At 60.2% G+C, this 57,007-nt stretch carries 57 protein-coding genes and 2 tRNA genes (1 of these 59 cut by a window edge); 34 read left to right on the top strand and 25 right to left on the bottom strand.

From position 1 onward, the window contains the following. Positions 1-368, bottom strand: the beginning of a protein-coding gene (locus EGH25_RS09395; RefSeq protein ID WP_266087926.1) for a hypothetical protein. It extends 865 nt beyond the left edge of the window; only the first 368 of its 1,233 coding nucleotides appear in the window; its start codon is at positions 366-368; its stop codon lies beyond the left edge, outside the window. A 102-nt stretch (positions 369-470) separates the two neighbouring features. Between EGH25_RS09395 and EGH25_RS09390 the strand changes: the two genes are divergently transcribed. Genes EGH25_RS09390 through EGH25_RS09370 form a run of 5 tightly spaced genes read left to right on the top strand, consistent with a single transcriptional unit; the run spans position 471 to position 4,910 of the window. Further along, the gene (locus EGH25_RS09390) at positions 471-1,337 is read left to right on the top strand and encodes an ABC transporter ATP-binding protein (RefSeq protein ID WP_266087924.1); all 867 of its coding nucleotides are present in this window, start codon (positions 471-473) and stop codon (positions 1,335-1,337) included. Then, entirely contained in the window at positions 1,334-3,079 is a 1,746-nt protein-coding gene (locus tag EGH25_RS09385) for a PrsW family intramembrane metalloprotease (RefSeq protein WP_266087922.1), read from the top strand. Before EGH25_RS09390 ends, EGH25_RS09385 begins: the two co-directional genes overlap by 4 nt. Next, positions 3,072-4,097, top strand: a complete 1,026-nt coding sequence (locus EGH25_RS09380; protein ID WP_266087920.1) for an ABC transporter permease — start codon at positions 3,072-3,074, stop codon at positions 4,095-4,097. The genes EGH25_RS09385 and EGH25_RS09380 overlap by 8 nt, the downstream gene beginning before the upstream one ends. Before the next feature lie 21 nt (positions 4,098-4,118). Further along, positions 4,119-4,559, top strand: coding sequence for a DUF5804 family protein (locus EGH25_RS09375; protein WP_266087918.1), 441 nt, complete (start codon positions 4,119-4,121; stop codon positions 4,557-4,559). Between the two features lie 36 nt (positions 4,560-4,595). After that, the gene (locus tag EGH25_RS09370; RefSeq protein WP_266087916.1) at positions 4,596-4,910 is read left to right on the top strand and encodes a ribbon-helix-helix protein; all 315 of its coding nucleotides are present in this window, start codon (positions 4,596-4,598) and stop codon (positions 4,908-4,910) included. Here EGH25_RS09370 and EGH25_RS09365 read toward each other — a convergent pair. Then, on the bottom strand, positions 4,907-5,155 hold the full coding sequence (locus EGH25_RS09365; RefSeq protein WP_266087914.1) for a hypothetical protein: 249 nt from the start codon (positions 5,153-5,155) through the stop codon (positions 4,907-4,909). The genes EGH25_RS09370 and EGH25_RS09365 overlap by 4 nt on opposite strands. Before the next feature lie 175 nt (positions 5,156-5,330). Beyond that, positions 5,331-5,415, bottom strand: a tRNA-Leu gene (locus EGH25_RS09360). Positions 5,416-5,499: 84 nt separating this feature from the next. On the opposite strand from EGH25_RS09360, the gene EGH25_RS09355 reads away from it, so the two are divergent. After that, positions 5,500-5,694 (top strand): hypothetical protein, encoded by a 195-nt coding sequence (locus tag EGH25_RS09355; RefSeq protein WP_266087912.1) that lies wholly within the window; start codon positions 5,500-5,502, stop codon positions 5,692-5,694. Positions 5,695-5,704: 10 nt separating this feature from the next. Here the strand turns inward: EGH25_RS09355 and EGH25_RS09350 are convergent, their stop codons facing one another. Both EGH25_RS09350 and EGH25_RS09345 read right to left on the bottom strand, forming a co-directional pair. Then, complete coding sequence (locus EGH25_RS09350) at positions 5,705-6,499, bottom strand: hypothetical protein (RefSeq protein WP_266087910.1); 795 nt, start codon at positions 6,497-6,499, stop codon at positions 5,705-5,707. A 42-nt stretch (positions 6,500-6,541) separates the two neighbouring features. Further along, entirely contained in the window at positions 6,542-7,537 is a 996-nt protein-coding gene (locus EGH25_RS09345; RefSeq protein ID WP_266087908.1) for a ribonucleotide-diphosphate reductase subunit beta, read from the bottom strand. Positions 7,538-7,667: 130 nt separating this feature from the next. On the opposite strand from EGH25_RS09345, the gene EGH25_RS09340 reads away from it, so the two are divergent. Further along, positions 7,668-8,531 (top strand): UbiA family prenyltransferase, encoded by an 864-nt coding sequence (locus EGH25_RS09340; protein ID WP_266087906.1) that lies wholly within the window; start codon positions 7,668-7,670, stop codon positions 8,529-8,531. On the opposite strand, the gene EGH25_RS09335 is transcribed toward EGH25_RS09340, so the two are convergent. Next, entirely contained in the window at positions 8,522-8,815 is a 294-nt protein-coding gene (locus EGH25_RS09335; RefSeq protein WP_266087904.1) for a hypothetical protein, read from the bottom strand. The genes EGH25_RS09340 and EGH25_RS09335 overlap by 10 nt on opposite strands. 143 nt (positions 8,816-8,958) lie before the next feature. Here EGH25_RS09335 and EGH25_RS09330 point away from each other — a divergent pair, with 143 nt between their 5' ends. From EGH25_RS09330 to EGH25_RS09315, 4 genes are read left to right on the top strand one after another with little or no spacing between them, the layout of a single operon-like run. Further along, positions 8,959-9,561 carry an HAD family hydrolase gene (locus EGH25_RS09330; protein WP_266087902.1) on the top strand — a complete coding sequence of 201 codons (603 nt, stop codon included), beginning with the start codon at positions 8,959-8,961 and terminating at the stop codon, positions 9,559-9,561. Continuing rightward, on the top strand, positions 9,558-10,463 hold the full coding sequence (locus tag EGH25_RS09325) for a pyridoxal-phosphate dependent enzyme (protein WP_266087900.1): 906 nt from the start codon (positions 9,558-9,560) through the stop codon (positions 10,461-10,463). Before EGH25_RS09330 ends, EGH25_RS09325 begins: the two co-directional genes overlap by 4 nt. A 48-nt stretch (positions 10,464-10,511) precedes the next feature. Continuing rightward, positions 10,512-10,748 carry a PRC-barrel domain-containing protein gene (locus EGH25_RS09320; protein WP_266087898.1) on the top strand — a complete coding sequence of 79 codons (237 nt, stop codon included), beginning with the start codon at positions 10,512-10,514 and terminating at the stop codon, positions 10,746-10,748. After that, on the top strand, positions 10,748-11,209 hold the full coding sequence (locus tag EGH25_RS09315; protein ID WP_266087895.1) for an NOB1 family endonuclease: 462 nt from the start codon (positions 10,748-10,750) through the stop codon (positions 11,207-11,209). Before EGH25_RS09320 ends, EGH25_RS09315 begins: the two co-directional genes overlap by 1 nt. Positions 11,210-11,274: 65 nt before the next feature. Here the strand turns inward: EGH25_RS09315 and EGH25_RS09310 are convergent, their stop codons facing one another. Both EGH25_RS09310 and EGH25_RS09305 read right to left on the bottom strand, forming a co-directional pair. Next, positions 11,275-12,207, bottom strand: coding sequence for a 5,10-methylenetetrahydromethanopterin reductase (locus EGH25_RS09310; RefSeq protein WP_266087892.1), 933 nt, complete (start codon positions 12,205-12,207; stop codon positions 11,275-11,277). Continuing rightward, a complete protein-coding gene (locus EGH25_RS09305; protein WP_266087890.1) occupies positions 12,200-12,805 on the bottom strand; it encodes a DUF6149 family protein in 606 nt (201 codons plus the stop codon). Before EGH25_RS09305 ends, EGH25_RS09310 begins: the two co-directional genes overlap by 8 nt. A gap of 89 nt (positions 12,806-12,894) precedes the next feature. Here EGH25_RS09305 and EGH25_RS09300 point away from each other — a divergent pair, with 89 nt between their 5' ends. Both EGH25_RS09300 and EGH25_RS09295 read left to right on the top strand, forming a co-directional pair. After that, positions 12,895-13,164, top strand: a complete 270-nt coding sequence (locus EGH25_RS09300) for a UPF0058 family protein (RefSeq protein WP_266087888.1) — start codon at positions 12,895-12,897, stop codon at positions 13,162-13,164. Between the two features lie 48 nt (positions 13,165-13,212). After that, a complete protein-coding gene (locus EGH25_RS09295) occupies positions 13,213-14,355 on the top strand; it encodes a pyridoxal phosphate-dependent aminotransferase (RefSeq protein WP_266087886.1) in 1,143 nt (380 codons plus the stop codon). Here EGH25_RS09295 and EGH25_RS09290 read toward each other — a convergent pair. Both EGH25_RS09290 and EGH25_RS09285 read right to left on the bottom strand, forming a co-directional pair. Further along, a complete protein-coding gene (locus tag EGH25_RS09290; RefSeq protein WP_266087884.1) occupies positions 14,352-14,777 on the bottom strand; it encodes an FAD synthase family protein in 426 nt (141 codons plus the stop codon). The two genes, EGH25_RS09295 and EGH25_RS09290, sit on opposite strands and share 4 nt — an antisense overlap. A gap of 1 nt (position 14,778) precedes the next feature. Further along, positions 14,779-15,273, bottom strand: a complete 495-nt coding sequence (locus tag EGH25_RS09285) for a Mov34/MPN/PAD-1 family protein (protein ID WP_266087882.1) — start codon at positions 15,271-15,273, stop codon at positions 14,779-14,781. 83 nt (positions 15,274-15,356) lie between these two features. On the opposite strand from EGH25_RS09285, the gene EGH25_RS09280 reads away from it, so the two are divergent. The 4 genes from EGH25_RS09280 to EGH25_RS09265 all read left to right on the top strand — a co-directional run bounded on the left by EGH25_RS09280 (position 15,357) and on the right by EGH25_RS09265 (position 19,941). Next, entirely contained in the window at positions 15,357-17,225 is a 1,869-nt protein-coding gene (locus EGH25_RS09280; protein ID WP_266087880.1) for a DHH family phosphoesterase, read from the top strand. A 5-nt stretch (positions 17,226-17,230) separates the two neighbouring features. After that, the gene (locus EGH25_RS09275; protein WP_266087878.1) at positions 17,231-18,388 is read left to right on the top strand and encodes a CBS domain-containing protein; all 1,158 of its coding nucleotides are present in this window, start codon (positions 17,231-17,233) and stop codon (positions 18,386-18,388) included. 75 nt (positions 18,389-18,463) lie between these two features. After that, complete coding sequence (locus tag EGH25_RS09270; protein ID WP_266087876.1) at positions 18,464-19,399, top strand: replication factor A; 936 nt, start codon at positions 18,464-18,466, stop codon at positions 19,397-19,399. After that, positions 19,396-19,941 carry an RPA family protein gene (locus tag EGH25_RS09265; protein ID WP_266087874.1) on the top strand — a complete coding sequence of 182 codons (546 nt, stop codon included), beginning with the start codon at positions 19,396-19,398 and terminating at the stop codon, positions 19,939-19,941. Before EGH25_RS09270 ends, EGH25_RS09265 begins: the two co-directional genes overlap by 4 nt. Positions 19,942-19,962: 21 nt before the next feature. Here the strand turns inward: EGH25_RS09265 and EGH25_RS09260 are convergent, their stop codons facing one another. The 3 genes from EGH25_RS09260 to EGH25_RS09250 form a co-directional block, all read right to left on the bottom strand. Further along, a complete protein-coding gene (locus EGH25_RS09260; protein WP_266087872.1) occupies positions 19,963-20,529 on the bottom strand; it encodes a 50S ribosomal protein L15e in 567 nt (188 codons plus the stop codon). Positions 20,530-20,665: 136 nt separating this feature from the next. Further along, complete coding sequence (locus EGH25_RS09255) at positions 20,666-21,223, bottom strand: hypothetical protein (RefSeq protein ID WP_266087870.1); 558 nt, start codon at positions 21,221-21,223, stop codon at positions 20,666-20,668. A 60-nt stretch (positions 21,224-21,283) separates the two neighbouring features. Continuing rightward, entirely contained in the window at positions 21,284-21,811 is a 528-nt protein-coding gene (locus EGH25_RS09250; RefSeq protein WP_266087868.1) for a DUF5817 family protein, read from the bottom strand. A gap of 71 nt (positions 21,812-21,882) precedes the next feature. Here EGH25_RS09250 and EGH25_RS09245 point away from each other — a divergent pair, with 71 nt between their 5' ends. The 3 genes from EGH25_RS09245 to EGH25_RS09235 are packed head-to-tail and all read left to right on the top strand — an operon-like array spanning position 21,883 to position 23,998. Further along, positions 21,883-22,692: a shikimate dehydrogenase gene (locus tag EGH25_RS09245; protein WP_266087866.1), complete on the top strand. Its 810-nt coding sequence runs from the start codon at positions 21,883-21,885 to the stop codon at positions 22,690-22,692. Continuing rightward, a complete protein-coding gene (locus EGH25_RS09240) occupies positions 22,689-23,075 on the top strand; it encodes a hypothetical protein (RefSeq protein ID WP_266087864.1) in 387 nt (128 codons plus the stop codon). The genes EGH25_RS09245 and EGH25_RS09240 overlap by 4 nt, the downstream gene beginning before the upstream one ends. Further along, positions 23,072-23,998: an RsmB/NOP family class I SAM-dependent RNA methyltransferase gene (locus EGH25_RS09235; RefSeq protein WP_266087862.1), complete on the top strand. Its 927-nt coding sequence runs from the start codon at positions 23,072-23,074 to the stop codon at positions 23,996-23,998. Before EGH25_RS09240 ends, EGH25_RS09235 begins: the two co-directional genes overlap by 4 nt. On the opposite strand, the gene EGH25_RS09230 is transcribed toward EGH25_RS09235, so the two are convergent. The 4 genes from EGH25_RS09230 to EGH25_RS09215 are packed head-to-tail and all read right to left on the bottom strand — an operon-like array spanning position 23,988 to position 27,596. Next, the gene (locus EGH25_RS09230) at positions 23,988-24,719 is read right to left on the bottom strand and encodes an MBL fold metallo-hydrolase (RefSeq protein ID WP_266087860.1); all 732 of its coding nucleotides are present in this window, start codon (positions 24,717-24,719) and stop codon (positions 23,988-23,990) included. The two genes, EGH25_RS09235 and EGH25_RS09230, sit on opposite strands and share 11 nt — an antisense overlap. A gap of 43 nt (positions 24,720-24,762) precedes the next feature. Then, complete coding sequence (locus tag EGH25_RS09225; RefSeq protein ID WP_266087859.1) at positions 24,763-25,842, bottom strand: M20/M25/M40 family metallo-hydrolase; 1,080 nt, start codon at positions 25,840-25,842, stop codon at positions 24,763-24,765. Between the two features lie 30 nt (positions 25,843-25,872). Then, complete coding sequence (locus EGH25_RS09220) at positions 25,873-26,934, bottom strand: inorganic phosphate transporter (protein ID WP_266087856.1); 1,062 nt, start codon at positions 26,932-26,934, stop codon at positions 25,873-25,875. Beyond that, the gene (locus EGH25_RS09215; RefSeq protein ID WP_266087854.1) at positions 26,931-27,596 is read right to left on the bottom strand and encodes a hypothetical protein; all 666 of its coding nucleotides are present in this window, start codon (positions 27,594-27,596) and stop codon (positions 26,931-26,933) included. The genes EGH25_RS09220 and EGH25_RS09215 overlap by 4 nt, the downstream gene beginning before the upstream one ends. Before the next feature lie 258 nt (positions 27,597-27,854). Between EGH25_RS09215 and EGH25_RS09210 the strand changes: the two genes are divergently transcribed. Further along, positions 27,855-28,421, top strand: coding sequence for a hypothetical protein (locus tag EGH25_RS09210; RefSeq protein ID WP_266087852.1), 567 nt, complete (start codon positions 27,855-27,857; stop codon positions 28,419-28,421). Here the strand turns inward: EGH25_RS09210 and thrC are convergent. Beyond that, positions 28,418-29,605, bottom strand: coding sequence for a threonine synthase (gene thrC, locus EGH25_RS09205; protein WP_266087850.1), 1,188 nt, complete (start codon positions 29,603-29,605; stop codon positions 28,418-28,420). The two genes, EGH25_RS09210 and thrC, sit on opposite strands and share 4 nt — an antisense overlap. Beyond that, positions 29,602-32,343, bottom strand: coding sequence for an alanine--tRNA ligase (gene alaS, locus EGH25_RS09200; RefSeq protein ID WP_266087848.1), 2,742 nt, complete (start codon positions 32,341-32,343; stop codon positions 29,602-29,604). The genes thrC and alaS overlap by 4 nt, the downstream gene beginning before the upstream one ends. Positions 32,344-32,490: 147 nt before the next feature. Here alaS and EGH25_RS09195 point away from each other — a divergent pair, with 147 nt between their 5' ends. The 6 genes from EGH25_RS09195 to EGH25_RS09170 are packed head-to-tail and all read left to right on the top strand — an operon-like array spanning position 32,491 to position 40,051. Beyond that, positions 32,491-32,991 carry a DUF7287 family protein gene (locus tag EGH25_RS09195; protein WP_266087846.1) on the top strand — a complete coding sequence of 167 codons (501 nt, stop codon included), beginning with the start codon at positions 32,491-32,493 and terminating at the stop codon, positions 32,989-32,991. Further along, complete coding sequence (locus EGH25_RS09190; RefSeq protein ID WP_266087844.1) at positions 32,988-33,593, top strand: DUF7288 family protein; 606 nt, start codon at positions 32,988-32,990, stop codon at positions 33,591-33,593. Before EGH25_RS09195 ends, EGH25_RS09190 begins: the two co-directional genes overlap by 4 nt. 2 nt (positions 33,594-33,595) lie before the next feature. Further along, positions 33,596-37,246 carry a vWA domain-containing protein gene (locus EGH25_RS09185; protein WP_266087842.1) on the top strand — a complete coding sequence of 1,217 codons (3,651 nt, stop codon included), beginning with the start codon at positions 33,596-33,598 and terminating at the stop codon, positions 37,244-37,246. A 1-nt stretch (position 37,247) separates the two neighbouring features. Then, positions 37,248-37,739: a DUF7266 family protein gene (locus tag EGH25_RS09180; RefSeq protein ID WP_266087840.1), complete on the top strand. Its 492-nt coding sequence runs from the start codon at positions 37,248-37,250 to the stop codon at positions 37,737-37,739. Beyond that, on the top strand, positions 37,740-38,540 hold the full coding sequence (locus EGH25_RS09175; RefSeq protein WP_266087838.1) for a DUF7289 family protein: 801 nt from the start codon (positions 37,740-37,742) through the stop codon (positions 38,538-38,540). Further along, on the top strand, positions 38,537-40,051 hold the full coding sequence (locus EGH25_RS09170; protein WP_266087836.1) for a DUF7289 family protein: 1,515 nt from the start codon (positions 38,537-38,539) through the stop codon (positions 40,049-40,051). The genes EGH25_RS09175 and EGH25_RS09170 overlap by 4 nt, the downstream gene beginning before the upstream one ends. On the opposite strand, the gene EGH25_RS09165 is transcribed toward EGH25_RS09170, so the two are convergent. Beyond that, a complete protein-coding gene (locus EGH25_RS09165; protein ID WP_266087834.1) occupies positions 40,043-40,816 on the bottom strand; it encodes a CAP domain-containing protein in 774 nt (257 codons plus the stop codon). The genes EGH25_RS09170 and EGH25_RS09165 overlap by 9 nt on opposite strands. A 192-nt stretch (positions 40,817-41,008) precedes the next feature. Here EGH25_RS09165 and EGH25_RS09160 point away from each other — a divergent pair, with 192 nt between their 5' ends. From EGH25_RS09160 to EGH25_RS09145, 4 genes are read left to right on the top strand one after another with little or no spacing between them, the layout of a single operon-like run. Then, positions 41,009-43,066 (top strand): PrkA family serine protein kinase, encoded by a 2,058-nt coding sequence (locus tag EGH25_RS09160; RefSeq protein ID WP_266087832.1) that lies wholly within the window; start codon positions 41,009-41,011, stop codon positions 43,064-43,066. Beyond that, the gene (locus tag EGH25_RS09155) at positions 43,063-45,327 is read left to right on the top strand and encodes a PrkA family serine protein kinase (RefSeq protein WP_266087830.1); all 2,265 of its coding nucleotides are present in this window, start codon (positions 43,063-43,065) and stop codon (positions 45,325-45,327) included. Before EGH25_RS09160 ends, EGH25_RS09155 begins: the two co-directional genes overlap by 4 nt. Continuing rightward, entirely contained in the window at positions 45,318-46,625 is a 1,308-nt protein-coding gene (locus EGH25_RS09150; protein ID WP_266087828.1) for a DUF444 family protein, read from the top strand. Before EGH25_RS09155 ends, EGH25_RS09150 begins: the two co-directional genes overlap by 10 nt. Continuing rightward, on the top strand, positions 46,622-49,777 hold the full coding sequence (locus EGH25_RS09145) for a SpoVR family protein (RefSeq protein ID WP_266087826.1): 3,156 nt from the start codon (positions 46,622-46,624) through the stop codon (positions 49,775-49,777). Before EGH25_RS09150 ends, EGH25_RS09145 begins: the two co-directional genes overlap by 4 nt. A gap of 6 nt (positions 49,778-49,783) precedes the next feature. On the opposite strand, the gene EGH25_RS09140 is transcribed toward EGH25_RS09145, so the two are convergent. Together EGH25_RS09140 and EGH25_RS09135 are read right to left on the bottom strand one after the other, a co-directional pair. Next, positions 49,784-51,160, bottom strand: coding sequence for an ABC1 kinase family protein (locus EGH25_RS09140; RefSeq protein ID WP_266087824.1), 1,377 nt, complete (start codon positions 51,158-51,160; stop codon positions 49,784-49,786). A gap of 62 nt (positions 51,161-51,222) precedes the next feature. After that, a tRNA-Asn gene (locus EGH25_RS09135) sits at positions 51,223-51,295 on the bottom strand. Between the two features lie 87 nt (positions 51,296-51,382). On the opposite strand from EGH25_RS09135, the gene EGH25_RS09130 reads away from it, so the two are divergent. Further along, positions 51,383-52,912, top strand: a complete 1,530-nt coding sequence (locus EGH25_RS09130; protein ID WP_266087822.1) for a glutamate-cysteine ligase family protein — start codon at positions 51,383-51,385, stop codon at positions 52,910-52,912. Further along, positions 52,909-54,264 carry a CCA tRNA nucleotidyltransferase gene (cca, locus tag EGH25_RS09125; RefSeq protein ID WP_266087820.1) on the top strand — a complete coding sequence of 452 codons (1,356 nt, stop codon included), beginning with the start codon at positions 52,909-52,911 and terminating at the stop codon, positions 54,262-54,264. Before EGH25_RS09130 ends, cca begins: the two co-directional genes overlap by 4 nt. Here cca and EGH25_RS09120 read toward each other — a convergent pair. Together EGH25_RS09120 and EGH25_RS09115 are read right to left on the bottom strand one after the other, a co-directional pair. Beyond that, positions 54,251-54,712, bottom strand: coding sequence for a JAB/MPN domain protein-containing protein (locus EGH25_RS09120; RefSeq protein ID WP_266087818.1), 462 nt, complete (start codon positions 54,710-54,712; stop codon positions 54,251-54,253). The genes cca and EGH25_RS09120 overlap by 14 nt on opposite strands. Then, the gene (locus EGH25_RS09115) at positions 54,709-54,951 is read right to left on the bottom strand and encodes a YgaP family membrane protein (RefSeq protein WP_266087816.1); all 243 of its coding nucleotides are present in this window, start codon (positions 54,949-54,951) and stop codon (positions 54,709-54,711) included. The genes EGH25_RS09120 and EGH25_RS09115 overlap by 4 nt, the downstream gene beginning before the upstream one ends. 73 nt (positions 54,952-55,024) lie before the next feature. Between EGH25_RS09115 and EGH25_RS09110 the strand changes: the two genes are divergently transcribed. Continuing rightward, a complete protein-coding gene (locus EGH25_RS09110; protein ID WP_266087814.1) occupies positions 55,025-55,585 on the top strand; it encodes a thioredoxin family protein in 561 nt (186 codons plus the stop codon). On the opposite strand, the gene EGH25_RS09105 is transcribed toward EGH25_RS09110, so the two are convergent. Beyond that, the coding region (locus tag EGH25_RS09105) for an AMP-dependent synthetase/ligase (RefSeq protein WP_266087812.1) at positions 55,586-57,007 on the bottom strand (1,422 nt) is incomplete at its 5' end.

Here is a 57,007-nt window from a genome sequence, read left to right as displayed (position 1 = left end):
ATCCTTCTGTTAGCGTCGTCGGCGTTGACCGTGGTGACGCTGACGACGATAGCGCCGCGTTCCTCGTCGTACACCGCGGATCCGAGTTCTGCGACCTTGCACGCGTCCGAACCCACGATTACGCCCGTGACGTTCAGGCTTCCGTCTTCGAACGAGTACGAGGCGGATTCGCCTATATCGCCGCCGCGTACAGGCGAGGTTGAGAACGAGGTACCGGTAACGGTCGCACCGTCTGCGCCGTCGCCGTCGGTCGTGTTTCCGTCGGTTCGGTTACCGTCGGTCTCGTTACCCTCACCGTTTCCTATACATCCCGTAACGCCCGTCGCCCCGGCGACCGACAGGGCGGAAACGAACTGTCTGCGTCTCATAGACTCAGTTTCGTTCGGCTTTTTGATAGACCTTACGTAGGCTGAAACAGCCGTTTTACTCTATCCATCACCGTAAAGTGAGACGACGACGTAACACGGGCGATGATAGAGGTTCGAGACCTGCGGAAGGAGTACGCGGGACACGTCGCCGTCTCAGGCTCCACGTTCGAGGTCGAACCCGGCGAGGTTTTCGGCGTCGTAGGTCCCAACGGTGCGGGTAAGACGACGACGCTCAAGACGGTTGCGGGACTCGTCGAACCCACCGAGGGCGAGGTACGTGTCGCGGGCGGTGATCCTACCGAGGCGGAGACGCGCAGGTCGCTCGGCTACCTTCCTGAGGAGTCGCCGCTGTACGAGGAGATGACGGCGCTCTCGTACCTCCGTTTCTTCGCCGACCTTTACGACGTTCCGCGCGGTGTCGCCGACGAACGTATACACGACACCCTCGACAGGCTCGAACTCGACAGACGCGAGACACGGACGGGCGACATGTCGAAAGGCATGAAACGTAAGGTTGCGGTCGCGCGGTCGCTCGTAAACGACCCCGACGTTCTGGTCTACGACGAACCCGCGAGCGGTCTTGACCCTCTGACGACGAACTACGTCGTTGAGTTCGTGCGTGAACTTGCCGACGAGGGAAAGACGGTCGTCTTCAGCGCACACAACCTCTACCATGTCGAACGCGTCTGCGACCGCGTCGTGATTATGAACGAGGGGGACATCGTTGCACGCGGTACCCTTGAGGAGATACGTGACGAACACGGAGGGGTCGAGTACACCGTAGAGACGACCGTCGAGGTCGAAGGAGCGACCGAGGAGGGCGGGGGTTACCGTACCACCGTCGAGGATATGGACGGTGTCGAACGCGTCCGTGAGGAGGCGCGTGAGAACGGCGGAGAGGTCGTCGACATACGGACGCGCGAACCGAGCCTCGAAGACATCTTCCTCGATGTTGCGGAGGCTACGTGAGACCGCGGAAGGTTCTCCGTATCGCACGGTGGGAGGTGTCGCGGAGCGCCGGGGGTCTCGACCGTAGAAGCCTCGCGTACGCACTCGTTGCTCTTCTCCTCGTCGCCGGTGTCGCGCCGTTCGCGGTCGACGGCGGTCTGTATGACAGTCTGTACGTCGTAGGCGTCGACGAGGAAAGCGGTTACCACGACGCTGTCGAGAGGAGCGAGACGTTACGCGCCGTCGAGCCGTCTGAGGAAGCTTTCTCGTCGGGGCGTCTCGACGTACTCGTAACCGACGGTGTAAGAGCCGCCGACACGGGCAAAGGACGTGCCGCCGTCTCTGAGCTACGTGACGCGGTTCGCGCTTACAACGCCGATCTCCTCGACGGATACGACACGGCGTACCCCGTCTCTGTCGATCTCAGGTACGTCGACCGCGGTACGGCGGTGAGTGCGGACGACGCGTCGGAATCTGTCTCAGGCGGTTCGTCCGGTGGAGACGGGACGGAGGGGGGTACCGACGGCGGTACCGACGTAGAAGCTTCGGGCGAAGAAGACGGTTTTTCGTTCCCGTCCGGCGGTCTCGACGGAGTCCTCGGTCAGGGCGGACGCGCCGGAACACCCGGCGGTATAACACCCCCGTTTCCGTTTAGCTCTCTGGTTCTTGCGTTCGCCTTCCTCGTACCCCTGAACTTCGTCATACAGGCGTACTCGACGAGTATCATGAACGAACGTATCGACAGACGCGGCGTCCTGACGCTCGCCTCGCCGGTTTCGCGGTACGAGATAGTTGCCGGGAAGACAGTCCCCTACTTCGCCATAGCCCTCGGTACCGTCGCGGTCGTAGCCGTCGCCGTGAGCGGAGGTGTGGCGTCTGTCGTCGCCGTCGCACCCGTCGCGTTCGTCTTCCTCGCGCTAACCTTCGTAGGTTCTATGTTCGCGCGGTCGTACAAGGAACTCACCTTCGTTACCGTCTTCGTCAGCGTCTCAGTAACCTCGTACGTCTTCGTCCCCGCGGTGTTCACCGACGTCGATCCTATCGCCGCCATATCGCCCCTGAGCATCGTCGTACGTGATCTTCAGGGCGCGACCGCGCCTGTGTCGTGGTACCTATTCTCCGGCGCACCCCTCGTCTTCTCGTCGGCAGTTCTTTTCTCACTCGGTGCGGGCGTCTACCGCGAGGAGGATATGTTCACACAACGCCCTGTACGTCTCAAGGCTCTCGACGCCCTCGTATCGTGGCTCCACCGGCGTGCAAGCGTCGCCAAGGTCAGCGTCCTTCTGATCCCGTTCGTCTTCGTCGCACAGCTACTCGTGGTCGCCGTCGTCTTCGCATTACCCGTCGGTATCTCGGTTCCTCTTCTCCTCGTCGTCGCCGCCGTGGTCGAGGAGACAGCCAAGAGCATGGCGGTCTACGCGGGCTTCGTCTCCTCCGTCTTCGAACGCACGACGCCGAACGCCGTCGTTCTCGGTGCTCTCAGCGGCGTCGGCTTCTTCGTCGGCGAGAAGGCGGCACATCTCGCGCAGGTCGTGGGTCTCGACCGTCTGGAGGTAGGACGCGCGGCGCTTGGTATAGCTTCGGACGCGTCACCCCTCGTACTCGCCGTCCTACTCGTCGCCCCTCTCGTTCTCCATACCGTCACAACGTGTATCGCGTCCGTGGGGGCGAGTTACGGGAAACGCGAGTTCGGCGTCGGTCTGTCCGCCGCCGTCGCCGTCCACGTCGCGTACAACCTCGCGGTGGTGAGCCTCGTTGCGTAGACTACGTCTCGCACGGCGCGAACTCGCGTCTCTCCGTTCGGAGAAGACCGTGGTTCTCGCGCTTGCGATACAGCTTTTCATAGCGGCTTTCTCCTCGTTCCTCGTCGTCGGTCTCGTCTCACTCTACGACCCGGGTTCGGGTTCGGTCGAGTTCGCCGTGGCAGGCGACACCGACGAGATCGTCGATATAGTAGAGGACGAGGACGCGTGGACGGCGACGAGACACGCGACGCGCGCCGAGGCGGTCGATTTCTTCGAAAGGGGCGACGCCGACGCCGTCCTTTTTGTCGAACGTCCGGGTGGCGGAGGCGACGTCGAGGTCACGGTTATAGCGCCACGTAGCGACCTCCGTACGACGCTCGTCGTCTCGTCGGCGCGCGACCTTCTGGAGAGGTACGAGGACACGGAGCGCGAGAGACGCGCCGCCTCACTCGGTGTCGAGACGGTCGAAGTTCCTGAAGGAGAAGCGTCGCCGTACCACGGCTTCACGTACGCCGTACTCGTCCCCCTGCTCATGTTCCTCCCCGTCTTCATCAGCGGAAGCATAGCCGCCGATTCGGTTACGGAGGAGTTCGAACGCGGGACGCTCGACCTTCTGCGTGTCTCACCCCTCTCCGACGCCGCGGTCTTCGACGGTAAGACGGCGACGGCGGTCGTCATAGCCCCCGCGCAGGCGGCTCTCTGGCTCGCCCTCCTGAGCCTCAACGGCGTTGTGGTTGCGTCACCCGTCGGTCTCATCGCACTCGTCGCGGGTGTAACGGCGGTGGCTGTCGGCTTCGGTGCTTCGGTCGCCCTTTCGTTCCAAGAGAGGAAACAGGCGCAGTTCGTCTACTCTGTCGGCGTCATGGCTTTCTTCGTTATGACGTTCGCGCTCCCCGAACCGTCTGCGAACACCGTCGCAAAGCTCGCTGTAGGGAGCGCGACATGGGCGACGTACGGGCACGTAGCCGTATACGTCGTACTCGGAGCGGTCGGTTACGCCGTCGCGCGCAAGGTCGCGGGACGAAAGCTTAGTTAGTGTCGTCCGCGTATCCCCTCCGTGACACGTGTCCGTGTACTCGGAAAGGACGGCTACGACATCAGGGGCGAACTCATCGCCAGCGAGACGTCGCGTGAGGCTCTCGCAACCTACGACCTCCTCGACACGCGTATCGACAACGCCGTTGCTGTCGAGACTGCGACGCTCGGCGGTGCTCTCGCACTACTCAACGACCTCGACTGGTACCTGACGCGTTACGCACGCACCGCGGAGGTTCTTGAACCGTCGGTAAGCGAGAATGAATGGCTGTCACGGCGTCTCGCCGAACGCGTCTACGGCGACCGCGTCGATGTTTCGGAGACGGATGAGTTCTACCTCGTCCGCGGTGTGCGTGACGGCGAACCCCTCGATCCGCTTTACTCGCGCAACGAACCCGCGGAGTACGACCTCGGTGACACCGACTTCGTGACGGCGACACGTATCGATGAGACGGAGTTCTGACGAAAACGTCTTGGGTCGGGACGACAACATCCCAACATGGGACTTGACGAACTCGACGGTCAGTTAGAACGTAACAGACGCGCGCTCGGCGACGATGTACACGTCCCTCTCGACGGTCAGTCACGCGATGAACTCGCCCTGCTCGCCGCCGTACTCGGAACCGACGCCGACGAGGTCATGCGCCGTGCCGTCCACGAGTACCTGCGCGTTCTTCTCGGAAACCAGGTTCTCGACGCACATCTGCGCCAGAAGTACGACGTGGCATACAACGAGTACCTCGCGGGGAGGGAGACGGAGGATCTTCCGGGCGAGGGCTCCGTCCGGGGTGACGACGACAGGGGATTCCTCTAAGGGTAGTACCTCCACTCATCGGGTTCCTCGTCCGGATCGTGGTAGTAGACAACGGTTCCGCCTATCCCGACGGCGGCGACGGCTTCTACGAACGCCGTGGCTAACACGGCTTCCCTTACCGAAAGACCGAGTTGCCTTCCCAACGGAAGACCGGCGAACAGACCGACCGCGGCTACCGCCGCCAGCGACACGCAGACGCACCAAGCGTACCACGGCATGTAGTCGTATATGCCCCTCCTGTCCATACCGTCTGTAACGGGCGCGTCAACTAAAGCCTACAGACGGATCTACCGTCACCCGCGGAAGCCGGTTACAGCGTAGGACCGGATTTGAACTTTGGTCGTTCCGCTGACGCTCCACTCACGAGTTCAAATCCGCTCCTACTTGTCGTTTTCTCTCTCGTACCTCACTCGAAAAGACTGCGTGGGACCGGATTTGAACCGGCGGACCCCTACGGGACAGCGTCCTAAGCGCTGCGCCGTTGGCCTAGCTTGGCTACCCACGCGCGTTCGGAACGTCGCGGTGTCGGCGCTTAACGGTTATGGATAGTAGGCGGCGGTCTTTTAACCTCTCCGTACGTACGGCGATCATGGACAAACGCGAGATGCTCGACGAACTGCCGGTAAGACGTAGCGAGAACATCTGTACCGGGTGCTTCGTCGTGCCGCCCGAATGGTACAGGGACGGTGAGATAGAGAGATGCTCCGAATGCGACGCGCCGCGCGACGACAGCGAGTCCGCGCTCTCGATGACGGAGGAACAGCTCCAGAAGGCTGTCGAGTAAACGCGATCGACTAAAGACGGTCGACGTCAGCCTCACCGGTAACGCGTACGACCCTGCCGTCGGATTCGGCGACCCGCCCCCGGATACCGCCATCCGCCGTCGCGTTTACCGTCGCGGTTCGGTTCGTCGCCTCGGCTTCGGTTCGGAAGACGCGGACGACCGTAACCTCGGCTGTCGAACCCCCGGCTTCGGTACCCACGCGTTTACCTCGTGCGACCACCGGATCGTCGTAGACCGCCCTGCCGGTCACGAACGTACCGTTGCCGAGCGCGTCGACGAGGGAGGCGAAGCCGTCGTCGGTGTCGGTCGCCTTAACACCGGTGTCCGCGGAGGCGTCGACGGTTCGACGGACTGCGTCGGGACCGAGCGCGGAACGTATACACGTTTCACCGTCAAGGGCAACCGCACCGTCGTATCGCTCGAACAGCCTGTAACCTTCTCTCCCGTCCGACTCAGTGAAGCCTTCGGAGCCGAGCGCCGTCGAGGCTTCCGAGACGTTGAACTCACCCTCCGCTGTCACCGTCGCGTTCCTTTCACCGAAGGCGACGGCTCCGTTCACCTGATCGAGGGAGACGCCGGGGATACCGCCGACTGAACGGGGTACGGAGTAGTCACGGATACGGAGTTCGTCGTGGGCGCGTACGTCGTCGGCGTCCACGTAGTCGAAGCCCGCCGTGGCGCTCGGCGGTAGAGTTTCGACGGGTCTCGGCGAACCCGTGTCCGCTCCGGTCGAACCGAGACATCCGGCTACGGATGCGCCTACGCCCGCCGAGAACAGACCTGCGACGAACCGACGGCGGTTCATACGGTTGGGCACGCCGTCGTACCGCAAAAGGGTTGCGGCGTCCTATGCGGCTTCCTGCACCTTACGCATGATTCTGGCTTCGAGTTCGGCGTCGGTCTTCTCTATGTACTCCTCGTGGAACTCGTCGCTGAACTTCTCCTTACCTACTGTCTCGAAGCTCGAACGCATGTAGCTGAGCGACGCATCGACCATATCGGGGAGATCGACGCCGAGCGGGTTGGGGACGTAGATGTTCTGCACCGTCGGGCCCACGACAACATCCTCGAAACGGCGTATATGCGGCTCGTACTGCTCACGTACGATGCTCGGATCCTCCTCGGCGAGACGTTTCATAAGCCATCTTCCGTTGTTGATATGCCGCGCCTCGTCCTTCTGAGTCATACGCATGCCCTTCTGAAAGCCGGGCATCGCGTCCTTCTCGTCGAGAGCCTGTTCGAGTACGTTGTAACCCGTTTCGGCGAGCTGTGCCTCTACGATACCCATGTAATGCATCGTCGCGTCGCCGAGCCTGTGCCGGAGTTCGCGCTGTGTACGTTCTATCTCATCCTCGTCGCCCTGTCTCTTCGACTGCTCGGCGCGTCCGACGGCGTCGCGTAGCTCACCCGAAACTCGGTCGAGGTCGTCGATGAGGTACTCCTGTATCTCAGGGTTCCAGAAGCCTTCGTCGAAGTCGCCTCCCATGGTATCCTGCGTGCCGAAGACCTCGTTAAAGTACCTGCTGAAGAAGTCGACGTGTTTCGACTCCTCCCAGAGATGCGTCGTGAGGTACATCTCCTCCTGAAGCGTGTCGAAGCTCGCGTCCTCAAGCGCTCCGACAGCCATGGGATACGGCGCGAGCGTCTGTGTCACAGACTCCTCGCCCTCGTAGAAAAGCGAACAGATAGTCATGAACTGTCTGCGCTCCTCCTCGTCGAACTTCTCCTCCCAGTCGCGTCTGTCCTGCTCGAAATCTATCTCCTCCGGATCCCAGACACCGTGTTTCTTAGCCGCGCGGTACCACTCGAAAGGCGATTCAAGGCTGTCGTAGTCAAGCGCCATACGCCTTATTGGGTTCGAACGGTCTAAACCTTCTTCCCGTCCATAAGCGGTGGTTTATACGGTTGTTCGTAAAGAGCCGTCGGGTTCGGACACGGAAGAGTCAACAGTCCGGGGCGCGTACGGTCGGTAGATGACCGACACAGCGACGGCGGTTCGGCGGTCGTTCTCACCCATCGTCGCCGCGGTCGAGCTACTCGTACACAGCAACGTCTTCATATCGCTTTCGGCGACATCGGTCGCGGTCACGACCGTACTGCTCGCCGACCTCCGTCCCGATCCCGTGCCTCTTTTCATAGTCTTCGCCGCGACGCTTTTCGTCTACTCGTTCAACCGTATAACGGATATCTCGGAGGACGAGGAGAACGTCCCCCGGCGTGCGAACTTCACGCGGAGGTACGGGCGCGCGCTCTTCGCCGTCGGTGTCGTCCTGTACCTGACCGCACTCGTTCTCGCCTTCGTCTTCGACCTGCCCGGAGCGACCTTCGTCGCGCTCCCCGTCGTCGTCGGTATCGTCTACTCGGTCGGTCGCGCCAAACGCGTCCTGTTGGTCAAGAACCTCATCGTCGGCTTCGCGTGGGGGGCTATACCTCTCGGCGTCGGCGTCTACTACGGCGTCCTTTTCGACGCCGAGGTTCTGTTCCTGTCGGTCTTCTTCGGCGTTACGCTCACCGTCGCCGCGGCGCTTTTCGACATAAAGGACATCGAGGGCGACCGACAGGAGGGTATACGTACCGTCCCGAACGTCTACGGATCGCATGCGACACGTATTGGTTCGGCGATCGTCTACATCGCCCTCGTCCCCGTCGTCTTAGCCTCCGCCTCGGTCGTTTCGCGTGACCTCCTCGTCCTACTCGTCTACCTCTGCTACACCGTCGCGTACACGCCTTTCGCTACGAGGGATCGCGGTACGTTGTTCTACGGCTTGGTCATAGACGGCGAACACGTCTTCCTCGCGGGTACGGTCGTACTCGCCGAGTTAGCGGGTTACGTGTAACGCTGTGCCCTCGCGGACGCAACCCCGGCGAAGAAACGTCCGACGATGAACACGACGACACCCGCGACCACGAGCGATACGGCGGTTACGAACTCTACGCTTACGCTCCGTGGCGCGACGAGAACACCGTGCTGTAGAACCATAGAGACGACACGTATACCGCCGTCGAGTATCAGTATAGCGCCGAAGCCGGCGAGCGCGTAGCCAATGAGGACGAGAAAGGCGGAGACGATGCCGAGGATGCTACGTGAACCCTCTCCGAAAGGCACCGGCTTCTTCGACATGCACAGAACATGTAACTCGGTTAACTTCACTCTTTGCTACCTAACTTAGACCTCATCAGGGCTGTCGTCTCAGATAAGCTACCTCTCGTCTCCTGTTCGGTGTACGTCGAAAGAGGGAAGACCTTACGCCGGTACTTTACTGTATGAGGATAGTTCTTGACTACGGCGGTACGATCGTTGACCGTATCGACGACTACGAGTACTCGCGGACGCTCGGCGACGGTGTCGTGCGCCATCCCGCGTTCGTCGCTTACTCGGCGTTCGAGAGGGGGATTATACAGACGGAGGACGAGTACCTGCGCGCTCTCTCCGCACTTTCGGGCGACACCGTCGAAGACTGCCGTGCGTACCTTGAGGAGCGGAAGGAGGCAGTTTCGCTACCCGACGACCGCGAACGAGTCCTGCGTGAACTCGCCGACGACCACTCGCTCGCCCTGTTTACGGATCAGGTTCGCGTCTGGATCGACGGGTTTCTCGGACGCCTCGGTATCGCCGACCTTTTCGACGACACCGTGGTTTCGAGCGATATCGGACGTGTCAAGCCGCACCCCGAAGGCTACTCGCGTCTCTGTGACGGCTACGACGACGCCGTCATGGTCGGCGACGAGGTGAGTACCGACCTCGTGATGGCGGAGCGGTTCGGCATGGAGACGGTCTGGGTCAAGAACAGCCACGGCGACGGCACCGCCCATGGGGAACCCGACCACACGGTCGACGACCTGACGGAGGTGCCGGAGGTTCTATGAGCATCTGGGAAAGAGAGGACGACCTACCCGACGTGAACCCCGTGACATCGGAGGAGGGCGACACGCCGGTCGTACCCGCGCCGTGTATCGCCGACGACCTCGGCGTTGAGGAGCTACTTTTCAAGGACGAGTCACGTAACCCGACGGGGAGCATACACGACCGCGCTGTCTCCGTCGGTGTCTCCGTAGCGCGCGACGAGGGTGCGGAACGCGTCACGTGTCACGCCGCGGGCGACCTCGCCGTCTCCGTGGCTTGCTACACGGCGCGTGCGGGTATCGGCTCCAAAGCCTACGTTCCGTCACGTACGCGTTTCGATGTCAAGGCTTCGGTGAATGTCCACGGCGGCGACATGAAGGTCGTACGCGGCAACCTCAACGACGCGCGCCGTGAGGCGGACGAGGACGACGGCTACGCCGTATCTTCGCCCGACGACCGTCTGCGCGCGGGATACGCAACGGCGGCGCGCGAGGTTGCAGAGACGGATCCCGATGCGGTCGTCTGTCCCGTCGGAACCGGGGATCTCTACACAGCCTTCGCCGACGAACTCGACGGTGTTCCCGTACACGCCGTACAGCCCGAAGGGTGCGCGACGCTGTCCGAGGAGGTTGAAACACCCGACACCGTGGTCGGCGAACTCGAAGACCCGTCGCCCCCACGTGTCGATGAACTCAGGGCGACCGTCGAGGCAAACGGCGAGGCGGTCGCAGTATCCGATGGCGACGCACTCGACGCGTGTCTCGACGCATCACGTGAGGGTGTCTCCGTCTCACCCGCCGGTGGCGTCGCGCTCGCGGGCGTCGAAAGCCTCGACGTTTCGGGGCGCGTCGTCGTACTCAACCCGGCTCTGGGGCGTCTTTCCGCCGACGCGTTACGTAACCGTATGGTCTACCACGGCGAGTGAGGACGAACGAGCGACAGGGTTAAGCCGGATCCACCCGTTAGGCGACGTATGAGTAAGGTACTCGGAATGAACCTGACCGAGATGGACGTAATGGGAAACGACGGAACCGAACTCGGCGAACTCCGTAACATCACGTGTGACCTCGAAACGGGTAACCTCGGCGACCTCGTCGTAGACCCTACGGAGAAGGCGCGCGACAGGTACGAGGTACGTGACGACGGCGACGTTCATATACCGACGCGGCGTCTGTCCGCGGTCAAGGACTACATCGTAATCAAGCGATAGTGCTCGTACTCGACTCGTCGTTCTTTATCGAGGACAGGTCGCTCGAAGGCGACGAGGACGCTCTCTCCTTACCGGGTGTGCGCGACGAACTCGAAGACGCCTCGCGTTTCCGTTTCGACGCCACGGTAGGGCAGGGGATGAGACTCGAAACGCCGTCGGACGAAGCGGTGCGCGAGGTGCGCGGTGCGGCGCGTGAGACGGGCGACGCGTCCGTCCTTAGCGGTACCGACATACGTCTCGTCGCTCTCGCATGCGACGAAGACGCGACGCTCGTCACCGACGACTACGCGATGCAGAACGTCGCGTCACGTCTCGGTGTCGGGAGCAGAGGTATAGGAAAGAAACGTATCGATGAGGAACGCGACTGGCGTTATCAGTGCGCGGGATGCGGACGCGTCTACGACGAAAAGAAACGGTGCGGAGTATGCGGGTCGGAAACGACGCGTAAAAACCCGTCGTAGCTCTCAGACGAGACGGACGAGACGACGGGCGAAGTCGATGGACGTGTAAGAACCCGTCTTTGCTCTCAGACTAACTCGGACGTTACACGTAACGCCTCCTTAGGTTCGGGACCGAGGGGCGAACCTACAACCACGGTGTCGACGCCCGTCTCGTACAGTGCGTCGACGCGCTCGCCGCACTCCTCCGGGGTTCCGTAGACGGAGAAAGCGTCGAGCATCGGGTCGGTAACCTTACCGAACGCCTCCGAGAACTCGCCACGTTCGATATGACCGCCTATTTCGTCCGCGAGTTCGGCGTCGACACCGTGCCGTTCGAGAACCGGCGGCGGTGACGCGGACGCGATGAACGCCACGGGCTGGCGTGCCGACTTCTTCGCCTCCTCGCGGTTGTCGCTCACCGAGAACGAGGTATACGCGACGATCTCGGCGTCGGCTTCGTCTATCTGCTCGAACGACCAGACGAAGTCGTCAGGATGTGACGCGTTTATGAGTATACCGTCGCCGTGGTCGTTAGCCATACGGAGCATGTTGGGACCCTGTGCGCCGACGTAGACGGGTACTGTCTCCGTCTCGTAGTTTAGCTTTGCACCCTTGGTAAGACCCTCCTCGGTCACCTTCTCGCCGGCGAGCAGGGAGCGCGTAAGCTTAACGGCGTCGAGAACCTCGTACAGCGGAGAGTCACGTTCGATTTCGAGCGCCTTGAGCGTATTGGGGTCGCCGGGTCCGACACCGAGACGCGCGCGTCCGCCGGTGTACTCGTCGAGAGTCGCAACCGCGTTCGCCGTGTACGCGGGATGGGCGTAGTAAGGGTTGGTGATACCGGGTCCTATATCGACATCCTCGGTCGCCCCCGCTATCGCCGTCAGTGCGACGAACGGGTTACGGTTGTTGTAGTGGTCGGTAACCCAGACGCCGTCGAAGCCCTCGTCCTCCGCCGTCTCCGAGAGTGAGACGAGCCTGTCGACGGGCTCCTCGGCGACGAGTTCGACATCAGCCATCGTCGCCCTCCTGTACTGCGTCTACCCCGTCCGTCCCCACACCGGGGGCTTCGGAGACATCGACATCGTCGGGTTCGTCGCGTCCGCCGCGTGCCGTATCCCCCTTCTCATCCTCGACGTAGACGCCGTCGTCGTACCCTTCGACCGCGTGGGGATGGTCGGGTTCGTCGAGCTTCTCCGGCGTCGCGGGTGCGTCGGGCGCTTCGCCGAACGCCCCAAGAGGGTCTTCGACCGTAACCCCGTGGCGTTCGAAGAAGTCACCGTAACGGTCGTAATGCTCATCGACCTCGCCAGCCGGGAACTCCATCATCTCCGTCCATCCGTGGCTGTAGAAGTCGAAGTTCGCCTGCACATGCGTGATCTCGCGCGCCTCAGCCTCCGTATAGCCTTCGTTGAGCGCGGTCAGGTAGGCGTCCATCGTGGCGTCGAAGAAGCCTTCGAGACGTTCACGTCTTTCCTCGGCGTGCGCTTCGTCGGCTTTGTCGAGAAAGACGCCCGTATGCAGGCTGACGAGCCTGTCGTTGACAACCCCTCCGACGACGGGTGTCTCAAGCGCCTTCTTCGCCGCAAAATGCCTGACAGTCTGCCGGATCTTCATGGAGAACGTACGCGCTCGCGCCTCTTAACTTCACCGAGTCGGGGTACCGGCGAAGCTTTAACTTCCCACGGCACGTAGACGAAAGCACGATGCATAAGGAAGAGCTCATACAGCTACACGAGCTGATGTCGGAGGTTCAGGGCTACTTCGAGGACGCCGAGGGCGAAGAGGTCTTCGAGGAGTACGGGGATCTCGACGTAGGACCGTCGGACATACACCAGAGCAAGAGCGAGCACAAACACGCTATCTTCGTTCTGGGACAGGAGATGGCTGAAAGCATGGCTGACGACGAGTTTTCGGATCGCGGACGTATCAGCGAACGTATGCGTGAACTCGCCGACAAGAACGCCGACGACTGAGGCGGCGACAAGCGGGACTCTTATTATACGGGCGTGGTACTTTATCCCATGGGCAAGTTCTCAGAAGCCGTTGAGCGCGTGGAGCCGAGCGCCACGTTACGTATAAGCGATCTCGCGGGTGAACTCGAAGGAAAGGGGGCGGACGTCGTCGACCTTAGCGTCGGCGAACCCGACTTCACGACACCGGAGCATATACGTGAGGAGGCTAAGGCGTCGCTCGACCGTGGCGAGACGGGGTACACGCCGAGCGCGGGTATACCGGATCTGCGCGAGGCGATAGCCCACAAGCTTAGGGAGGAGAACGACCTGCGTGTCGAGCGTGACGAGGTTGTCGTGACGCCGGGCGGGAAGCAGGCGCTTTTCGAGGTTATATTCTCGCTCGTACGTGATGGTGACGAGGTCGTACTCCTCGATCCTGCGTGGGTCTCGTACGAGGCTATGGTGAAGATGGCGGGCGGCGAGCTAAACCGCGTTACGCTCGACCCTCAGACGGGTTTCACGCCCGGAGAGGTCGACCTCGCCGAGCATGTGAGCGACGACACGCGTCTCATGGTGGTCAACACGCCGTCGAACCCGACGGGCGGCGTCTTCTCGGAGGACGAACTCGAAGAGATACGTGACCTCGCCGTCGACCACGACTTCCGGGTGATAAGCGACGAAATCTACGAGAAGATCACGTACGGGGCGGAACACCTCTCCCTCGCGGCGATGGACGGTATGAGCGAACGTACGGTGACGGTCAACGGCTTCTCGAAGTCGTACGCCATGACGGGATGGCGTCTCGGCTACTTCGTCGGTTCCCAAGACGTACGCGAACAGGCGTCGAAGGTACATTCACACTCGGTTTCTTGCGCCACGTCGTTCGCACAGCGCGGTGCCGTCGCCGCCATAGACGGTCCTCAGGAGCCTGTCGAAAAGATGGTCGACGCCTTCGAGTCGCGCCGCGACACGCTCGTCGATGCGCTCGCCGACGCGGGTGTTGAGATACCCAAGCCGGAGGGGGCGTTCTACGCCTTCGTACCCGTCGACGCCGAAGACGACGCCGCGCTCTGTGAGGAGGTGCTACAGGAGGAGTACGTCGCCACGACGCCGGGTAGCGCATTCGGCGTGCCGGGTTACATGCGCGTATCGTACGCGACGAGCGAGGAACGTATCAAGGAAGGCGTCGAACGTTTCGCGCCGTACCTCTAAGACCGTCTTTCGACAACCCTCTCGACTATACGGCTCGTAGAAAGTATCTCTTCGTCGGTCTCGTCGCGCCCCGATACACGGACGACGTCGGCTTCGAAGCCACGGTCGCGCAGTTCGTCACGTAGATCGTCCTCGTCGTAGTGCTGGTCGTGACCGAGGGTTATGATGTCGGGACGTATACGGCGTAGAGGTTCGAATATGGAGTCCTCGCTACCGAGAACGGCTTTGTCAACGACGCCGAGCGCGCCTACCATCTCACGTCTCTGTTCCTCGGGGACGACGGGCGGGTTCTTGTGGTCTACCATCGACTCGCGCGCGACGATGACGACGAGTTCGTCGCCTTCCGCCGCCGACTCGCGGAGGTAATGTACGTGACCCGGATGGAGGAGATCGAAGGTTCCGGTTGCGAGTACCTTCGTCACACTAACGCCTCCCGAAGAAGCCGTCGCCGTCTGTCTCAAAAGGCTCCTCCTCAAAATCGACGTCGAGAACATCGAGATGGACGCCTTCGCCCTCGGAGCTGTAGCAACGCCACGTGTCGCGGTCGTACGGCCTTCCTACGATTATATGCCGCGCGCCCTTACTGCCGAACGTCCGCAGATCCTCCTCGCTCGGACGTATACTCCCCGACGGGTGCGAATGTACGGTGCCGACGCCGCCGACGTTCGCGGGTACCATCTCCTCCCTGACCGACGCCATCGCCTCGCCCGAAGTCGTGCCGGGTATAACAAGAACGTCGGTTATGACGCGTCCCGAACCGGGTTCCTCTCCGTCGAAACGGAGACGGGGGCTCGACACCTCCTCGGCGCGCAGAAGACCCATGAACTCGTTGGGATGGCTGTCGGCGCACGTTTCGAGGACGAACTCCAACGTCTCGTCGGCGATTCCGACAACCGAACTCGACCTGAACAGACCCATTCGACGGAGATGGGTGCGTCGCGTTAATTACTCTTGTCATCGAACCCAAACACGGATTAGAGGCGCGTCCATAGGGTACGCCGATGATGGAAAAAAGAGACGAACTCGACGGTCCGGTTCTCTACCACCTCGACGACTCGTGTGGACTCGAAGATGTCGAAGAAGGACACGCCTACTCGGGATACGTGAACGGAACAGCCGACTACGGCGTCTTCGTAAGCCTAAACGACTCCGTAAGCGGTCTGATACACGAGTCGAACCTCGCTTCGTCGCTTGAGGTCGGCGAGGACACGAAGGTGCGCGTGGAGGAGATACGTGACGACGGCAACCTGTCGCTCACGCCCGTCCATATGCACGACTACGAGGAGGTCTACATAGGCGAAGACGGGGGCGAGGACGGCGGAGAGGAAAGACGTACGCCGATAGGCGAGGTCGTCGAAGGCGACGATGTCGTACTCGAAGGTGAGGCTCTCTCCGTGCGCCAGACGAGCGGACCGACCGTCTTCACCGTCGCCGACGGCACGGGTACGGTCGACTGCGCCGCCTTCGTAGGTGCAGGCGAACGCGCGTACCCGGAAGCCGAGGACGGCGACGCCGTCCGTGTCACCGGAGAGGTCGAAACGCGTAACGGCGAGCTACAGGTCGAGACAGACGAACTCGAAGTTCTGGAAGGCGAAGACGAAGGGGAGGTACGTGACCGTCTTTCGGAGGCTCTCGACGACCGCGCCGAACCTCCCGAACTCGAACCTCTCGTAGACTCCGAGATACTCCACGACCTCTATCCGCGTCTCCGGCGTCTCGCATTCGGCGTACGCCGCGCCGTCCTCAAGGATCGTCCGGTCGTCGTCCGTCACCACGCCGATGCCGACGGAATGGCGAGCGGCGTCGCCGTCGAACGCGCCGTCTTCTCGTTGCTCGACGAGGTCGCCGACGACCCTGAGGCGCAGTACCACCGTTTCAACAGGATGCCGTCGCGCGCCCCCTTCTACGAGATGGAGGACGTGACGCGCGACCTGAACTACGCACTGAAGGATGTCGAGCGCCACGGACATCCCAAGCCTATCGTCCTTATGCTCGACAACGGTTCGACGGGCGAGGACGGCGACGCGTACAGGACGCTCGACGCCTACGACATACCCGTCTACGTCGTCGATCACCACTCGCCCGACGACGAGATAGAGCCGCTCGTCGAGGAACACGTCAACCCGTACCTCGAAGACGGCGACTACTCGATAACGTCGGGCATGCTCTGTGTCGAACTCGCGCGCCTTATCGAACCCTCCGTCGAGGACGAGCTTCTACACGTCCCCGCCGTCGCAGGAAAGGGCGACTACTCCGAAGCATCCGAGATGGACAAGTACGTTGAACTCGCGCGCGAACACGGGTACGGCGAGGAACACGTCGAGGATATAGCCGACGCACTCGACTACGAGTCGTACCAGCTAAAGTACGACGACGGTCGTCATCTCATAAACCATATACTCGACGTGGAGGAGAACGAGGCGCACGACGAACTCGTGCCCCATCTCAAGACGCTCGCCGAGGAGGCGTTCGAGAAACAGATGGACTCGGCGAGGAGGCACGTCGACGACGTATCGACGCCGAACGGTGCGACGCTCTGTACGCTCGACGTCGAGAAGTACACACATAAGTTCACCTTCCCGGGTCCCGGAAAGACGACGGGACGTATACACGACGAGAAGGTTGACGAACACGACGGCAACGTCGTCACCGTCGGGCACGGACCCGACTTCTGTGTCATACGCGCCGAAGGCGTCGGTATCAACATACCCGAGATAGTTGACGAGCTACAGGACGAGGTGGACGGCGCGGGCGTCGACGGCGGCGGTCATCTCGTCGTCGGTTCTATAAACTTCGTGCAGGGGAAGCGTGAGGAGGTGCTCGAAGCACTGTACACCAAGATAGCGCAGGCACCGCTCAAGGAAGAGTAGAAGTAATGTGGAACTACAGGGTGGTCACGGTCACGGGGATCCCTATACGGGTCAACATAACGCTCCTGCTGTTCATACCCGTGATAGTCTGGCTGATAGGTAGCAACATAGGAACCCCTCAGGGCGCGGAGATATGGGTTGATATACTCTCCGGTCTCTCGGACGCCGAACTCTCGGCGGAGCAACTGCGCGGAGGAAACACGCCGTGGCTACTCGGTGCTCTCGCGGCGGTGGGGCTGTTCTTCGGCGTCACCGTCCACGAACTCGGACACGCATGGACGGCGCGGAGGTACGACCTCGAAATCTCTTCCATAACGCTCTGGATATTCGGGGGTATGGCGCATATGGAGGAGAACCCGACGGACTGGCGTACTGAGTTCTGGATAGCTGTCGCGGGACCTATAACAAGCGTCGTCGTCGCGGGCGCTTTCTACGTGGCGTTACAGGCTGTCCCGTCGGTACCCGCTCTCGTCTTCGTCTTCGGGTGGCTCACGATCATGAACGTCGTACTCGCCGTCTTCAACATGGTTCCGGCGTTCCCGATGGACGGCGGACGCGTCCTCCGTGCACTTCTCGCACGTAACCGTCCTTACGCGAAGGCGACACAGAGCGCCGCGACCGTCGCCAAGTTCCTCGCCGTCGCCATGGGTATACTCGGTCTCCTCGGAAACCCGGTTCTCATACTCATAGCCCTCTTCGTATACGTCGCGGCTTCGAGCGAGTCTAGGATGACAGCCATAAGCGAGTCGTTGACCGACGTAACCGTCGCGGATCTCATGACGCGCGAGGTCAGCACCGTCTCACCCGAAGACACCGTACAGGAGCTTTTCGACCGTATGCTCGTCGAGCGCCATACGGGCTACCCTGTCGTCCGTAACGGAAACGTCGTAGGTATCGTTACGCTGTCGGACGCAAAGGAGGTGCGCCCTGAGGAGCGCGAGGCGTTCGTCGTCGAGGAAATAATGACCGAGGATATAGTCACCGTCGAACCCGGCGAGGACGCCTTCGAGGTCTTACAGACGATCAGCCGTGAGTCGTTCGGTAGGCTCGTCGTCGTCGAGGACGGCGACCTCGTCGGTATCGTCTCACGTACCGACATCATGACGGCGCTCGACGTGCTCGAAGGCGGCGGTATGTCGCGCCAGCCCGCCGAGTCGGTCTGACCACGGGAGTTAAGTGCCGGGGGTGCGTAACCTTCCTGCCTCCCGACTAAAAGGAGTAGGAGGCTGGAGAAAAAGATGACAGAAACAGAGATACGACAGACAGCCGAGCAGATAGCCGAACGTTTCTCAGAACAGGCGGACGTGTCGGTCGACGACGTGGAGGAGAGGCTCCAAAACCTTGTGGAGGAGTACAAGGTACCGATGGACGAGGCGCGCCGGAGCGTCACGAGCCATTTCGCAAAGGAGACGGGCGTCTCGCGTGACGAACTCGGGAGCGAAGGCTCCGAGAACGCGACCGTCGCCCAAATCGACACGCCGGAGGAGTGGCTCACGGTCGACGTAAAGGTCGCCGAACTCTGGGAGCCGTCGAGCGACTCGATCGCACAGACGGGTCTCGTCGGCGACGAAACGGGGACGATCAAGTTCACGTCGTGGGCTAAGAGCGACGTACCGACTCTCGAAGAAGGCGCGACGTACAGACTCCAAAACGTCGTTACCGACGAGTTTCAGGGACGTATGAGCGTAAAGCTCAACTCGTCGACGGAGGTTGAGGAGATAGACGCCGAGATCGAGGTGGGTGAGCAGGAGATAGAGGTCGAGGGTGCCCTCGTCGCCGTGCAGTCGGGTAGCGGTCTCATAAAACGGTGCCCTGAGGACGACTGCACGCGCGTCCTACAGAACGGACGTTGCTCCGAACACGGCGAGGTCGAGGGCGAGTTCGACATGCGCGTAAAGGGCGTTCTCGACGACGGTAACGAGACGTACGATGTACTACTCGACCGCGAGGCGACCGAACGCGTGACAGGCATAGAGATGGAGGAGGCGAAGCAGGAGGCGATGGACGCGCTCGACACGAGCGTTGTCACCGATCGCATCAAGTCGTTGCTCGTCGGAAGGTACTTCAGGGTCGAAGGTCCTCGCGTCGGCAGGTACGTACTCGGTGACGATGTAGAAGAGGTCGACGAGACACCCGACGCCGATGCGCTTCTGATGGAGGCGCGGTCGGCATGAGCACCGAGATGCGCCGCGAGGTCGCTAAACGCGTCTTCGCGGGCGAGTTCCGTGACGCGGGACATACGTTCAAGGAGAGCGAAGAGGAGCGCGCGCCGACCTACCTCCTCCTACCGACGGGCGAGAAGGCGAACCGTGTCTTCGCCGTCGGTACGCTCACGGAGAAGGACGACATAGGTAGCGACTCCGAGTACTGGCGCGCACGCGTCGTCGACCCGACGGGGACGTTCCTCGTCTACGCGGGACAGTACCAGCCTGAGGCGGTCGACGTGATACGTGACGTACAGCCGCCTGAGTACGTCGCCGTGGTCGGAAAGCCCGACACGTACGAACCCGACGACTCCGACGACGTGATTACGTCGGTACGTCCCGAGTCGATGACCGTCGTCGACGCAGACACGCGCGACAGATGGATAGCCGAGACGGCGGAACGGACGCTCGAACGTATCAAGGACGGCGAACTGAGCGGTAGAGCGGGCGAGGTGTACGGGGAACGTGACTACAGACGGGTGGTTACCGAGGCGCTGGAGAATCTGGAGTAGACGGAGAGTCGGAACGGCGACCTACTGCTTGCTCGGACGGGTTCTCTCGGTTCCCTTACCCTTCTCGCGCTGACCGCGTCCGCGCTTGCCCGCCGATGTCTTTCCGCGTTCGGCGCGTCCGCTTCCGGTGTCGGCTATCCAGCCAAGGTCGTCGTCGTTCTGTATCGCGGGATGGTCGGGGTCGAGAAGGATAATCTCGAACCACTTGTGGCTACCGTCGGCACCGACCCAGTACGAGTTCAGGCTTTCGAGGTTGGGGTGCTTCTCCGACGCGCGCTCCTCGGCGATACGCTGGAGGCTCTTGTCGCGCGTGATACGCGTCGTGCCGAGGCGTTTCGACCGCCGTCCCTTGTTGGGACGCGGCTTACGCGCACTACCCTTACGGACACGCGCACGGACGACAATAACGCCCTGCTTCGCCTTGTAGCCAAGAGACCGCGCCCTGTCGAGACGCGTCGGGCGCTCGATACGTTCGACAGCGCCCTGTTCGCGCCAGTCCTGTAACCGTCGCCACTGTACCTCCTCGATTTCGCCCTCGTCGAGGTTCTTCCATTCGTCGCGTATATGTGTGTAGAACGACTTTGCCATGTTATCACCACGGCGCTTCGGCGGTTCAGTCTCGCGACCACATACCGGCGTGTCGAGACACGCGCTACCGTGTGCGCTCGTAGGGACGGATTGCCTGTTTGCGTATTAAAGAGTTTTCTTATGTACCAGTCAGGGATTAGGTAGCCCTCTTCCGTGCGGTTTCGTGGATATAGCCACCGAGCGCACCGAGCGGTAGCGTGAGCCAGAAAGTCGTCGTGAACGCGCCGTATCCGAGGGATACTGCCCAGAATGGTGCCCACATGAGAAACAGGAAATACTCCGACAGCGGCGCGGAGGGTCCGGCAACCAACTGCTGAAGCGGTAATATGACCGCTATATCAAGCAGCGCGCTCGCGGGGTACATCAAAACCATCGCCGCGACCCCGGCTGGAACGCCACGCCACACGCGAAGTCTCGGTACCCGCCAGACGACGAAACCAGCGATGAATCCGCCTGGAACCGTCGCGACCATTCCGATGACCTGCTCAAGTAGCGGTCCATCGTACGGCTCGTACCACGAGGACATGACCGTTGAGATACCGACGAGTTGCGTAACCAGAATGAACACAGTCGTCGTAATCCCTGCGACGGTTGCCATCACATAACCCGCACCAACATCCCGACGGTTGGCGTACGGGAGTCTGCCCGGACCGTACCGCTCGCAGACGGCTACGACCGGCTTAGTGAACGGCATTATTATTACGGGGTTTGGGTATACAATAAGCCCTGTGGTGAAAAGAGACAGCGGTCAAACCTACAGAAGCTGAACGACGCCCTCGCGTGTCCTCATCGCCTCCCCCTCCATGCATAGCTTGTCCACGAGTTCGAACGCTTTGTCGCGGTCGACGCCGCGCTCCTCTGCGAACTCCGCGACGTCCTCGTCCGTCGGTTCGTCGAGGAACTCGACGGCGTCCTTTACAATACGTGTCTGGGGCTTAGAGTCGCCGTCGGTCGTCTCGCGGTTGACTTCGCCCGCCTCTTCGACCGCGTCGGTGTCGATACCCCGGTCTTCCATGAGTTCGTCCTCGCCGAAACGGTCGCCGACGTTCTCCGAGACGATCCCGCCCTCGACTATCTCGTCGGCGATACCGTCGAATCCCTGCTGTCGGGCGAGCGCCATCGATCTTGCTTCCTTCGCCTCTTCGAGGTTCTCGGATCGGAAGATGGCGCGCGCGTCGGCAACGTCTATCTGGTTCTGGCACCGGTTGCAGACAGTCTTTTCGTCGTCCTCGACGGCTATCTTGACGCTCTCGCAGTTCGAGCATCCGACGACCTTGTACACGTTCGGTGTACGTACCGCCCCGTATAATCTTTTTCGACGGTGTTTTTGTACCGCGCGGAGAAGACGAACCGATGAAACTGTACGGTATAATCGGTGATCCCGTCGAGCATTCGGTGTCGCCGCCGATGCACGCAACAGCGTACGAGGCGACGGGGATCGACGCGACGTACTCGCGTTACCGTGTCGGCGAGGACGACGTGCGCGCCGCTGTACGCGGTGCCGACGCCCTGAACATCGACGGTCTCAACGTCACCGTGCCGCATAAGGAGACGGTCTCGGCGCTCGACGGCGTGGCGCTCGACGAGACGGCGGAACGTATAGGCGCGGTCAACACGGTCGACTTCGGCGACGAGGTACGCGGATACAACACCGACGCATCGGGCGCTTTACGCGCCATCGAACGTGAGACGGATGTTGCAGGAAAGGATGTTGTCGTCGTCGGAGCGGGCGGTGCCGGACGTGCCGTCTCCTTCGCTCTCGCCGAGGAAGGGGCGGCCGTCCGTATAGCCAACCGGACGTTCGGACGCGCCGAAACGGTCGCCGACGAGCTGTGCGGCTTCGGTGAGGCGACACCGCATTCGCTCGACGAACTCGGTGACGTGGTACCCGACGCGGATATAGTCGTCAACGCGACGACGGTGGGCATGGAGGAGGACGTTTCGCCGGTTCCGGCGGACGCACTGCGGTCGCACCACGTCGTCTTCGACGTTGTCTACACGCCGTTGGAGACGCGTCTCCTCCACGACGCCGACGACGCCGGAGCGACCACCGTAGACGGCGCGTGGATGCTCGTCTATCAGGGTGCTGAGGCTTTCGAGATATGGACGGGACGGGACGCGCCCGTCGAAGATATGAACGACGCGCTTAGGGAGGAGATATGACGGACGAAACCCTCGAACTCTTCGCCGAACGTACCTACCGTCTCATCGTCCGTTTGGACTCGGTCGGTGTCGACGCCGTCGAGAACGCGGTCACCGAGGTCTTCGACGCCGATTTCGAGGACATCGACGTAGCCGAGTTCGCGCCGGGTGCCTCGCACGCCGAGTTCGAGGGAACGTACGAGGGAAACGAGGTTCAGGGAACTGTTTCGGAGAACCTTGACGGCAACGCCGTGCTGACGTTACAGGATATCGTCTACGTCGACGGCGCGGCGGAACGTCTCGAAGCCCTGAACGACCTCCTGCGTGACGAAACGCTCGCTGATACAGCCGACCGTCTACGTGAACACGACGCCGACGAGAACCCGCTCGAAAGGGTTCTATGACGCTCGAACGTTACCGCTCAATCGTAGACGGCTACGAGGCGTTCGTCGAGGCTTGCGAAAAGCCCGTTCCGCGTACGGGACGTGTCAACCCCGCCAAGTCGTCGTTCGGAGAGGTGCGCGACTCTCTTACCGCCGCAGGCTTCGGCGTCGACCGTTTCGACTGGTTCGCGGACGGCTTCCGTATCGACGAACCCGACGACGCAAAGGTCGGTAACACGGTGGCGCACTACCTCGGCTGGATCGCGGTACAGGAAGAGGTCAGCATGCTACCGCCCGTCGTCCTCCGCCGGTCGGAGGTGTCGCTCGGAGACGGTCTCGTTCTCGATATCTGCGCCGCACCGGGTAGCAAGACGACGCAGGTCGCCGCCCACTCAGCGGGCGTCGTAGCAAACGACGACAACGTGGGACGTATAGCCGCCCTGCGTAACAACACCGACCGTCTCGGTCTCACCAACGTCGCGGTTACGAGCTATGACGGACGCAGGTTCCCCGGCGGTGTCGACTTCGACGCCGCCCTTGTCGACGTTCCGTGTACGTCAGAGGGCACTGTACGTAAGAACCCCGAGTACAGCGAAGCCGGCGCGGTCTCCGACGACGAACGCGCGTCGGTCTCAGGTGTCCAGAAAGGGATACTGACGCGGGCGCTCAAGCTCGTACGCGACGGCGGACGCGTCGTCTACTCGACGTGTACGTTCGCGCCGGAGGAGAACGAGGCGGTCGTCGATCACGCCGTACGTAACGACGATGCGCGCGTCGTACCGTTCGACGTCGGTCTCGGTTCGTCGCCGGGTGTTACGGAATGGCAAGGAGAGACGTACGCCGACCCGGTGCGCGACACACGCCGTTTCTACCCGCACCAGAACGACACGGGCGGATTCTACGTCGCACTACTCGAACCGACGACAGACACCGTCAGTCCTTGACCTCCACGGTCTGCATGTCCTCGGCGATATGAACCTCGCCTCCGTAATGCTCACCAACCGTCTCAACCATCGCCTCCTCCTCGCCGCGCGTATGCGGATAGAGATGTGTCAGGTAGACACGGTTCACGAAGCAGTCTTCGAGAACGGGCGCGAGAGTCGAAGGGCGCGTATGGTTGCTGACCTCGATCTCGTCGGGGAACGAGCATTCGTGTATAAGAACGTCACAGCCGCTCGCGAACTCCGCGATACCCTCGACCGCCTCGGTGTCACCCGTGTAGACGAAAGAGTCGTCCATACGGTACGCCGTCGACGGCACGCTGTGCTCCGTCGGGAACGTCTCGAAGCTATGCCCGCCAACCTCGAACGAGTCACCGGGTTCGAACTCGGTGATACCGATAGTCATCTTGTCGCGGAGGTAGTCGTACGCGTCGACGAGATGGTTCAACGTCTCCGTGGTTCCGGGGGGTCCGTATACGTGTATAGCCTCGCGTCCGAGCAACCAGTCCGCCTTGACGAGCGCCATCAGGTCGTTGACGTGGTCGAGATGCGTATGCGTCAGAAAGATGTTCGTAACTCCGTCGACGGGAACCCGTGACCTGTTGAGGTTGTGCAGAACACCGCTACCGCAGTCGAACAGGAAGCCCTCGTCCTCGACGATAAGACCGCTGTGTACGCGTTCGGAAGGTATGGCGCTCCCTGTCCCGAGAAAGGTGAGCTTCATACGGGAACGTCGGAAAGCCACCGACTTAAACGCGCCGTCTCATCTACACCGAACGGCTGTCCGGGCGTCCGAAACCCGCGCCGTCTTCGAGCGACTCGACGAATCCTGTAAAGAGGTCGCGCGCGTTCTCAAGATCGTTGAGGTCGACGAGTTCGGAGGTTGTATGCATGTTGCGGTTGGGTACGCCGACGGAGACTGTGGGTGTCGCGCCGCGTGCGACGTAGAAGGCGTCACCGTCGGTCGCGCCGCGTGTCATTATCGCCTCGTCCTGTGTCTCGATACCGTTCGTGTCGGCGACCTCGCGCAGACGGTCGAGGACGACGGGATGGTTCTCCTTTCCGTGTTTCAGCGTCGGACCCTCACCGAGCGAGACGTCGCCGTGCTCGGTCTCCGCGACGTCGGGTACGTCGGTTGCGAAGGTCACGTCGACGACGAGTGCGACGTCAGGATCGAGCGAGTAGCCCGCCATACGTGCGCCGCGTAGACCGAGTTCCTCCTGTACCGTCGCGGTCGCGTGCAGGGTCACGTCGAGTTCATCTGCGTCGACGGAGCGCAGCGTTTCGGCGGCTATCCACGCTCCTATACGGTTGTCGAGTCCACGTCCCGCGACGGTGTCGCCGAGTAGGTGTTCGAAGCCGGCTTCGTACGTCGCCGTCGCGCCGACGTGTACGCCCGCGTCGCGCGCTTCCTCGGCGTCCTCCGCGCCTATATCGACGTAGATTTCGCCCATGTCGGGTATCTTTTCGCGCTCCTCGTCCTCCTGTAGATGTACGGGCTTCCGTGCGACGACTCCGGGTACGTCGCTGTCGCCGCCGTGTATACGGAGGCGCTGTCCCTGAGCCACGCCCGTGTCGATACCGCCCACCTTCTTGAGGTAGACGTAGCCGTCGTCGGTGATATGGTTAACCATGAGCGCGATCTCGTCGACGTGTCCCGTGACGACGACCGACGTTTCGGATCCGGGGTTGACCGTCGCCGTCGTGTTTCCGTAGGCGTCCGTCTCTACCTCGTCGGCGACTTCCTCGACGCGTTCGCGCCAGTTGGCGAGGTTCTCGTCCTCAAAACCCGACGGCGAAGCTGTCTCTACCAATGTGCGTAGGAACCCAAGCGGTTCTTCGTCCATACGGAACGATGACGCGCCTAACGGATAACTCTATATCAGTCCGACGTAGACCGCCGCGCCGAAGGCGGCGAACGCGAGACTCCCGGCGAGTACGGGCGCTATTATCCACGTCGCCACGATACGCCGTGACGTGCCGAGGTCGTACATGTTGAGGCGATCCTCACGTATCTTGGCGCGTTCCTCCTGCGGGAGTTCGCCGACGGCTACGTCCGAACGCACGGGTACGCGTCTCGTCGCACGTCCCCAGCCGAGTCCTATGACCGAGAGCGTGGCGACTATCGCAAGGCTCGCGGGTATACCTGCGAGGCTCAGGAGCGTGATAATGGTTCCTGCGACGAGTTCGACCACGAGCGCGGCTTCGAGCGACAGATCGGTTATCTTGTTACCCACGGTGTCCATCGTCCGTGGACCTATGACGAACGCACCGACGCCGATCGCGACGCCTCCCATGACGACGGCGGGAACCATCGCTATGCTCTCGCCGCCTCCCACGAGGGGCGCGACTGCGTTTGCGACGTTCGACGCCCCCGCGCTAAACGCCATGTAACAGCCGACGCCGATAACGAGGTACTCGCCGAACGCGCTCTTGTCGCCGTCGTCGCCGAAGTCGAGGACGGAGACGAGACGGTCGTAGAAGTACCTGCCGACGACGACGGATATCCAGAAGGCGATAATCGCCGAGAGTATCCACCACGTGAGTATGAAGCCGAAGATCCCCCAGTCGAGAACGTTGAGCGCGACACCCATACCTGCGATAGCAACGACGGCGATCTGGCTCGTGCTCGCGGAGATACGTAGGTAGTTGCTGAGAGCGAGTCCGATACCCGTAAACAGAAGAACCGCCGTCGCGGCGGCGAGAGTGAACTCACTCGGAGGCACGAGGTCACGTCCCATAGTCTCGACGACGTTAGGTCCTACGACCACGCCACCTATGAGAGCGAAGAACGCCATGAGCGCCGACGCCGCCCGCATCGACACGACACCGCTACCGACGGCGGGACCGAAACAGACGCCCGTCGACGAACCGCCGACGTTGATAGCGACGAAGACGGCTGTTAGGAGACCGAGGCTCAGAAGCGCCAGCTCGGTCATCCGTCGTCTTCCTCTTCAACCTTCTCCTCGACTATCTCCTCGACCTTCTCCTCCGCTTTCTCCTCGGCTTTCTGTTCTATCTTCTCCTCGGCTTTCTGTTCTATCTTCTCCTCAGCCTTCTTTTCAACAGTCTCCTCAACCTTCTTCTCCGCCTTCTGTTCAACCTTCTCCTCGACCTTCTCATCGACAACGTCGTCCTCTATGGTTTCTTCGAGCTTCTCCTCCGCCTTCTTCTCCGCCTTCTCCTCTATCTTCTCCTCAGCCTTCCTTTCGACCTCCTCCTCGACACGTCTTTCGACCTCTTCGCCTATCGTCTCCTCAACCTTCTCCTCCGCCTTCTCTTCCGCCGTCTCCTCCGCCTTCTTTTCGACCTCGCCGACCTTCTCCTCAACCTCTTCGCCTACCGTCTCCTCGACCTTCTCCTCCACCTTCTCTTTCGCCGTCTCCTCCGCCTTCTTTTCGACCTCGCCGACCTTCTCCTCAACCTGTTCAACCTTCTGTTCGACGCGTTTCTCGACCTCGCCGACGCCCTTGCTTACCTCCTCGACGGTCTCCTTTGCGCGCTCCTCAGCCTTCTTTTCGACCTCACCGACCTTCTCATCGACCTTCTTTTCGGTCTCCTCTGAGACGTACTCGCGCAGGATCTTGTCACGGAACTCCATCTTACCCCAGACGTTGAGTCCGTACCCGAAGACGAGACCGCCGAGGAAGGCGGCGACACGTGTGTCGGGACGGAATACGAGAACGACGAAACCGATGAAGAATACTATACCGTAGATAACATCTATGTATATCTGCCGGTCTCTTTCTACCGAGATACTTACACCCTGAGGACGTTACACCGGGCAGGATTTAACCGTACCGATACCGGAAAGCCAGCCAAAAGAGTAATATACCGGCGGTCGGGAACTTCCCAAAGGGTGAGATGTATCTCGGTACAGGTTGACACAGAAGGCGAGGGAGGTAACGACGGAGAAGACGGCGAGGACGGAGGTACGCCACCGAAGGTTCTCGTGACCGCCGTGGCGGGGGCGGTCATACTCGGCGGTATAGCCGCGTACGCGACGAGGAACATAAACATCTACGCGTCGGCGGGTGCTTTCGTCGTATTTGGCGTCGCTACTGGCTACCATCTGTCCAACAAAGACCTCCCTGCCGAGGTTGCTGGTTCGACCTCGTACATCTCGGCGGTTCTTACAGTTTTTACGCCCTTTGCCTTGTATATATCCAGCATCGTCTTTCAGGGTATGGAGGTCAGCGTCATAGGCGCGCAAGCGCAGGACGTGGAAGGCTCGAACGTCTCGGTAGGCGGCGGTTCGTGGTTCAGCGCAGGTTCGATCGATGCGGGGAGTATAACGTCGGGTACCATCGACTCGGTAATATCGCTCGCAACATGGGTGGTTCTGGCTGTCGTCGTCTCTCTTGTCCTCGTCGTCGTCGGGCGCGTCTTCAAGGCTGTCGCAGAGAAAGGAAGGACGAGCGGTTAGTTAAGCGCGTTCCGCACCGCTTCGCGTGTCGCGTCCGTCTTTACCGTATCGCCCGATGCCTCAAGTGCGGCGTCGGGATCCTTGAGGACGTGTCCGGTCGTGACACATGCGATCGTTTCGGTACTGTCTATCACACCCTCGTCGAGTAGCTTACGGACGCCTGCGACGCTCGTCGCGCTCGCGGGTTCGACACCGATACCCTCGTACTGTGCAAGCTTGACCTGAGCGTCCATGAGTTCCTCGTCGGTTACGCTCGTCGCCGTTCCGCCCGTCTCCCCTATCGCCTCGCGCGCCTTCGGAGCGTTGACCGGGTCGCCTATACGTATCGCAGTCGCCTTCGTCTCGGGCGACTCGAACGGTTCGAGAGGTCCGCTTTTCTGTAACGCGCCGACGAGAGGTGAGGCTCCTTCCGCCTGCACCCCCGTCATCATCGGTATCTCTTCTATGATACCGGCGTGGTAGAACTCACGGAAACCCTTGTAGATTGCGCTGATGTTGCCCGCGTTCCCGATTGGCAGGACGACACGGTCGGGTAGCTCCCAGTTTAGCTGTTCGAGTAGCTCGAACGCGATCGTCTTCTGTCCTTCGAGCCTGTACGGGTTTATCGAGTTTAGGACGTAGAAGAAGCCCTCGTCGGCGAGATCACGTACGATACGGAGGCATTCATCGAAGTTTCCGTCTAACTCGACGAGTTCCGCGCCGTGCATCAGAGCCTGAGCCACCTTGCCCATAGCGACCTTGTCCTGAGGGAGAAGGACGACGGCGGGTATGTCGGCGGCGGCACCGTACGCTGAGAGGGCGGCGCTCGTGTTGCCCGTCGAGGCGCACGCGACGCGTTCGATACCGAGTTCGATAGCCTTTGAGACGCCGACCGTCATACCGCGGTCCTTGAACGAGCACGTCGGGTTCATCCCCTCGTGCTTGACGTGTATATCGACGCCGAGTTCGTCGGACAGCTTTCCTGCGTCGTACAGCGGCGTACCGCCCTCGTGGAGTGTAACGCTGTCGGCTGTTTCAAGCGGGAGTATCGACGAGTAACGCCAGACACCAAGCGGTCCCGTGAAGTCCGAACGCGAAGGTATCTCCTCGTAACGTACCTCCAGCAGACCTCCGCAGTCGCAGGTGTAACGCGGTTCACCGCCGCTGTACCTCTCATCGCACTCGATGCACTGTAGCCATGTCATATCTGTTCCTCGATTATACGTTTCGACTCCTCAAGAGCCTCGTTGACCTTCTCCGTATCTGGACCGCCGCCCTGACCGAACGCGGGCGAACCGCCGCCGTCGCCGCCAAGGAACGACGAGAGTTCCCCCGCGACATCCCCGGCGTCCACGTCCGTGTTCTCAGGAACCCCGACGACGACGGTTGCGCTACCGTCGCCGCCCGCGAAGACGGCGACCTTTCCTTCGTCGACGACGGTGTTCGCCGCTGTACGTAGCTCGTCCATACCCGCGTCCATACGGCGTGTAACGACGGGCACGCCCTCTATCTCGACCGTGTCGTCGTCGGAGGCTTCGGCGCGTATCTCCGCAAGCTCCGACCGTAGCTCATCGACGCGTTTTCCGCGCTCCTTCCATTCGTCGAAGAAACGTTCGGCGGTCGCGGGGAGGTCGTCGCGTGGCACGCCGAACACGTCGGATGCTTCGTCGGCTACGCGTTCGACCTCCTGCGAAGCCTCGACAGCGGCGTCGCCCGCCGAGAAGACGATACGTTCGACACCGTCCTGTATACGTTCCGTGTTACGTACCTTTATGTAGCCGATGTCACCCGTACGCCGGACGTGCGTACCTCCGCAAGCCTGCACGTCGTCGTCGACATGCACGACACGTATCTCCTCGCCCGCGGGTATACCGCCCTGATACAGACCGAATCCGTGCTCCTCCTCCGCCTCGTGTCTGTCGAGCCATTCGTCGTCGACCTGCACGTTGTCACGTACGGTTTCGTTGGCGACGCGCTCTATCTCGCGCACGTCGTCGTCGGTGAGACGTTTGTGGTGCGTGATATCTATACGCGAGGATTCGACTCCTTTCTGAGCGCCCGCCTGACGTACGTGATCGCCAAGGACGCGCCGCGCCGCATCGATAACGGTATGGGTCGCCGTATGGTTACGCATGAGTGCGCGTCGGCGATCCGGATCGACCTGTCCGCGCACGACGTCGCCCTTGCTCAACGGCTTGTCTGTGCGGTGGAAGACGACGCCGTCGCGTTTCTGTACGTCCTCAACGTGTGCGACCTCACCGTTTTCGAGAACCCCCGTGTCGGGAGGCTGTCCTCCGCCTTCGGGGTAGAAACGCGTCTGGTCGAGGACGATCTCGTACGACTCGTCGTCCTCGTCGTAGTAGGTGTTGAGGACGACAGCCTCGAACTCGGTGCGCTCGACGTCGTCGTAGAACAGGAGGTCGGTTTCGGGTAGATCGTCGTCGACACCCGTCGACGCGTCGTCCTTCTCGGCGCTCTCGCGCTCCTCGTGACGGTCGGCGACCTGCGCGTAGAAGTCATCGGGTACGTCGACATCGACGCCCTCTTGATCGGCGATCTCGGCGACGGTATCCGGCTGTATACCGTGTGAGTCGTACATCTCCACGAGTTCGTCGTTGGGTATGGAGCCTTCACCCGCGTACTCCTCCGCCTTCCTGCGTACGAGACGCCCGCCGCGTTCAAGCGTCTCCTCGTACTTCTCGACCTCCTCACGTACGACGTCCTCGATCACGTCGCGGTTTCTGTAGCCGAGACGTTTCGCCTGTTCGTCAACGAGGTCTTCGAGAGGTACGTCGAGACCTATCTCATCGGCGAGACGTACGGTGCGCCGTAGAACGAGACGCGCGAGGTATCCGGTTCCGACGTTCGACGGAACGATACCGTCGCCGAGCATGTATGCGAGGACACGCGTATGGTCGGCGACACCGAAGGCGTTCTCGACGGGCGTAAGTATCTCGTCGAGTTCGTCGAGTGATAGACCGACGTCCTCTGCGACCTGCTGGCGTACGGCGCGGAGGTCGTCAACCTCGTCGGCGTCCATCTTCCCCGCGAGACGCGCGACGTCTGCGAGTATCTCTTCGTCGGCGCGTTCGATACACGCGGCGTCGAGTATCTCGTCGACCATGTCGGGGTAGATAGCCTCGTAGACCGTCGGCGTTCCCTGACTCAGCCACGCGAAACGCTCCAGACCGTACCCCGTATCGACGATGTAGTTGTCCATCTTGGAGTACGTCTTGCCGTCCTTCATCTCGTACTCGCCGTCTTCGTCGAGTTCGAGATCCATGAAGACGAGCGTCGCTACCTCCGCGCCGCGTAGGATGACCTCGAATGCGGGACCCGCGTTACCGCCGCCGACCCACGGTGACTCCACATACGTAACCTCGTCGAGGGGCGCGCCGAGATGTTCGAGAAAGCCGTCGCAGTACGCCACCGTCTCCTCCTTCCAGTATACCTCACCCTCGTACGCACCGTCGTCCGTCCGTGAGTTGAACGCATGGTGCGCCATCATCTCGAACGCGAGCGTGTGCCTCCCCGTCTTACCCACGTTGTCGATATCCTGCATACGTATACACGGCTGGGAGATACAGAGAGGGTTCGCGGGCGGTGGCGTCTCACCCGACGTGACCAGAGGCTGGAAGTCGTAGATGGAAGCCTGAGTCAGAAGAACGTCGTCACGCCACCGCGAGGCGTCGACGGGGTAAGGCTCTACGCGTTCGTGATCGCTGTCCTCGAAGAAGGAGAGAAACTCCTCACGCATCCCTTCGAGAGTGAACTCGTCTTCGAAAGGCGGGTTTCCGATGAACGAATACTCGTCGCAGGGGGGTTCACCGCACGACTCCTTCGAGGCGTCGCGTGTCCAGAACCCGCGCCCGCATCCGGGGCAGGTCTTCCGGACGAATCCGTTGTCCTCGAAGTAGTCGAGACGGTACTCGTCCTCGTCCATACACGTCGTTTCCGGCGCTTGGGCAAAACGTTTTCTGAAAGCCACCGCCGAACGGCGGAACCGGGCGCGTGCCTCTGTCCCACGCCGTGAGCTATCCCAGACCGTGGGAACCAAGGATTAAGTACTAAACCTTTGTAACTCAGGCATATGCGATCTAACGGGGGACGTAGTGGGCAGACGAGCGTGGACTTCCTCGTAGGCGTATCTATATTCGCAGTCACGCTTCTGTTCGTCCTACAGTTAGCCACGGGTTCGGCTGTCAACCTGTCGCCCGATACTCAGACGGAGGGCGCTCTGGCGGATCGAACCGGGGACGTTCTTCTTTCGGACTGGTCGGACGCCGAACCCGGCGTGTTTGGGAACACGACAGCCGAGGACTATCTAGACAGAAGCTACACGGATGTGGCTGACGACCTCAACATACCGAAGGAGGGCGGTAACTACCTGTACCGGTACAACGTAACCGTGGTGGAACTCGAAGAGCTATCCGAGGAGCCGCCGGAGCCGGTTGAACCGGGTTCGGTGGAGCTAACCGCGGGTAACTCGACCACGGACGCGACGGGTACCGTCGCGGGCAGGAACAGGGTGGCGTACATGAACACCACGGGCGGTGGAGATATGGTAGGCGTAAGGGTGAAAGTATGGTGACGAAAGGTCACGACGACGGTGCGCAGTTACACACGCTTGAAGGTGTCGCCGCCTCGGTCATACTCGTACTCGCGGTTACGTACGCGTTCAACGCGTTCGTCGTAACCCCGACGGGCGGCATCAATCCGGGTGCGGACAGCAACCAGCAGATAGCCGACGATCTCCTGACGGCGACGGCGTCGAACGGGGATCTGAAGGAGGCGATGCTCTACTGGAACGACACGAACGACACGAACGAGGGCGCTCGTTTCGTAAACAGTAGCGACGGAACCTACTACTACAACAGCGAGGATCCCGACGACGGATATCTCGACTTCGGCAACTATAGCCACGACGCCTTCACCGAACAGGGGGTGGCGTACAACATCGAGCTTGCGTTCAGCAAGGACAACGGAACCGAGACGGGTACGCTGACGATGGTGGAACACGGCGAACCCGGAGCCTCGGCGGTCACAGCGAGCCGGACGGTGACGCTTGACGACAGGGACAACGTGACGAACGCATCGGGTAAGGTTACGCTCGAAAACTCGACGACGTACCCGATACCCAAGGACGGCGTAGCTATCTACAACAGGGTGGAAGTTAGGATAACGGTGTGGTAAAAATGAAAAAGATAGACAGAAACTCAGACACGGAACAGGGGAACGACAGCGGACAGATGATACTGTTAGCGGGGTTCGTGATAGCCGTCACGCTGGTGAGCCTCGCCGTGGTCGTCGGGAGCGGCTTCTTCTCTCAGGCTTCCCCCGACGACGGAGGGCTGTCGTCGCTAACCTCGCAGGTGACGGATCAGGTGGATACGGCGAGGGAGGTCGGGTTAGAGACGGTGGACTTCGTTAACGAGAACAAGACGAGAGAAGAGGGCGCGAACGTAACGGAGGTCTGTGAGGATATCATCGACAACACCGAGGTTCAGCAACAGGTGGCTGAACAGCTTTCTGAGGAAGAGGTTCTTCTTGATATTAAGCTCAAGAACGACTGCGACGAACTCAACGACACGAGCAGTTACAGATTCGGTCAACAGAAGGCTGCCCCGCTTCCCGGTGTCAATCTCAACAAGACGGAAGATGTCACGAAGAACGTCACCTGCACCAACCTACGTAGCGAAGACTGGACGAACTTCGACAACAAGCAGGATGATTTCAACGCGGCGCTCATGGACGTTGTAAGAAACGAAACCTCGGGTGACGAGATACCCGACGACTACAACGAGACAGCGGATAAGAAAGATGGTAGCACGGAGTACTCCTACACTCAGCACAAGAAAGAAGCTCTGCGGGATATCGGAATTACCGGGGATGACCTACCGGACACAGATGACATAACACTCAACGACTTCGCGGAAGACTGTCTCTCGGACTCACAGCTGAAGGAGCCGAAGACGGACTACGCGTGCGCAGACCTGCGTGGAGAGGTGGGGTTCAACGATAGCACGTTTGAGCTGTTCAACGAAGAGTTCGAAGAGTACCTCCGTGACAACGTTGGCGGAGATGGGATCCCCGCCGACTACAACGAGACAAAGAACAGCAACTACAGCTATACTAACCACACGCTCGATATTCTGGAAGAGCTGAACTCGTCGGATGAGGTCGATATAGACCTTACCAAGCTCCCCGATGGCGTCACAAAGAGGGGATTCGCGGGCGACTGTATCATACTTGAAGCCGAGGAAGGGCGTGCGCCCGTCGATGTCGTGTTCTCTATCGACACGACGGGTTCGATGGGGCTTGATCCTGGAACGGAGGTAGACAGCGATTATAACTCCGACTACGATGACGATTACTCACCTTCGGAGGCTGGAACCCCGATAGTACAGGGTCACAACGAAAGGGTAAACGAATATCCCTCGACGGATCCGTACAACATTGGGTGTTACAAGGAGTATAACAAGACAGGGGTACCTTTCCCGACAAGTGCCGGTCCATACGGGGATCAGGATGCCGCTAACCAAGGCTGGTGTGCTGGAGAATACCTCGGGAATACGTTCAACACCTCGGTCGGACAAGTTGGAGACTTCGTCTACGACGACCCCGAGAGCGAGTTGGTGAAAGTAACAAACATTCCCCCGGCAGGTCCTCCGGCGGGAATACCGACCAGCTGGACTCCGGTGACGACGCCCGGTGTGGATACCAGCGATCCGTCAGAGTATCCCGTCGGAGCGCCGAACGACTGTGCAAGTGAACCCTGTGACACGAGAACTACAGGCGGAACCGTCTCTGTGGGCGATGTAGTGATAGGCGCAGGAAGTGGCGCGGGCAACTATCCGGACAGTGACGAAACTGTCGAGGTTCTTGACGATGTCGGGGGTGTGAGCGGTGTTCCGACGAGTTACGAGACGTTGAATGATCCGGGAGACGTCGGAACCTCTACGGAGAAAGATGACATCTGTGTGGACGGTGATGGAGACCGGTTCCCGTGTGATACTAACACCGACGGCTCAGTCAATCCGAGTTCAGGCGACATATTGGAAGTTGACCATAGTGGGCTCTCAGAACCGGCATCACCTCCTGACTCAGAGGAGCCTGTGATAGCTGAAGTGACCGGTCTAGAAGAGTCAAATAGGTGCTTTGGATTTGATACAATCTTCGGTTGCCTTGGTCCCGAGGATGATGTCTACAATATCGACACCGGCTCCGGTACGTACGAGGCACGTGAGGATGCATTGGGTGAATTCGAGTACAGAGTTGACACGGATATAGACTACAAGGTCGGCGACGGAAGTGGAACAGCGGGTTACGCTGATGAAAGTCAGCTTGAGTTTTTCGAGTACAAGTGGGATCAGCCGAGCCCACAGGTAGAAGTTGAGGATGAGTCCGGTTCGACTAGGATGGAACCGGTGAGCAACCTCGACTACATCGAGTACCGCTGGTGGCCTCCTGATAGGCTGTATCTGACACAGCTTGGTGCGCGTGCCGCTATGGAGGATCTGGTTGTCGGTGAGGACAGGGTTGGACTGGTTCAGTACAGCACCTCCATCTACGGTGACGCGGACACGGTAGAGGATATGGCTAACCTCACCTCCGGTTACAAAACCGACCTCAAGGAAGATATAGACGGGCTGAGACCGGGATCAGGTACTGACATAACTGAAGGGATAGAGGAAGCAAGGAACGCGCTTGAGACATCCGTCTGTAAAGGTACCGCCGACCGTGATGCAACCTGTCACATAGTCGTGATGTCCGATGGCGAGCAGACGGACGGTGAAGACCCCTACCCGGACGACTACCTCGAAAACAACGATGACTACGAGAACGTCACCGTGCACGCGATAGCACTCGGTGAAGGCGCGGACGATGACATGATGGAAGAGATAGCCAACCCCGACGGTGGAGACTCCGTGCGTCCTGAAGGTGTCTTTGAGTCTTCGAACGACCCGGAGGAAGCTAAGGGAATCTTCGAAGACGTAATCGGTTCGATAAACAAAGACCGTGGGAATACCACTCAGGGGATCGACGCGATCAATGATACCGGCAACGTTACCGGTGTGAGTAACAACGTCACCGCGGGCGGCGACGACGGTGAGTTCGAAAACGTTACCCTGGAAGCGGACGCGGGCGTTATCCAGAAGATCTACGACCTCGGCATGAACATCACCAACTTCAGCGGCACCGGCACATACAGCCTCAACCTCACCGACGCGGAAGACGGCGTAGGCGAGACCGTGATATGGGGTATGACGGTGGACAACAACTTTACCGGTACGAAAACTCAGGTCAGGTTCCGGGCTGACGACGACATCGTGGAAGACTACGACGACGATGATGAGTTCCTTGAGAGCACGTTCAACGTCTCCGCCGACTTCTCGGAAAGCTCTGTATACGCGTCCGTTGAACTCGCTCCGAACCCTCGGTTTAAGATGGCGAACGGTTCGGGTGTCAAGTTCTCGTCCAACGACGACTATGATATAACGAGGGTGATCGACGACGTCATACAGCCTCAGATTAACAGCGGTGTGGCTGTCAAGATGGGAACGGGTAATACACCGGAGGCGGAAGCAAACGGAACTTTCTCGTTTGACTTCAAGCCGGTGGGTGGCAACTTCTCGCTGGTCGGCGACGCCGCAGGCGGAGTATGCGGAGAGGATGACGACGGCACTATGGTCACATGTGGGGTTGAGGATACAGACAACGGCACGTACGCGACGGCGCAGGCTAAGGAGGTATCGTTCATAGTCACCGTCGAAGGACCCGGCGGTGTTTCGGAGAGGGAGATAGAGGTGAGGATAGAGGACGCTCTAATCGGCGGTGGTAGCTGATATGCGGAGGGGACCCGGTCGCGGTAGCTCCACGAAGGCTTCCTCGGTTCAGATAGGCTTCATACTGAACACGGGGATAATGACGACCTTCATCGCCGTCATGCTCGTGGTTCTTAGCGGCGGCTTCGGCGACGACGTAGCTACACAGGAGGAACTCGACGCCGTCAACGACGAGATGTTTTCGAACATCATACAGGCTGACGCGCTGGCGCAGACGGAGGGTGAGTTCACAGCCTTCTTCGAGCCACCGTCGTCCGGGGCGGAGTACACAGCGAGGATAAACAACAGCGGGGGAATGGTAATAACAGCACCCGATGGCTCCATCGTGGAGACGGACCTCAACGGTTCGACGGAAACGAATGTCAGTGTGGTCGACGGCTCCGAGATAGAGTTCACCCAGAACGACGAGAACGTGGTGGTGGAGGGGAACTCAACTGGTATACTCCTCGACGTACAGGAAGGGGCTGTACAGAACAGGAGCGTGGATGGATAGATGAGAACGCAGACGACCAACCGGGACGACAGAGCGGTTTCGGAGGCTATCAGCTACGTCCTGATCTTCAGCCTGATAACCTTGGGAACGACCATAATCTACCTCCAAGGCGGTCCCGCGCTCGACGGGGCGAAGGAAAGACAGGTCACACAGAACTCCGAACGCGCCGTTGTTCTCGTACAGGAGCGTCTGAACGAGATGATGGAGCAGAAAGCGCCGACGCGTGAGGTACCTATAGATCTTCAGGATATAACCGTCGGTGTCGGGGGGCTGGAACCGGGCTGGGTGAACGTCACGGCGAACACATCGGAAGGAGAGGTAAGCTACAACGCCACCATGAACCCCGTCCACATCGATACAGGAAGCCGTATAATAACGTACGAGAACGGCGCGGTCATGGCTGGTCAGGAGGGCAACGCCGATAGCTGGGGGTTACGACGCGAGCCGTCTTGGGCTATATCCACGAACGACACGGGTTACCTGGGTACGGCGTTCCTCCGTACCATATCGACGACCGGCGAAGGAAGCATCGGTGGAGAGGGGCGTGTTCGTCTCGTCTTTGAGTCGGTGAGCCGGACGAACGAAAACCTGAACGGTGTCGACGAACTCAGTATCACCGTGTCTTCGCCGCGTACGTCCGCATGGGAAAGCTACCTACGGGGTCTAAACGGTAGCCTCAACGAGAGCGATGTCACCGTCAGCGGTGAGAAGGTCACCATGGAGGTCGACGGGTTTGCGGACGGGGACGGTAGCATAAGCTACAACGAACAGGTACTAAGAACAAAGGTGGTATCCGGATGAAACGCCGTAACCCACGGACGAGAGACGTGTCGGACGGTACGAGTAAAGCACAGAGCGAGACCGTCGGTCTGGTTCTCCTCTTCGGTATGACGTTCATCGGTATCTCGGCGGTTCTCGTCATCGGAGCGCCGGTTATCGACGACGCGCGCGAGAACGCCCAGATCGAAAAGACGCAGGTCGAGTTCAGCACTCTCGACCAGCAGATACGTGAGTCGGTGTACACGCCGAGCGACTCAGGCGCGAGCATAAGCCTAAGCGAGGGCGGTATCTCCGTCGAACCCGACTCTATGACGGTCAACTTCACGTACGACAACGGCTCCGGCACCGACACCACCGCAAACACCACGCTCGGTGGGCTGGAGTACGAACACGAGAACATGGGCGTCGCGTACGAGATGGGCGGGATCTGGACGAGATACCGGAACGGCGGCACGGTTACACAGTCACCTCCCCAGATGACCTACACGGGTCGGAGTCTAACGATGACGCTCATCAACTTCACGAACCCCGTCGACGTAGCGGGTTCGGGGACGAGACTCTCCATCTCTCACCAAGGCGTCAGAAGGTCGGACGACCTGTCCGAGATAACCGACGGCGCTCTCCAAAACGGGACGCTGACCGTCGACATAGGAACCGAGTACACGGGCGCGTGGTCGGACTACCTCAACCGGATGGGTATGGGTGACGTGACCGTGCCCTCGGACGACAGGGTTCGGACGCAGATACGTACGGGTCCGCCGCTGTTCGCGGTGGAGTATCTTGGAGATAGGTATGACGATGATGACAACAAAACAAGAGTCTACGATTCGCGTATCGGAAACGTATCCGAGTATAACTACACCGTCGATACGGATACTGTAGTCTCCAGCGAGATAGACCCGCTTCCTGTGACGGAGGATGATATAGATGATTTGATTATATCACGTAGCGGAAGCGATACACTCCCCTCGTCTGGTTCAAGAGTTACTGCCGGTGACTACAGAGGAGACGATGACTTGGATGGTCATACGTTCGATACTTCTTCCGGGAAAATAAGGTACCTAGCTAATCCGGGTGCCGATGTATCTATCGCCAATAATCCGGTAACGTTCAATACAACAGGTGGTTCTGTGGAAATACATGTACCCAGCGACTTTAATCTCAACCAAGACGTATTTGTCAATGGAAATAATCCGGTTCGTATATATGTCGGAGAGGACACACAATTAGATAACAATTATTCAGTAAATGTTGAAGGCGGTAGGAACGAACTATTCCAAATATACTCTTCAAACTCCGACGTAAAAGTTGATGGTGTAGATTACAACGGAACCCTCTATGCGCCTACTGCTAATGTCACCATCGACCAGGATTCTGCATTCAGAGGTGCCGTGATAGCAGATGAGTTAGAGGTTAATGGCGAGTATTACCACGACGCCTCACTACGCCAAGCCGACGTACCAGAGGAACTCAACCTCAACCTACCGTTAGCGCGGTTCAACGCCGCCGAGAGGCTGGTGGAGCTAAGGTAGCCTTCCCCTACTACAGAACGACTGCGTAGCGAAGACAGCGCCCGACTCGTTCGATACGACGCCGACGCCCGTCGACCGCCATTCGTCGTCGAGCAAAGCCTTCCGGTGCGACGACGAGTTCATCCAGATGTTGACGATGTTCCGCGCGACCCCCTCCCCGGTTCTCACGAAGACGGTGCTGTTCCTATCCGGGGAGACGACTTTCTTACCTACCCACGACCTCGCTATGTTCTCCGAGTAAGAGAAGTTACCTACACCCGGCAGGGACTGACAGGTATCGCTGTACCTGACGACACCGACGCCTGAGAGGTCGACGTGACTAACGTAGCCCGACTCGGACATGTTCAGGGAGTGGTTACGCGAGACGGACGACAGACCGGCGTTCTCCTCAACCACGCGAACGTCACGCGACCCTCTCTCCCGGTTGACCAGACGCAGGATACGTTCCTCTATCCTTGACCTGTTGATCTCCTCCACGTTCTGCGAGACGTTTTTGCGCGTCTCTTTGTTACCGCGTGAACCCACCCGCCGAGGGATATCTTCGGGCGGTTCTGTCGCGGTCGTCAAGCCACCCGACCCGTCTATACTGTCACCCCCTTCGCGTGGGCTGTCCGTACCACTCGACCTGTCATCTACCAAGACAAAAGCCAGAGAGACGGAGACGATGAGAATGAAAACGAGTACGAGGAGAATCTTTGCGACGCGTGCACCGGAGCCGGTGCTGTCCACTGCGCCCCTCCTGTCGTGGGGACGGTGCGGCGACATACTCAGATCAAGGTACGGAGAATCAAATAGCTTACTCAGTCCCGGATTCGCGGAAACCACCGCAAAGCATATACTCTCGCATGCCGTATGTTAACTTGCATCGTGGACGCTCCGTCCGCACACATCCTCAGAACGGACACGGCGGAACGCTGATGTTCGTAGAAACCATAATGAAAGTAAGTAACAGTTAGCATGAGAAGCCTACAAGAGATAAGCGACAGTTACCGTGACTCGGTTCCCGACGGTATTAGAAGCGCGAGGAGCTTCGGCTGGTACCTTGATGAGATAAACGAGTCGCCGCGTATAGCGCGCAACGCCCACCAGCGCCTTGCCGACATGTTCGACTTCTACGGAACGGAGTACGACGAGGAGGCTGGCGTGGTGAGGTACAGGCTCGCCTCCGACGACCCGCTTGACGACGGCGAGAACAGGTTCTTCGGGAGGCAGATACACGAGGCGATACACGAGTTCGTCAACAAGGTAAAGAGCGGTTCGCGGAGGCTCGGACCCGAAAAACGGATAAAGCTCCTACTCGGACCCGTCGGTAGCGGTAAGTCTGACTTCGACAGACAGGTTCGTCGGTACTTCGAGGACTACACCGAGCGCGACGAAGGGCGTATGTACACCTTCCGGTGGACGAACCTCTGCGACGTGATCGAGGATCAGGATCCGATGGACGATACCGTGCGTTCGCCTATGAACCAGGATCCGCTCGTCCTCCTTCCACGCGAGGAGCGCAGAGAGGTAATCGAAGAACTGAACGGGAGCCTCGACGCGCCGTACACGCTCAGGAACGACCAGTCGCTCGACCCCGAAAGCGCCTTCTACATGGACGCGCTTCTCGCCGAGTACGACGACGATCTTGAGGCTGTTCTCGAAAACCACGTCGAGGTCGTCCGTCTCGTTGCGGACGAGAACAAGAGACAGGCGGTCGAGACGTTCGAACCCAAGGACAAGAAGAACCAGGACGAGACCGAACTCACGGGGGAGGTTGACTACTCCAAGATCGCGGTCTACGGCGAGTCCGATCCGCGCGCATTCGACTACTCGGGCGCGTTCTGTAACGCAAACCGTGGAGTCTTCTCGGGCGAGGAGCTACTCAAGCTACAGCGTGAGTTCCTGTACGACTTCCTCCACGCGACACAGGAACAGACGATCAAGCCCAAGAGCAACCCGCGTATCGACATCGATCAGGTCATCGTCGGACGTACGAACATGCCCGAGTACCTCGACAAGAAGAACGACGAGAAGATGGAGGCGTTCAACGACCGCACCAAACGCGTCGACTTCCCTTACGTCCTCGAATACGAGGAGGAGGCGCGTATCTACGACAAGCTGTTGACGAACGCCGACCTTCCCGACATGAACATAGAGCCGCACACGCTCGAAACCGCGGGTCTTTTCGCCGTCCTCACACGTGTCGAGGAGCCGGACGACGAAACCGTCTCCGTCGTCCAGAAGGCGAAGGCGTACAACGGCGAGGACGAGGACGATGTCGATGTGGACAAGCTACGCGACGAGGCGGACGAGAGCGCCGAGGTTGGCGAAGGGATGCGCGGTGTATCGCCGCGTTTCATCGGCGACGAGATCGCGGAGGCTGTCATGGACTCGACACACCGCGAGCGCGGCTTCCTAAACCCGTTGACGCTCTTCAGCTACTTCGAGGAGAACCTTGAGGCGCACGCGAGCATAGACGAGGAGATGTACGAGACCTACCACCGTTACCTTGAGATGGTGCGCGAGGAGTACAAGGAACGCGCCATCGACGACGTTCGGCATGCTCTCGCGTACGACCTCGACGAGATACAGGAGCAGGGCGAGAAGTACATGGATCACGTGATGGCGTACATCAACGACGAAACGGTTCAGGACGAGATCACGGGGAGACAGCAGGAGCCTGACGAGGCATTCATGCGCGCCGTCGAGGAACAGCTCAACATACCCGACGACCGCAAGGACGACTTCAGACAGGAGGTGTCAAACTGGGTCTCAAGGCGCGCACGTGAGGGAGAGGAGTTCAAGCCGCAGGACAACGAACGTCTACGCCGCGCTCTCGAACGTAAGATGTGGGAGGACAAGAAGCACAACATAAACTTCAGCGCGCTCGTTTCGAGCGGAGAGACAGACGACGAGGCGAAGAGCGCATGGATAGAGTCGCTGACGAACCGCGGCTACTCGCGCGAGGGCGCGAAGGAGGTGTTGGAGTTCGCGGGTGCTGAGGTGGCGCGTTCGGAGATGGAGGAAACGTGAACGGCGCTGACGACGGCGAAAGGTACGTCGAGGAAGCCGACGACTCTCTCCGCGACGCGTACGACGAGCCTATACCGCTCGACGAGTACGTCGACCGTCTTCTCGACGAACCCGGTATCGGCTCACACTCGGCGAAGTACCTTCTCGAAGCCATCGAGTCTTACGGTACACGTACGGTCGTCGAGGAGGGCGAGGAGAGGGAACGTTACAGATTCTTCGACGACCCCGCCAACGACGGCGAGCACGCGGTTCTGGGTAACACGGAGGTTCTGAACGGCTTCGTCGACACTGTTAGGAGCATCGCGTCGGAGCGCGGAAAGGAGGAGAAGATAGTCTGGATAGAGGGACCTACGGCGACCGGAAAGAGCGAGTTCAAACGGTGTCTCGTAAACGGTCTACGTGAGTACTCTAAGACCGACGAGGGTCGGCGTTACACCGTAGAATGGAACGTTTCGAGCGTCCGTGAGTGGGGTAGCGAGGACGACGAGAACTGGTACGAGTCACCGACACAGGCGCATCCGCTCCTCGTCTTCCCTAACGACGTGCGTAAGGAGATACTCGCCAAGGTAAACGACCGTTCCGACGACCATATAGAGATACGTGTCGACGGCGAACTCGATCCGTTCAGCAGAGAGGCTTACGACTTCCTCGAAAGGATGTACCGCAGAAAGGGGACGCGAGACCTGTTTAGCGCCGTAACCGACGACCGCCATCTACGCGTCAAGAACTACGTCGTCGATCACGGTAGAGGCGTCGGTGTTCTACATTCGGAGGATTCGGGACCACCCAAACAGCGCCTCGTCGGTACATGGATGGAGGGTATGTTACAGAAGCTCGACTCGCGCGGACGTAAGAACCCTCAGGCTTTCTCGTACGACGGTGTTCTGTCACAGGGTAACTCCCTCCTAACCGTCGTCGAGGACGCGGCACAGCACGCCGATCTTCTCCAACAGCTTCTCAACGTCGCCGACGAGGGCGCTGTGAAGCTCGACAAAGGGATACGTATGGACATCGATACGGTCCTCGTCGTCGTCTCCAACCCCGATCTTGAGGCGCAGTTGGACGCAAAGTCAGAGATGGGCGAGGAGGATCCCCTGAAGGCTCTGAAACGCCGTCTCGAAAAGCACGAGTTCCGTTACCTGACCAACCTTTCGTTGGAGGTCGAGCTACTAAGACGCGAGATCACGAACGATACCAAGGTCTGGGAGACGGGCTCCGACTACGAAGAGATGGAGGAACGTATGGCGTCGCCTCTCCGTCTTGAGGTCGGCGATACGATCCGTGACGTACGCGAGCGCGAGATAGCTCCCCACGCCGTCGAGGCGACGGCGATGTACGACGTTGTCACACGTCTCGACACCGACGACCTGCCCGCGGGTCTCGACCTCGTCGACAAGGCTCTCCTGTACGACCGTGGCTACCTGCGTCGCGGTGACGAGAGGCTCCAGAAGGACGACTTCCGTCTCGAAGAAAGCCCCGACGACGGACGTAACGGTATCCCTGTCACCTACCCTCGCGACGTGATCGCAGACCTGCTCAACGACGGTACAGACCGTAGCCATCCCGAACTCGACGTTGAGAACGTCATCACGCCGTCGGACGTACTCGACGAGATGGTTGCGCGTCTCGAAGACGAGCCTATGTTCTCGACCAAGGAGACCAACGAGTACGAGGATCGCGTACGTGAGGTACGTGACTACGTATTCGGAAGACAGGAGGAGGACGTTCTCGACGCCATGACGTACGACGTACGTGTTGAGGACGAGACCGTTGAGGAGTACGTCGAACACGTCTACGCGTGGTCGGAGAACGAGACGGTGGGCGCGGGGCGTGGTGAGGTCGAACCCGACGCGCTCAAGATGAAGGTCTTCGAGACTGAGCATCTCGGACGTTTCGACGACGACGACTACGAGGGCGACGAGCCTAAGCCCCACGTCGAGGGTTTCAGACAGGAGAAGATAGTGACGGCGATGAACGTACAGGCTTGGCAACAGCGCGGCGAGGGGTTCGCGGGCGGCTTCGACCCGCGTGACATACCCGTGATGCAGAACGTTCTGACAGCCTACGACTGGGACGACATCGGTCGTATGTACGAGGACTTCGAACCTTCTCAGTGGAGCGATCCGCCCAAAGGGACTGAGACGGAGAGCCTGAAACGGAAGACGAACGAGACGCTCGCCGATGAGTTCGGATACTCGCCCGCGAGCGCCGAGCTAACGTCACAACGCATCGTCGAGGAGGTGGCGAGCCGATGGGGCTGAGGGACGATCTCGACAGGTACCGTAAGGTGGGTGAGGAGCGCCGCGACGACCTCGCGGAGTTCATACAGTACGGCGACCTCGGTCAGAGCCGGCGTGACGAGATACGTATACCCATAAAGATAGTCGAGCTACCCGAGTTCGAGTACGACAGACGTGACCTTGGCGGCGTGGGACAGGGCGACGCCGACGAGGGCGACGCCGTAGGACGACCCCAACAGGGCGACGGTGACGAGGACGGTGAACCCGGTGAGGGCGAGGGTGAACACGGCTACTACGAGATGGATCCTGAGGAGTTCGCCGAGGAACTCGAACAGGAGTTCGAGCTACAGTTGGAGCCTAAGGGTAAGGCTGTCGTTGAGGAGAAGGAAGGCGACATGACCGACGTCGTCCGTTCGGGTCCGCGTAGCACCCTCGACCTCGAACGTATGTTTAAACGGGGTCTGAGACGTAAGCTCGCGTCACAGTTCGATCCCGAGTACGTACGTGAGGCTCTCCGCGTCGACGGTATGGATCCGGAGGATGTCTACGGATGGGCGCGGCGCGACAGTATAAACGTCTCCAAACGTTGGCTCGAAGAGACGTACGCGGAGATGGACGCCGAGGAGTGGGCGCGGTGGTCGTCGCTCGAAGAGATGGAGGAGAACGTCGACCGCAGGACGCCCGCCCAGCTCGTCCGTGCCGACAGCCGCGTTCCATTCAGAAGCGAGGACGAGCGTTACCGTTTCCCTGAGGTCGTCGAGGAGCACGAGTCGAAGGTCGTCGTCGTCAATATACGCGACGTCTCAGGCTCGATGGGTTCCGAGAAACGCGAACTCGTCGAACGTACGTTCACGCCCCTCGACTGGTACCTACAGGGCAAGTACGAGGAGGCGGAGTTCGTCTACATAGCACACGACATAGACGCATGGGAGGTCGACCGCGGGGAGTTCTTCGGTATACAGTCGGGCGGCGGTACCAAGATTTCGTCGGCGTACGAACTCGCCGCCGAGATACTTGAGGAGAGGTACCCGTGGAGCGACTGGAACCGTTACGTCTTCACGGCGGGCGACGGCGAGAACTCGTCGAACGACTCTAAGGAACGCGTCGTGCCTCTCATCGAGGGGATGGACGCAAACCTGCACGCCTACGTCGAGACACAGCCGTCGGGGGGTTCGGTAAACGCGACGCATTCGCAGGAGCTAACCGACGCGTTCGACGGCGACGAGGTGGTTGTGACGCAGGTGAACGCACGAGACGAGGTTATGGACGCCGTCTACACGGTTCTCAAGACAGCCGCGGAGCCTACGGAGGAAGTATGAGCATAGGACGTGAACTCGAAAAACGCAGAGAGGCGGACGAGCTAAGAAAGGTGGCAAAGGAAGCGACCCGGCTCGCGGAGCGCCTCGGTCTCGAACCGTACGACGTAAACTACTGGGTCGTCGATCACGACGAGATAAACCGCGCCGTCGCGTACGGCGGATTCCAGACGCGTTACCCACACTGGCGCTGGGGTATGAACTACGACCGCCAGCGCAAGAAGGATCGTTTCACGCAGGCGCGTATCTACGAACTCGTCGTCAACGACGATCCGTGCCACGCCTACCTACAGGTGTCGAACGAACTCGCCGACCAGAAGGCTGTCATAACCCATGTCGAGGCGCACGGCGACTTCTTCGCAAACAACCGATGGTTCCAGGATCTCGCGGGTGGCTTCGATGCGGCGGCTACGCTCGCACGCCACGCCGAAACCGTCGAAGGGTACATGGACGACCCTGAGGTAGACCGTGAGGAGGTCGAGGAATGGATAGACAACGTACTGTGCCTTGAGGACAACATAGACCAGCACGGTACCTACGGCGTGTCGTCGAACGACGAGGGGGATGTCGCCGAGAGCATAGATGAACTAGGCGTTTCTGAGGAGGTCAGACAGGAGATATTCGACGACGAATGGCTCGCCGAACAGCGCGAGGAGGGCGACGAACCCCGTGTTCCTGAGGAACCGGAGAAGGATATACTCGGATTCCTCGCACAGCACGGAAAGGCGTACGACGACGAGAACCGCAAGTCGGTCGGTTACGAGGACTGGCAACGCGACGTTATAGAGATGCTGAGACGCGAGGCGTACTACTTCGCGCCTCAGAAGATGACCAAGGTGATGAACGAAGGGTGGTCGTGCGTCGCCCCCGATACACGTGTCTTTACGTCCGAGGGCGTCGTCCCTATGCGCGAGACTGTCGGGAACCGTCCGGTCGTCTCGGACGGCGAGACGGGGCGCGAAGTCTACGACTCACACGTCGAAGCCGATAAGGAAACCGTCGAGATCGAGACACGGCGCGGCTTCGTACTCGACGGTTCGTCCGACCACCGTGTCCGTCAGCCCGACGGTTCGTGGAAACGCCTCGGAGAACTCGAAGCCGGCGACGAGGTGGAGGTTTCGGGCGGAGCCGACCTCTGGGCTGACGAACCCGAGCCTGTTAGCTGGGAGTCTCCGACCGCCAAGACGCTCGGCGACGTAGCCGACGACGCCGGCGTCTCCGTCTGGACTGTCATGCGTTACCGGCGCGTAGGACGCGCCGAGAAAGGTGACGCTATAGACGAGGCGCTCGAAGGCTACGACGGAAACGCCAACGCCGTGGCGCAACGCAACCCCGTACGCGTTCCCGACGAGACGACGCCCCGGCTCGGACGTTTACTCGGTCTTCTCGTCGGCGACGGGCACGTCTCGCGTTCGTCGGGTCACGTCGGCTTCACGACGGGCGACCGAGATAAAGCGGAGAGCTTCGCACGTCTCGTAACCGAGCTTTTCGGCGTCAGCCCGTCGGTCGAGGAAGACGGTTCGCGTTGGCGCGTCTACGTCTACTCGCTCAGCCTCGTCGATCTGTTCGCCGACGGTTTCGGTCTACCTGTCGGCGACTCGTCGGCGGAGAAGACCGTCCCGGAACACGTCCTGCGTTCGCCGAAGGAGGTCGTCGTCGCGTTTCTACGCGGCTTGTTCGACGCCGACGGCTACGCGGGCGACCAAGGCGTGATACTCAGCACCAAGAGCGAGGGGCTTTCGAAGACCGTACAGCTACTCCTCGCCAACCTCAGTGTCCTTAGCCGACGTAGACGTCAGTCGGACGGATGCTACCACGTTCATGTTACGGGAAGGTCTGCTTCGGTCTACGCCGACGAGGTTGGCTTCGGATACGCCGAGAAGGAAGAGAGGCTACGCGGGTACCTCGACAGTCTGGAGTGGTTCGAGGACGAGGAATGGACGGACGAGGTCGTCAACGTTTCCGAGGGTACGGGCGACGTTTACGACATCTCCGTCGACGGAACGCACAGGTACGCCGCCGGTGGGTTCGTCAACCACAACTCGTACTGGGAGTCGATGATGATGGGGAACGAACGTTTCGCGGGCGACGACGAGGTTCTCACGTACGCGGATCATCAGGCGAAGGTTCTGTCGGGCGGCGGTCTCAACCCGTACAAGCTCGGAAAGGAGCTTTGGGAGTACGTCGAAAACACCACCAACCGCGACGAGGTTGTACGTGCGCTTCTCAAGATAGACGGCGTGACACCGGCTACGTTCCACGACGAGATCGACTTCGATCTGGTTGAGGAGGTTCTCGAACCCACGTACCCGCTCGACGACGTACGCGAGGAGACGCTCGACGAACTCCGTACGCTCGACACCAAGGTGGATCACGACGCCGTCGAGGCGGCGCGCAACGGCGAGATAGACGTTTCGCGTAGCCCTTGGAAGGTTCTGAGCTACGACGGTCTCGCCGAGCGCAACTACTCTCTGACACGTCCCCAGAACCGTGGCTTCGTACGCCGTATCTCGCGCGATGAGCTCGAAGAGACGTACAGATACCTGTTCGACATCGACGTTTACGCCGACGTTGAGGAGGCTCTCGACCGTATAGGTTACACAGAAGGCTGGAGCCGTATGCGTGACGTACGCGCGACACATAACGACGTGACGTTTATCGACGAGTTCCTGACGGAGGAGTTCGTCGACAAAAACGACTACTTCGCGTACGAGCATAGCCACGCGACGGGAGGATACCACGTTTCGAGCACCGACTACGAGGATGTCAAGAAGAAGCTACTCCTGCGTTTCACCAACTTCGGCAAGCCGACGGTGGTCGTCGAGGACGGTAACTACAACAACGCGGGTGAGCTTCTCCTCGCACACCGTTTCAACGGCGTCGTGCTCGACACGGGGAAGGCGAAACGTACGCTCGAACGCGTCCATGCGCTCTGGGGGCGTCCGGTCAATCTCAAGACGGTCAAAAAAGAGATAGACGACAACGTTATGAAGATGGCGCGTCGACGCGGTAAGGAGCCGGAGCCTAACGAGAAGCCCGTCGTTATACGGTACGACGGCGAAGGGTTCGAGACGCGCGAACTCGACGAGGACGAGGCGGAAGGTCTGACGGCAACCAGCCTTGACTACGACACGCGTCCCGAAGACTGGCTCTGACGGTCGTCACGTCCTCTCCGGGAAGATAGAGACGAAACGCGAGACGAGCCGATCCGCCGTAACGGCGATGTTGACGACGGTTCTTCCGACGGGACCCATCCTCTTACGGACGAGGTAGTCACGTATGACGGGGAAGAAGTCGTAGCTGTTGTCGAGCGTGTAGAAGATCCCTTCGAGAACCGTCGTCGTGCGGAACAGAAGCGCGAGATCACGCGGTACACGCATCGGAAACTCGTACATATCCTCCTGAAGCTCGTCTATCATGTCCTCGACGCGTTCGTCGTCTATATCCTGACCCCGGACGTTGTCGAGCATGATCCTGAACATACGGCGTGCTATCTCCCTGTCGACGTTAGGGTCGAGAGCGCCCATGTCGATGAACGAGTTTATCATGTTGTCTATATCGTTACGTGATATGGCTACGTAGAGATCGAAGATACCGTCGCGCGTCTCGTCGGAGACACGTCCCACGATACCGAAGTCGTAGAAGATGACACGTCCGTCGGGTGCGACCGCGAGGTTTCCGGGATGGGGATCGGCGTGGAAGACGCCGTCTTCGAGTATCATCTGCATGTAAGCGCGCTGAAGATCCTGTACGACACGTGTCGTGTCTATCCCGCGTCCGCGTAGCTCTTCGACCTCGGTTATCTTCGTCCCCTCGACGTACTCCATCGTAATCACGCGGTCGCTCGAAAGTTCGTCGACGACCTCCGGAACCACGACGGGTTCGTCGCTCAGATTCTCGCGTATTGTCTCTATCGACCGCGCCTCGCGGTCGTAGTCGGTCTCCTCTCGTATCGCTTCCTTGAACTGGTCGGCGAGGTTTGAGAGCGTAAAACGCTGACCCTCCTTCGCGAAACGCAGGACGAGGGGGAGTGTCGCCTCTATGACACGTAGGTCGGTCTCGATACGGTCACGTACACCCGGTCGGAGTATCTTTACTGCGTATCTCTCACCTTCGCGCTCTGCGACGTGTACCTGTCCGATGCTCGCCCCGCTTATGGGTTCGCGTTCGAAACGCGTAAAGACGCGCTCCGGATCCCCGACGTCCTCGGATACGACCTCACGTACCTCCTCGTACGGTGCGGGGGGTACGTCGTCCTGTAGCTTCGAAAGCACTTCGGTGTAGACTTCGGGTAGCGCATCGGGACGTGTCGAAAGTACCTGACCGAACTTGATGAACGTAGGACCCAGAGACAGGAAGGTGTTCAGAAGATACTCGGCGCGTCTACGGTGCTCCTCGTCGGAAACATGACGTCTACTTCCGAAGAGGATGAAACGCTTTCTGTCGCGTAAGAAGGTAAAAGCCAACGGCACGAAAGCCGCAACAATAACACCGAACCGGTAGGCTGTATACGCTCTCTCGCGCGGTCGTAGACTCATTCGGTTGTACTACGTCACCGGGACGTTTTCGAGTTTCGGTACAGTACGGTCGGACTGTTCGACGCCGCCGCCAGGACTCGAACCTGGGACCACCTCGTTAACAGCGAGGCGCTCTACCAGCTGAGCTACGGCGGCTCGGTTACGGCTTTGGCGGCGTCTGTGTTAAGCCTTTTTCTTCGTCCCGCCGCAAGCGTAAAGTCGGTCGCCTTCCATCGATGCCCAATGGAACGAGAGATGATACGCAAGTCGCTCGACGACGGAACGCTCGACGAGTTCGAGGAACGCGTCGACGAACAGGCGGAGTTCCTCAAGGACGAGATACGCGAACGCCGTCTCGACAACCCTGACTTCACCGTGGGTCTTGAGGTCGAGGTCTACGCCGTCGGCGGAGACGGGAGGCTGGCGCGTGTCCCTGACGATGTCTTCGAGGACTGCGGCGACGGTCTAAACAAGGAACTCGGTCTGCACAACGCAGAGATAAACACGTCCCCTACGGTGTTCGACGACGATAGTCTTAGGGCACAGGAGGAGCAGGTAAACGAGACGCTCGACGAAGCCGACGAAGCGCTCGGACGCCACGGTGTCGAAGGTCAGCGGTTCGTTCTTGACTCGATCTGGACGGTACCGCCCGCGGAGGGAAGCGCCGAGTACCTCGGTTCGGTCGAGACCGACGACGGCTTCGTGTCCGCGGAGAACATGCGTTCGGACTCACGGTACGAGGCGATAGACAACTACTACATCGACATAGCGGGTGATGTTGAGATAGACGTCCCCGGCGCGTCGTTACGTTTCCCGACCATACTCGCCGAGTCTCTGGCTACATCCGTACAGCCCCATCTCCAGATACCCGACTCCGACGACCTGCCGCGTTACTACAACACGGCGATACGTACGATGGCTCCCGTCCTCGCACTATCGACAAACTCGCCGTTCCTTCCGCCCGATCTTTACGACGACCCCGATGCGTCGCTCGTCGACGAGACGTACGACGAGCTACGTATCCCAGTCTTCGAGGCTTCCGTAAACCCGCCCGGCGAGTACGACGACAAGAAGGTGCGTTTCCCGCGCGACATCGATAAGACGGTGGATGTCGTAGACAAGGTCGTCGAGGACACGCCCTACTCGCCCCTTCTGAGCGAATGGGACGACAGAACCGACGAGGGCTACATAGACGAGTTCTGGGAGTTCGAGTACAAACGCGGCACTTACTGGCGCTGGTTGCGCGCCGTCATAGGCGGCGAAGCCGTCGGTGACAACGACGAACGTTCCGTACGTATCGAGTACAGACCCCTGCCTACACAGCCCACGGTACGCGACATAATCGGTCTCCACACCCTCGTGTCGGGCGCTCTCGCCGGTATGGTCGTCGACAACCATCCGTTACCCTCACTCGGATGGCGCGAGGCGCGCGACTCCTTCTACAACGTCGTCGAGAACGGTATAGACGCACGTATGGCGTGGGTGGACAGGGACGGCGACGTTACCCACGACAAGAACGTGATCTACGACGAACTCTTCGAGTACGCGCGTCTCGGTCTCGAAGGACACGGCTTCGACGACGGGACGTACGAGAAGTACGTCACCCCGTTACGGACACGTTGGGAGGAACGTACGACACCGAGCGTCTGGAAGAAGGAGCGCGTACGCGAAGCCCTCGAAGACGGTGATTCGTTCGAGGAAGCCGTACACGGGATGCAACGCGAGTATATATCACGAACCGACGACCACGAGACGTTCGCCGAGTGGATATGAGCCGCGACCCGATCCTCAAAGACGTTCTCGACGAGGTAAGCCCGTCGGATGACGAGAGAGGGGCGTTGCGCGAGGCTTATGAGAACGTTCGTGACAGGGCGCTCGAAGCCCTCGAAGAAACGGGCGTCGACGGCGAAGTGACGCTCGTCGGTAGCACGGCGCGCGACACGTGGCTTTCGGGTGACCGTGACATCGATGTCTTCCTCCTCCTACCGACCCAACTCGACCGCGAAAGCTTCGAAACCGTCGGTCTCGATGTCGGACGCGCCGTCTTCCCCGACGGAACCGTGGAGTACGCCGAACATCCGTACGTCCAAGGCGACGAGTCGGGGTACGACGTTGACATCGTGCCGTGCTACGACCTCGGTTCGACAGACGAACTCAGAAGCGCCGTCGACCGTACTCCGTTCCACAACGAGTACGTCCGAGGTATCGCGGACGAACACGCCAACTTCGGCGACGAGGTACGTCTTCTCAAGGCTTTCGGACGTGGCGCGGGCGTCTACGGTAGCGACCTACGGACGCGCGGACTCAGCGGCTACCTGTGCGAACTCCTCGTACACAGGTACGGTGGGTTCGAGCAGGTCGTCGAGGCTGTGGCGGACTGGTCGCCGCCCGTCCGTATCGAACCCCGCGAACCGACCTCCGACGACCTCGCGGGACCTCTTATCGTCGTCGACCCCGTCGACCCGTCGCGTAACGTCGCCTCCGTCGTGACCGACGACTCATTCGCGCGTTTGATCGACGCCTCGCGCCGCTGGCTCGGATCCCCCGACAGAAGCCTCTTCTTCCCCGAAGATCCCGAACCGATCGACGCCGAGAGCCTGCGCCGAACCGTCGAGGAACGCGGAACGCGTACGGTCGCCGTCGTCTTCGACGCCCCCGGTATCGTCGACGACCAGCTTTATCCCCAGCTACGTAAGACACAAACCTCGCTCGTCGACGAACTCGAACGTCTCGGCTTCGACATACTGCGGTCGGAGATCTTCGCCGACAGAAACGCCGTCATACTCGTCGAAGCCAACGTCGGCGAGCAGTCGAATGTCGAGAAACATCCGGGCCCCCCTGTACACGTACGTGAACACGCCTCGGAGTTCGTCCGAAAGTACGACGACGCCGATGTCGTCGGACCGTATATAGAGGACGGGAGGTACGTCGTCGAGCGCCAACGCGAACATACGACCGTCGACGGCTTTGTGCGCTCCGACGACTTCCTCGAAATAGGCACCGGAAAACACGTCGGTGAAGAGATACGCAACGGCTACGACGTACTCGTGAACGGGGACTGTACGGAGCTACTCGACGAGTTCGGTGCGTGGTTCGCGGAGTACTTCGACCCTAAGCTTCCCTGAAAGGCGAAAGAACGTCGAGCCATCCCGTTTCGTCGAACTCGACATCGAAGGTTCTGAGTTCACGCTCCGCACCGTCGGAGCCGTAAGCGCGCCACGAGCCTTCGTCGTACGGCGGGAATACGACGACATGGACACGTCCACGGTTGGTGAAACGCGTGTAGTCCTCGCCTTCGAGTTCGCCCGACGGCGCGGACGCAACCGTGCCGACGATCGACGCGCTACGCGGAACCGCGTCGACGCCGAGTACACGGAAGACATCGCCGCGTCTCGAACCCGACTCAGGGGCGAAGACGATCTCGGTCAGTAAACGTCCGTCACTGTCAACATCCAAGTCACGAGCATCGGTCGCGCGGAGATGGGCGACAAACTTAGACGGATGGCTGTCGTCGGCGGACGCCAGAGCCGTGTCGAGCGTCTGGCGCGCTATACCGACCACGTCGTCTGTCATTCTCCTATGTCGCAGGTGTCGACGCCGAGAAGCTTGTACGCACCGCAGAACCCCGTTACGGCTGTGAAAGCCGTTATACCGCCCGCGATCCCGACGACGATACCCCCGTACGTACCCAGTATCTCGCCTACACCTCCGACACCCGCGATACCCGCGACACCGATCGCCAGCGCGATTATCCCTATTACTGCACGCAGACCACGGTCGTAGCTACCGACGTTTTTCTGTAGGTTCGCCATACCTTTGCTACGTGCTCAAAGCTAATAAATCCGGCACCACAACCTCTTTGTTCGGCGGATGCCTTTCGCCGTCATGGCGCTAAAAGAGTCCGAACGCGAGGAACTCGAAGAAGGGGACGTCGCTCCGGGTTTCGAGTTACGCGGTACAGACGGCGCGACGTACAGCCTCAACGACTTCGACGGCTACACGGCGCTTCTACTCGTCTTCACGTGTAACCACTGCCCTTACGCTCAGGCGAAGTTCGGTGTCCTAAACGGGATCGCTGAGGACTACGACGAGGTGGCTGTCGTCGGCGTCAACCCCAACGACGCCGATGAGTACCCCGACGACTCGTTCGAGAAGATGGAAGAGTTTGTCAACGACGGTACGGTACGTTACGACGCCTACCTGCGCGACGAGACACAGGAGGTGGCGCTCGACTACGGCGCGACCTGTACGCCCGATCCGTTCCTTTTCGAAAACCGTGACGGGAGGTTCGTGCTCGTCTACCACGGACGCCTCGACGACGCACTCAACCCCGACGACGAACCCACGAAGCACCATATGCGTGAGGCTATCGGCTCGGTACTCGCGGGAGAAGAGGTCGACAAGGGATTCCTGCCGTCACAGGGCTGTTCTATAAAGTGGGAGTAGTCAGCCGTCGGGGTATATAGACCCTATCTCGTCGGCGTACTCGTCACGTATCTCCCTGCGTTTCTTCTTCATCGTCGGCGTCATCAGACCGTTCTCCTCCGTCCATTCGTCGGCGACGATCCGGAACCCCTTGATACGTTCGAATCCCTCAAAGTCGGCGTTCGCCTCCTGTATCTCCTCCTCGATGAGTCCGCGTACGGCTTCGTCGTTGACGAGCGCCTCGTCGTTGTCGGGGAGGTCGAGACCTTCCTCGTCCGCGCGGTCACGTATCCTGTGTACGCTGGGGACGACGAGTGCGCCGACGAACTTGCGCTCATCGCCCACGAGCATACACTGATCGATGTACTCCGAGGCTACGACGGCGTCCTCGACGCGTTCCGCGGGTACGTTCTTCCCCGTCGAGAGGACGACGAGGCTCTTTACGCGGTCGACGAAACGGAGGTAGCCGTCCTCGCCCACCTCGACGACGTCGCCCGTACGGAACCAGTCGTCGCCGTCGTCGTCCGCCTCCTCAAACGCTTCGTCAGTCTCGTCCGGCTTGTTCCTGTACCCACCGAAGACGTTGGGTCCACGGACGAGTAGCTCGCCCACCTCGCCGTCGAGCGCGTCGTTTTCGACGACGCTCGTTCCTACACGCGATACGTCCACGCGCACCTCGACGTCGCACAACGGCGGACCGAGCTTTCCTACCCTCGGCTCTTCGGGAGGCGCGACGGAGATAACAGGCGAAGCCTCCGTCATACCGTACCCCTCGAAGACGGGTAGCCCCATGCCGAGGTACGTCCGTGCGAGATCCTCCGACAGGCTTCCGCCCGCGCTTAGGAAGCCCTCTATCTCGCCGCCGAGCGCCTCACGTATACGGCTGTAGACGAGTCTGTCGGCGACGGCGTGCTTGGCGCGTAGGACGGGCGGAAGGTCACGTGTGTAGTACGCGACGCCCGTGGGTTCGTCGCACGACTCGTAGAAACCCCAGCAGTCCTGACCGACGGAGACAGACCAGTCGAAGACACGGCGACCGACGAAGGAACCAGAAGCGCGTTCGAGTACGGCGTCGTATATCTTTTCGAGTAGACGTGGTACTGTTGCGATTCCGTTCGGACGTATCTTACGCATATCCTCGCGTAGCGGTTCGGGTTCGACGTCCTCGGCGTACGCTATCGTCGCTCCCGCGGTTAGCATCGAAAAATGCACGAAGCGTTCGAATGCGTGCGCGAGAGGTAAGAAAGAGAGTATACGTAGGTCGTCGTCGAGCGTTACCATCTCGTCGGGCTTGTCGGGACGGGGCCCGAGACGTTTCCACATCTGGTTGAGACAGGCGCGGAAGTTACCGTGGCTGATCTCGACCCCCTTCGGCTGTCCGGTGGTACCGGAGGTATAGATCAGTGTACAGAGGTCGTTAAGTGAGAGGTCGTCGAGCCAGTC

Source organism: Halorutilus salinus (assembly GCF_026242195.1).
GTDB classification, from domain to species: Archaea; Halobacteriota; Halobacteria; order Halobacteriales; family Halorutilaceae; genus Halorutilus; species Halorutilus salinus.
This window is presented reverse-complemented; position numbering and strand designations above follow the sequence as displayed.

Coding starts and splice junctions, on each gene's coding strand:
- EGH25_RS09390 (WP_266087924.1), top strand. CDS start 471: ATGATAGAGGTTCGAGACCTGCGGAAGGAGTACGCGGGACACGTCGCC.
- EGH25_RS09370 (WP_266087916.1), top strand. CDS start 4,596: ATGGGACTTGACGAACTCGACGGTCAGTTAGAACGTAACAGACGCGCG.
- EGH25_RS09365 (WP_266087914.1), bottom strand. CDS start 5,155: ATGGACAGGAGGGGCATATACGACTACATGCCGTGGTACGCTTGGTGC.
- EGH25_RS09355 (WP_266087912.1), top strand. CDS start 5,500: ATGGACAAACGCGAGATGCTCGACGAACTGCCGGTAAGACGTAGCGAG.
- EGH25_RS09350 (WP_266087910.1), bottom strand. CDS start 6,499: ATGAACCGCCGTCGGTTCGTCGCAGGTCTGTTCTCGGCGGGCGTAGGC.
- EGH25_RS09345 (WP_266087908.1), bottom strand. CDS start 7,537: ATGGCGCTTGACTACGACAGCCTTGAATCGCCTTTCGAGTGGTACCGC.
- EGH25_RS09340 (WP_266087906.1), top strand. CDS start 7,668: ATGACCGACACAGCGACGGCGGTTCGGCGGTCGTTCTCACCCATCGTC.
- EGH25_RS09335 (WP_266087904.1), bottom strand. CDS start 8,815: ATGTCGAAGAAGCCGGTGCCTTTCGGAGAGGGTTCACGTAGCATCCTC.
- EGH25_RS09330 (WP_266087902.1), top strand. CDS start 8,959: ATGAGGATAGTTCTTGACTACGGCGGTACGATCGTTGACCGTATCGAC.
- EGH25_RS09325 (WP_266087900.1), top strand. CDS start 9,558: ATGAGCATCTGGGAAAGAGAGGACGACCTACCCGACGTGAACCCCGTG.
- EGH25_RS09320 (WP_266087898.1), top strand. CDS start 10,512: ATGAGTAAGGTACTCGGAATGAACCTGACCGAGATGGACGTAATGGGA.
- EGH25_RS09310 (WP_266087892.1), bottom strand. CDS start 12,207: ATGGCTGATGTCGAACTCGTCGCCGAGGAGCCCGTCGACAGGCTCGTC.
- EGH25_RS09305 (WP_266087890.1), bottom strand. CDS start 12,805: ATGAAGATCCGGCAGACTGTCAGGCATTTTGCGGCGAAGAAGGCGCTT.
- EGH25_RS09300 (WP_266087888.1), top strand. CDS start 12,895: ATGCATAAGGAAGAGCTCATACAGCTACACGAGCTGATGTCGGAGGTT.
- EGH25_RS09295 (WP_266087886.1), top strand. CDS start 13,213: ATGGGCAAGTTCTCAGAAGCCGTTGAGCGCGTGGAGCCGAGCGCCACG.
- EGH25_RS09285 (WP_266087882.1), bottom strand. CDS start 15,273: ATGGGTCTGTTCAGGTCGAGTTCGGTTGTCGGAATCGCCGACGAGACG.
- EGH25_RS09280 (WP_266087880.1), top strand. CDS start 15,357: ATGATGGAAAAAAGAGACGAACTCGACGGTCCGGTTCTCTACCACCTC.
- EGH25_RS09275 (WP_266087878.1), top strand. CDS start 17,231: ATGTGGAACTACAGGGTGGTCACGGTCACGGGGATCCCTATACGGGTC.
- EGH25_RS09270 (WP_266087876.1), top strand. CDS start 18,464: ATGACAGAAACAGAGATACGACAGACAGCCGAGCAGATAGCCGAACGT.
- EGH25_RS09265 (WP_266087874.1), top strand. CDS start 19,396: ATGAGCACCGAGATGCGCCGCGAGGTCGCTAAACGCGTCTTCGCGGGC.
- EGH25_RS09260 (WP_266087872.1), bottom strand. CDS start 20,529: ATGGCAAAGTCGTTCTACACACATATACGCGACGAATGGAAGAACCTC.
- EGH25_RS09255 (WP_266087870.1), bottom strand. CDS start 21,223: ATGCCGTTCACTAAGCCGGTCGTAGCCGTCTGCGAGCGGTACGGTCCG.
- EGH25_RS09245 (WP_266087866.1), top strand. CDS start 21,883: ATGAAACTGTACGGTATAATCGGTGATCCCGTCGAGCATTCGGTGTCG.
- EGH25_RS09240 (WP_266087864.1), top strand. CDS start 22,689: ATGACGGACGAAACCCTCGAACTCTTCGCCGAACGTACCTACCGTCTC.
- EGH25_RS09235 (WP_266087862.1), top strand. CDS start 23,072: ATGACGCTCGAACGTTACCGCTCAATCGTAGACGGCTACGAGGCGTTC.
- EGH25_RS09230 (WP_266087860.1), bottom strand. CDS start 24,719: ATGAAGCTCACCTTTCTCGGGACAGGGAGCGCCATACCTTCCGAACGC.
- EGH25_RS09225 (WP_266087859.1), bottom strand. CDS start 25,842: ATGGACGAAGAACCGCTTGGGTTCCTACGCACATTGGTAGAGACAGCT.
- EGH25_RS09220 (WP_266087856.1), bottom strand. CDS start 26,934: ATGACCGAGCTGGCGCTTCTGAGCCTCGGTCTCCTAACAGCCGTCTTC.
- EGH25_RS09215 (WP_266087854.1), bottom strand. CDS start 27,596: ATGGAGTTCCGTGACAAGATCCTGCGCGAGTACGTCTCAGAGGAGACC.
- thrC (WP_266087850.1), bottom strand. CDS start 29,605: ATGACATGGCTACAGTGCATCGAGTGCGATGAGAGGTACAGCGGCGGT.
- alaS (WP_266087848.1), bottom strand. CDS start 32,343: ATGGACGAGGACGAGTACCGTCTCGACTACTTCGAGGACAACGGATTC.
- EGH25_RS09195 (WP_266087846.1), top strand. CDS start 32,491: ATGCGATCTAACGGGGGACGTAGTGGGCAGACGAGCGTGGACTTCCTC.
- EGH25_RS09185 (WP_266087842.1), top strand. CDS start 33,596: ATGAAAAAGATAGACAGAAACTCAGACACGGAACAGGGGAACGACAGC.
- EGH25_RS09180 (WP_266087840.1), top strand. CDS start 37,248: ATGCGGAGGGGACCCGGTCGCGGTAGCTCCACGAAGGCTTCCTCGGTT.
- EGH25_RS09175 (WP_266087838.1), top strand. CDS start 37,740: ATGAGAACGCAGACGACCAACCGGGACGACAGAGCGGTTTCGGAGGCT.
- EGH25_RS09170 (WP_266087836.1), top strand. CDS start 38,537: ATGAAACGCCGTAACCCACGGACGAGAGACGTGTCGGACGGTACGAGT.
- EGH25_RS09165 (WP_266087834.1), bottom strand. CDS start 40,816: ATGTCGCCGCACCGTCCCCACGACAGGAGGGGCGCAGTGGACAGCACC.
- EGH25_RS09160 (WP_266087832.1), top strand. CDS start 41,009: ATGAGAAGCCTACAAGAGATAAGCGACAGTTACCGTGACTCGGTTCCC.
- EGH25_RS09150 (WP_266087828.1), top strand. CDS start 45,318: ATGGGGCTGAGGGACGATCTCGACAGGTACCGTAAGGTGGGTGAGGAG.
- EGH25_RS09145 (WP_266087826.1), top strand. CDS start 46,622: ATGAGCATAGGACGTGAACTCGAAAAACGCAGAGAGGCGGACGAGCTA.
- EGH25_RS09140 (WP_266087824.1), bottom strand. CDS start 51,160: ATGAGTCTACGACCGCGCGAGAGAGCGTATACAGCCTACCGGTTCGGT.
- EGH25_RS09130 (WP_266087822.1), top strand. CDS start 51,383: ATGGAACGAGAGATGATACGCAAGTCGCTCGACGACGGAACGCTCGAC.
- cca (WP_266087820.1), top strand. CDS start 52,909: ATGAGCCGCGACCCGATCCTCAAAGACGTTCTCGACGAGGTAAGCCCG.
- EGH25_RS09120 (WP_266087818.1), bottom strand. CDS start 54,712: ATGACAGACGACGTGGTCGGTATAGCGCGCCAGACGCTCGACACGGCT.
- EGH25_RS09115 (WP_266087816.1), bottom strand. CDS start 54,951: ATGGCGAACCTACAGAAAAACGTCGGTAGCTACGACCGTGGTCTGCGT.
- EGH25_RS09110 (WP_266087814.1), top strand. CDS start 55,025: ATGGCGCTAAAAGAGTCCGAACGCGAGGAACTCGAAGAAGGGGACGTC.